At 48.9% G+C, this 57,671-nt stretch carries 51 protein-coding genes, 2 tRNA genes, 1 other RNA gene and 1 pseudogene (1 of these 55 running past the window's edge); 18 read left to right on the forward strand and 37 right to left on the reverse strand.

Going from position 1 to position 57,671, the window contains the following annotated elements:
* Positions 1-450: pseudogene (locus EKM70_RS00685) on the forward strand (IS30-like element ISLsa1 family transposase); the annotation flags it as partial.
* A 17-nt stretch (positions 451-467) separates the two neighbouring features.
* On the opposite strand, the gene EKM70_RS00690 reads toward EKM70_RS00685, so the two are convergent.
* Positions 468-692: a hypothetical protein gene (locus EKM70_RS00690; protein ID WP_225416348.1), complete on the reverse strand. Its 225-nt coding sequence runs from the start codon at positions 690-692 to the stop codon at positions 468-470.
* 75 nt (positions 693-767) lie between these two features.
* Complete coding sequence (locus EKM70_RS00695; RefSeq protein WP_125544320.1) at positions 768-1,892, reverse strand: GGDEF domain-containing protein; 1,125 nt, start codon at positions 1,890-1,892, stop codon at positions 768-770.
* Positions 1,893-2,137: 245 nt separating this feature from the next.
* Here EKM70_RS00695 and EKM70_RS00700 point away from each other — a divergent pair, with 245 nt between their 5' ends.
* Complete coding sequence (locus EKM70_RS00700) at positions 2,138-2,800, forward strand: EAL domain-containing protein (protein WP_125544322.1); 663 nt, start codon at positions 2,138-2,140, stop codon at positions 2,798-2,800.
* A gap of 734 nt (positions 2,801-3,534) precedes the next feature.
* Here EKM70_RS00700 and EKM70_RS00705 read toward each other — a convergent pair.
* Positions 3,535-3,607 (reverse strand) — tRNA-Gln (locus tag EKM70_RS00705).
* 184 nt (positions 3,608-3,791) lie between these two features.
* On the opposite strand from EKM70_RS00705, the gene EKM70_RS00710 reads away from it, so the two are divergent.
* Positions 3,792-3,865, forward strand: a tRNA-Glu gene (locus tag EKM70_RS00710).
* 212 nt (positions 3,866-4,077) lie between these two features.
* Here the strand turns inward: EKM70_RS00710 and EKM70_RS00715 are convergent.
* The 6 genes from EKM70_RS00715 to EKM70_RS00740 all read right to left on the reverse strand — a co-directional run bounded on the left by EKM70_RS00715 (position 4,078) and on the right by EKM70_RS00740 (position 13,276).
* Positions 4,078-7,110, reverse strand: coding sequence for a YfhO family protein (locus EKM70_RS00715; RefSeq protein ID WP_125544324.1), 3,033 nt, complete (start codon positions 7,108-7,110; stop codon positions 4,078-4,080).
* Positions 7,111-7,334: 224 nt separating this feature from the next.
* Positions 7,335-8,681 carry a glucose-6-phosphate isomerase gene (locus tag EKM70_RS00720; RefSeq protein WP_125544326.1) on the reverse strand — a complete coding sequence of 449 codons (1,347 nt, stop codon included), beginning with the start codon at positions 8,679-8,681 and terminating at the stop codon, positions 7,335-7,337.
* 129 nt (positions 8,682-8,810) lie between these two features.
* Positions 8,811-9,677: a GRP family sugar transporter gene (locus EKM70_RS00725; RefSeq protein ID WP_125544535.1), complete on the reverse strand. Its 867-nt coding sequence runs from the start codon at positions 9,675-9,677 to the stop codon at positions 8,811-8,813.
* Between the two features lie 188 nt (positions 9,678-9,865).
* Positions 9,866-11,014 carry a class I SAM-dependent methyltransferase gene (locus tag EKM70_RS00730; RefSeq protein ID WP_125544328.1) on the reverse strand — a complete coding sequence of 383 codons (1,149 nt, stop codon included), beginning with the start codon at positions 11,012-11,014 and terminating at the stop codon, positions 9,866-9,868.
* A 61-nt stretch (positions 11,015-11,075) separates the two neighbouring features.
* A complete protein-coding gene (locus EKM70_RS00735) occupies positions 11,076-12,545 on the reverse strand; it encodes a sensor histidine kinase (protein WP_125544330.1) in 1,470 nt (489 codons plus the stop codon).
* On the reverse strand, positions 12,542-13,276 hold the full coding sequence (locus tag EKM70_RS00740; RefSeq protein WP_125544332.1) for a response regulator transcription factor: 735 nt from the start codon (positions 13,274-13,276) through the stop codon (positions 12,542-12,544). The genes EKM70_RS00735 and EKM70_RS00740 overlap by 4 nt, the downstream gene beginning before the upstream one ends.
* Before the next feature lie 267 nt (positions 13,277-13,543).
* On the opposite strand from EKM70_RS00740, the gene ssrA reads away from it, so the two are divergent.
* The 4 genes from ssrA (at position 13,544) to EKM70_RS00760 (ending at position 16,471) form a co-directional block, all read left to right on the forward strand.
* Positions 13,544-13,914, forward strand: a transfer-messenger RNA (tmRNA) gene (gene ssrA, locus EKM70_RS00745).
* A gap of 718 nt (positions 13,915-14,632) precedes the next feature.
* A complete protein-coding gene (locus EKM70_RS00750) occupies positions 14,633-15,112 on the forward strand; it encodes a pyridoxamine 5'-phosphate oxidase family protein (RefSeq protein ID WP_164506285.1) in 480 nt (159 codons plus the stop codon).
* Between the two features lie 230 nt (positions 15,113-15,342).
* Complete coding sequence (locus EKM70_RS11605; RefSeq protein ID WP_318531959.1) at positions 15,343-15,912, forward strand: C40 family peptidase; 570 nt, start codon at positions 15,343-15,345, stop codon at positions 15,910-15,912.
* 175 nt (positions 15,913-16,087) lie between these two features.
* Positions 16,088-16,471: a hypothetical protein gene (locus EKM70_RS00760; RefSeq protein WP_125544335.1), complete on the forward strand. Its 384-nt coding sequence runs from the start codon at positions 16,088-16,090 to the stop codon at positions 16,469-16,471.
* A gap of 65 nt (positions 16,472-16,536) precedes the next feature.
* On the opposite strand, the gene EKM70_RS00765 is transcribed toward EKM70_RS00760, so the two are convergent.
* From EKM70_RS00765 to EKM70_RS00780, 4 genes are all read right to left on the reverse strand, one after another.
* Positions 16,537-17,493, reverse strand: a complete 957-nt coding sequence (locus EKM70_RS00765; protein WP_125544336.1) for a sigma factor regulator N-terminal domain-containing protein — start codon at positions 17,491-17,493, stop codon at positions 16,537-16,539.
* A complete protein-coding gene (locus EKM70_RS00770; protein ID WP_125544338.1) occupies positions 17,486-17,986 on the reverse strand; it encodes an RNA polymerase sigma factor in 501 nt (166 codons plus the stop codon). Before EKM70_RS00770 ends, EKM70_RS00765 begins: the two co-directional genes overlap by 8 nt.
* A 128-nt stretch (positions 17,987-18,114) precedes the next feature.
* On the reverse strand, positions 18,115-19,500 hold the full coding sequence (locus EKM70_RS00775) for a class II fumarate hydratase (protein ID WP_125544340.1): 1,386 nt from the start codon (positions 19,498-19,500) through the stop codon (positions 18,115-18,117).
* Between the two features lie 135 nt (positions 19,501-19,635).
* Positions 19,636-20,130, reverse strand: a complete 495-nt coding sequence (locus tag EKM70_RS00780) for an alcohol dehydrogenase (RefSeq protein WP_125544342.1) — start codon at positions 20,128-20,130, stop codon at positions 19,636-19,638.
* 214 nt (positions 20,131-20,344) lie between these two features.
* Here EKM70_RS00780 and EKM70_RS00785 point away from each other — a divergent pair, with 214 nt between their 5' ends.
* Positions 20,345-20,716 (forward strand): DUF1304 domain-containing protein, encoded by a 372-nt coding sequence (locus EKM70_RS00785; protein ID WP_125544344.1) that lies wholly within the window; start codon positions 20,345-20,347, stop codon positions 20,714-20,716.
* A 458-nt stretch (positions 20,717-21,174) separates the two neighbouring features.
* Here EKM70_RS00785 and EKM70_RS00790 read toward each other — a convergent pair whose 3' ends face one another.
* Positions 21,175-21,354 (reverse strand): hypothetical protein, encoded by a 180-nt coding sequence (locus EKM70_RS00790; protein ID WP_125544346.1) that lies wholly within the window; start codon positions 21,352-21,354, stop codon positions 21,175-21,177.
* 540 nt (positions 21,355-21,894) lie between these two features.
* Between EKM70_RS00790 and EKM70_RS00795 the strand changes: the two genes are divergently transcribed.
* Complete coding sequence (locus EKM70_RS00795; protein WP_263853577.1) at positions 21,895-22,176, forward strand: OsmC family protein; 282 nt, start codon at positions 21,895-21,897, stop codon at positions 22,174-22,176.
* Between the two features lie 76 nt (positions 22,177-22,252).
* Here EKM70_RS00795 and EKM70_RS11320 read toward each other — a convergent pair whose 3' ends face one another.
* Positions 22,253-22,429, reverse strand: a complete 177-nt coding sequence (locus EKM70_RS11320) for a hypothetical protein (RefSeq protein ID WP_164506287.1) — start codon at positions 22,427-22,429, stop codon at positions 22,253-22,255.
* Between the two features lie 60 nt (positions 22,430-22,489).
* On the reverse strand, positions 22,490-22,933 hold the full coding sequence (locus EKM70_RS00800; protein ID WP_125544348.1) for a MarR family winged helix-turn-helix transcriptional regulator: 444 nt from the start codon (positions 22,931-22,933) through the stop codon (positions 22,490-22,492).
* Between the two features lie 142 nt (positions 22,934-23,075).
* Here EKM70_RS00800 and EKM70_RS00805 point away from each other — a divergent pair, with 142 nt between their 5' ends.
* Genes EKM70_RS00805 through ppx form a run of 5 tightly spaced genes read left to right on the forward strand, consistent with a single transcriptional unit; the run spans position 23,076 to position 29,140 of the window.
* Positions 23,076-23,639, forward strand: a complete 564-nt coding sequence (locus EKM70_RS00805; protein ID WP_225416349.1) for a DUF5067 domain-containing protein — start codon at positions 23,076-23,078, stop codon at positions 23,637-23,639.
* Positions 23,640-23,663: 24 nt separating this feature from the next.
* Positions 23,664-24,485, forward strand: a complete 822-nt coding sequence (locus EKM70_RS00810; RefSeq protein WP_125544350.1) for a LicD family protein — start codon at positions 23,664-23,666, stop codon at positions 24,483-24,485.
* 22 nt (positions 24,486-24,507) lie between these two features.
* Positions 24,508-26,040: a Ppx/GppA phosphatase family protein gene (locus EKM70_RS00815; protein WP_125544352.1), complete on the forward strand. Its 1,533-nt coding sequence runs from the start codon at positions 24,508-24,510 to the stop codon at positions 26,038-26,040.
* Positions 26,037-28,202 (forward strand): RNA degradosome polyphosphate kinase, encoded by a 2,166-nt coding sequence (locus tag EKM70_RS00820; protein ID WP_125544354.1) that lies wholly within the window; start codon positions 26,037-26,039, stop codon positions 28,200-28,202. Before EKM70_RS00815 ends, EKM70_RS00820 begins: the two co-directional genes overlap by 4 nt.
* Positions 28,202-29,140 carry an exopolyphosphatase gene (gene ppx / locus EKM70_RS00825; RefSeq protein ID WP_125544356.1) on the forward strand — a complete coding sequence of 313 codons (939 nt, stop codon included), beginning with the start codon at positions 28,202-28,204 and terminating at the stop codon, positions 29,138-29,140. The genes EKM70_RS00820 and ppx overlap by 1 nt, the downstream gene beginning before the upstream one ends.
* Positions 29,141-29,188: 48 nt before the next feature.
* Here the strand turns inward: ppx and EKM70_RS00830 are convergent, their stop codons facing one another.
* The 12 genes from EKM70_RS00830 to cdaA all read right to left on the reverse strand — a co-directional run bounded on the left by EKM70_RS00830 (position 29,189) and on the right by cdaA (position 42,064).
* Entirely contained in the window at positions 29,189-29,941 is a 753-nt protein-coding gene (locus EKM70_RS00830) for an NEAT domain-containing protein (RefSeq protein WP_125544358.1), read from the reverse strand.
* Positions 29,928-31,088 carry an NEAT domain-containing protein gene (locus tag EKM70_RS00835; RefSeq protein WP_125544359.1) on the reverse strand — a complete coding sequence of 387 codons (1,161 nt, stop codon included), beginning with the start codon at positions 31,086-31,088 and terminating at the stop codon, positions 29,928-29,930. The genes EKM70_RS00830 and EKM70_RS00835 overlap by 14 nt, the downstream gene beginning before the upstream one ends.
* A 74-nt stretch (positions 31,089-31,162) precedes the next feature.
* Complete coding sequence (locus tag EKM70_RS00840) at positions 31,163-31,882, reverse strand: NEAT domain-containing protein (RefSeq protein ID WP_125544361.1); 720 nt, start codon at positions 31,880-31,882, stop codon at positions 31,163-31,165.
* A 197-nt stretch (positions 31,883-32,079) separates the two neighbouring features.
* Positions 32,080-32,388 carry a hypothetical protein gene (locus EKM70_RS00845; protein ID WP_125544363.1) on the reverse strand — a complete coding sequence of 103 codons (309 nt, stop codon included), beginning with the start codon at positions 32,386-32,388 and terminating at the stop codon, positions 32,080-32,082.
* A gap of 457 nt (positions 32,389-32,845) precedes the next feature.
* Positions 32,846-33,931, reverse strand: a complete 1,086-nt coding sequence (locus EKM70_RS00850; protein ID WP_125544365.1) for an ABC transporter ATP-binding protein — start codon at positions 33,929-33,931, stop codon at positions 32,846-32,848.
* A gap of 147 nt (positions 33,932-34,078) precedes the next feature.
* Positions 34,079-35,476, reverse strand: coding sequence for a glycoside hydrolase family 73 protein (locus EKM70_RS00855; protein WP_225416350.1), 1,398 nt, complete (start codon positions 35,474-35,476; stop codon positions 34,079-34,081).
* A gap of 104 nt (positions 35,477-35,580) precedes the next feature.
* The gene (locus tag EKM70_RS00860) at positions 35,581-36,285 is read right to left on the reverse strand and encodes a glucosamine-6-phosphate deaminase (RefSeq protein WP_164506288.1); all 705 of its coding nucleotides are present in this window, start codon (positions 36,283-36,285) and stop codon (positions 35,581-35,583) included.
* A 156-nt stretch (positions 36,286-36,441) separates the two neighbouring features.
* Positions 36,442-36,564: a hypothetical protein gene (locus tag EKM70_RS11560; RefSeq protein ID WP_125544371.1), complete on the reverse strand. Its 123-nt coding sequence runs from the start codon at positions 36,562-36,564 to the stop codon at positions 36,442-36,444.
* Positions 36,565-36,715: 151 nt separating this feature from the next.
* Positions 36,716-38,533, reverse strand: coding sequence for a glutamine--fructose-6-phosphate transaminase (isomerizing) (glmS, locus tag EKM70_RS00870; RefSeq protein WP_125544373.1), 1,818 nt, complete (start codon positions 38,531-38,533; stop codon positions 36,716-36,718).
* Between the two features lie 326 nt (positions 38,534-38,859).
* Complete coding sequence (glmM, locus tag EKM70_RS00875; RefSeq protein WP_125544375.1) at positions 38,860-40,215, reverse strand: phosphoglucosamine mutase; 1,356 nt, start codon at positions 40,213-40,215, stop codon at positions 38,860-38,862.
* Between the two features lie 32 nt (positions 40,216-40,247).
* Positions 40,248-41,216 carry a CdaR family protein gene (locus EKM70_RS00880; RefSeq protein ID WP_125544377.1) on the reverse strand — a complete coding sequence of 323 codons (969 nt, stop codon included), beginning with the start codon at positions 41,214-41,216 and terminating at the stop codon, positions 40,248-40,250.
* Positions 41,213-42,064 (reverse strand): diadenylate cyclase CdaA, encoded by an 852-nt coding sequence (gene cdaA / locus EKM70_RS00885; protein WP_125544379.1) that lies wholly within the window; start codon positions 42,062-42,064, stop codon positions 41,213-41,215. The genes EKM70_RS00880 and cdaA overlap by 4 nt, the downstream gene beginning before the upstream one ends.
* Before the next feature lie 289 nt (positions 42,065-42,353).
* Here cdaA and EKM70_RS00890 point away from each other — a divergent pair, with 289 nt between their 5' ends.
* Positions 42,354-43,019, forward strand: coding sequence for a DUF1361 domain-containing protein (locus tag EKM70_RS00890; protein ID WP_125544381.1), 666 nt, complete (start codon positions 42,354-42,356; stop codon positions 43,017-43,019).
* A 633-nt stretch (positions 43,020-43,652) separates the two neighbouring features.
* Here the strand turns inward: EKM70_RS00890 and EKM70_RS00895 are convergent.
* Positions 43,653-45,791, reverse strand: a complete 2,139-nt coding sequence (locus tag EKM70_RS00895) for a cation:proton antiporter (RefSeq protein WP_125544383.1) — start codon at positions 45,789-45,791, stop codon at positions 43,653-43,655.
* A 17-nt stretch (positions 45,792-45,808) separates the two neighbouring features.
* Positions 45,809-46,720, reverse strand: a complete 912-nt coding sequence (gene murB / locus EKM70_RS00900; protein WP_404819834.1) for a UDP-N-acetylmuramate dehydrogenase — start codon at positions 46,718-46,720, stop codon at positions 45,809-45,811.
* 169 nt (positions 46,721-46,889) lie between these two features.
* On the opposite strand from murB, the gene EKM70_RS00905 reads away from it, so the two are divergent.
* A complete protein-coding gene (locus tag EKM70_RS00905; protein ID WP_125544387.1) occupies positions 46,890-47,654 on the forward strand; it encodes an exodeoxyribonuclease III in 765 nt (254 codons plus the stop codon).
* A gap of 17 nt (positions 47,655-47,671) precedes the next feature.
* Positions 47,672-48,208 carry a 3'-5' exonuclease gene (locus tag EKM70_RS00910; protein ID WP_125544389.1) on the forward strand — a complete coding sequence of 179 codons (537 nt, stop codon included), beginning with the start codon at positions 47,672-47,674 and terminating at the stop codon, positions 48,206-48,208.
* Between the two features lie 144 nt (positions 48,209-48,352).
* Here EKM70_RS00910 and EKM70_RS00915 read toward each other — a convergent pair whose 3' ends face one another.
* From EKM70_RS00915 to EKM70_RS00930, 4 genes are all read right to left on the reverse strand, one after another.
* On the reverse strand, positions 48,353-48,886 hold the full coding sequence (locus EKM70_RS00915; RefSeq protein WP_125544391.1) for a GNAT family N-acetyltransferase: 534 nt from the start codon (positions 48,884-48,886) through the stop codon (positions 48,353-48,355).
* Positions 48,879-49,355 carry a tRNA (adenosine(37)-N6)-threonylcarbamoyltransferase complex ATPase subunit type 1 TsaE gene (tsaE, locus tag EKM70_RS00920; protein WP_125544393.1) on the reverse strand — a complete coding sequence of 159 codons (477 nt, stop codon included), beginning with the start codon at positions 49,353-49,355 and terminating at the stop codon, positions 48,879-48,881. Before tsaE ends, EKM70_RS00915 begins: the two co-directional genes overlap by 8 nt.
* 104 nt (positions 49,356-49,459) lie before the next feature.
* Complete coding sequence (gene pta / locus EKM70_RS00925) at positions 49,460-50,437, reverse strand: phosphate acetyltransferase (RefSeq protein ID WP_125544395.1); 978 nt, start codon at positions 50,435-50,437, stop codon at positions 49,460-49,462.
* Positions 50,438-50,469: 32 nt separating this feature from the next.
* Positions 50,470-51,198, reverse strand: a complete 729-nt coding sequence (locus tag EKM70_RS00930; RefSeq protein WP_125544397.1) for a uracil-DNA glycosylase — start codon at positions 51,196-51,198, stop codon at positions 50,470-50,472.
* 115 nt (positions 51,199-51,313) lie between these two features.
* Here EKM70_RS00930 and EKM70_RS00935 point away from each other — a divergent pair, with 115 nt between their 5' ends.
* Positions 51,314-51,865 (forward strand): LURP-one-related/scramblase family protein, encoded by a 552-nt coding sequence (locus EKM70_RS00935; RefSeq protein WP_125544399.1) that lies wholly within the window; start codon positions 51,314-51,316, stop codon positions 51,863-51,865.
* 244 nt (positions 51,866-52,109) lie between these two features.
* Here EKM70_RS00935 and EKM70_RS00940 read toward each other — a convergent pair whose 3' ends face one another.
* From EKM70_RS00940 to EKM70_RS00950, 3 genes are all read right to left on the reverse strand, one after another.
* Complete coding sequence (locus tag EKM70_RS00940) at positions 52,110-53,924, reverse strand: MucBP domain-containing protein (RefSeq protein ID WP_125544401.1); 1,815 nt, start codon at positions 53,922-53,924, stop codon at positions 52,110-52,112.
* A gap of 397 nt (positions 53,925-54,321) precedes the next feature.
* Positions 54,322-56,142, reverse strand: a complete 1,821-nt coding sequence (locus tag EKM70_RS00945; protein ID WP_125544403.1) for a DUF5776 domain-containing protein — start codon at positions 56,140-56,142, stop codon at positions 54,322-54,324.
* Positions 56,143-56,513: 371 nt separating this feature from the next.
* On the reverse strand, positions 56,514-57,671 hold the 3' portion of the coding sequence (locus EKM70_RS00950) for a DUF5776 domain-containing protein (RefSeq protein WP_125544405.1). Its footprint extends 678 nt past the window's final position; only the last 1,158 of its 1,836 coding nucleotides appear in the window; the start codon falls outside the window, past its right edge; its stop codon occupies positions 56,514-56,516.

Below are 57,671 nucleotides of genomic sequence, written 5' to 3' on the forward strand. Positions count from 1 at the left end.
TGGGAAGTAGATACGGTGCTTTCTAGTCGAAGTGAGTCACGATCATGTCTGGTTACATTCGTAGAACGTAAGACCCGACTTCTATGGGCCATCAAAGCCCCTAATAGAACGGCTAAGGCTCTAAACACCGCCTTTGGCAAGTTTATGGGGGCCTTCGGTCCCCAAGTAAAATCCATTACTGTTGATCATGGTAAAGAGTTTGCCAATTATCAGGCCTTAGAACAGGATTATCAGATCAAAGTTTATTTTTGCCATCCATATTCACCATGGGAGCGAGGTTCCAATGAATATTTTAATAGGCGGTTACGCTGGTTCTTCCCGAAAAAGACCAATTTTAGCCAAGTAACGACTGATGAGATCCTAGCAGCACTTGAACTAATTAATCAACGACCATTAAAAATACATCATCAACAGACTGCCATTGAAAGATTCCGGGCTTGTTCGGATTAAACTTGTAATTTGCCATCTCAATTAAATAAGGCTCGTCCGGCCCAAACGCCACCACCAACGACCAGTACCGCCACTAAGAAAAACCGAAACAAGGCGGCAAAGGCCACGAGAATGACGAGTCCAATCACCAGGGTGCCAACCAATCCTAAGACCCACCCCGCCAGGCCAAAAACCAGACGCAGGATTGGGAACAATAGAAGAAGTCCTAATAATAAAAGAATCACCGTCATCGCTCCATTCATTATAACTAGGAGCCAGTTTACACTATTCTTCGCCAACTTTCACGGCAAAGCCTTCACGTTTGATAAAAATTTTAATTACTCGACCGTAATCTGTTTTCGGCCATTTTTCTTAGATCGATACAAGTTAGCATCGACTCGTTTGTAGAAGTCCAAAGGGTTGTGATCCGCCTCCTGGAGCTCGGAGACGCCGACGGAGACCGTGACTTGAATATCGACGTCGTTGTAGGCAATATGTAAGTTCTTAACGCCATCGAACACCCGTTGAGCCACGGCCCTGCTCATTGCCAGATCATAGTCTGGGATAAGAATGTTGAATTCCTCCCCACCAGTCCGGTAGAGCACCGCCTTCGGATCGTCCTTCTTTAACACCGTCGTGACTTGCATGGCGACCTGTTTCAGAACTTCGTCACCCGCCAAATGGCCGTGAGTATCATTAACTTGTTTGAAGTGGTCAATATCAAACATGATCATCGCCAGACTGGTCTGATGCTTGGCACTATGCCGGAAGTGATGGCCAACCGCCCGATCATAGGCGGCAAAGTTCTGCACGTGGGTCAACGCATCCCAGTTAGCCGATTGGAAGAGCCGTTCCTTAATACGCCGATCGCGGTCCTGAATCTGAAAGTAGCCATACATCAAGACGACTAGGATCGTGTAGTTTCCCAGCTCCTCGGCATACGTGCGCCAGTCCAAGTGGAACCGTAAGCAGACAATTCCCCAAAGGGCCGCGGCAAAGATTAGAGCAATACCCAGGTAGCGTAAGAAGGGCCGTCGCCACAGATGAACGCTCTGCTGATACGAGACCACGTAAAAAAGCACAAAGAGAAGCGTGTAGGCCCATGAGAGCGGCTGGTTCACGTTACCATTTAGAAACATGAACCCGACCGCTGCAATGAAGATCAGCCAATACGGGATCCGTAGCTGCAGAAAGTACGCCACAAAAATTAAGAGTAAGAGTTGAAAAGTGGTAAAAGTCCACGACAGATGACTGTCCCGAACCAGGAGTTGTAAGGCAAAGACTGACCCGACCGCACAGAGCGTCCCCACGGCAATCTGAACTTTTTTGACATCGATCGGTTTATTCGATGCCTTCACGTGCGCCGTTGCCCAGTTGAAAATAGCCCAGTAAAGGGTAATGACGCCCAAAACGAAGAAGATACTGGTAATGATTGGCGGAACTAGCCAAAGTGACCAAGCCATACTCAACGCGCTCCTTAATTAGTGATAGCCACAACCATCACTGGATTTCGGCTGAAAGATTCCAGCACTCCTCTATCATAAATCAGGATGATTGATAAATCCATAAATCTTTACATAAGATAAACGACCCACCCGGTAACTAGTTAACTACTATCCCCCGGAAAGTTTTACCGCTTTACCCTACTTAAACCGCTCAAAATAAAGTATGATAGTCATAGAGCGTCTGTAAGGAGGATTGTAAAAACATGTATCGTTATTTTCTGCAGCCACAATTAGATGTTTCCAATAACTCATTGATTGGCTATGAATTACTGATCCGCCAACAGGTTGATGGTAAATGGGTCCTCCCTCACGACTTCGCCTCAATTCCAATCGATGTCCAGGCCGATTTGATCCAACGGACAGCTAAGAAACTCATGCTAAAGATTGGTTCAGTATCATTTAACGTCAATCAAAGCCAGTTCGTTGATCCAACCATTGCCAAGGCAATTATCAATGCCCAACATCAGATTTATCCCATCAATCTGGTCCTTGAGGTCACGGAAGAAGTCACCGATGAACAGGTATCCCACCAACAAATCATCGATCAAGTTCACTACTTCGATGAGCATGGTATCCAGCTGAGTCTGGATGACATTGGCACGGGACTGAATACCTATGATCATCTCGAACCAATCCTGTCCTATGCCAGCGAGATCAAGTTTGCCATGCAAAACTTTCGTCAAGAAAAGCGCGAAGATGAAATTCCGGAAGCCCTCGCCTTCTGGCAAAAGATCGCCACTCAGTATAAGTTGCGTCTGATCTTAGAAGGCGTCGAGAACCAGGCCGAACACGATATGGCCAACCGCATTGGAGTTGACCTCCGTCAAGGTTGGTTCTACGGCAAACCACATCTCTTTAAACTTTAACGAAACCATCTCTTGCGGGTGGTTTTTTGTTTGCCAAATTTTAATAGCCCCTATGTTGGACAAGACGGATGATCAGGCAAGGTAACCTATTACTTATTTGAAACCATGTCTTTTCAGAAAGCTTAGCCATTGTGTGAATCACCGCTGCCACCAACTCAATCGGTTGGTATTAAAAAAGCTACTATTCCTAGTAGCTTTATTTAAGATAAGCTGTAATCACAAGGTATAAGTAAGTCAGAGAATTAACTGTCAGTAACACCTGTACCAGAAAAAAGGCTATTTTCACCTCGTTACTAGTCGGACTTCCCTCACCATATCTCGCATCGATGAATTCTGGACTCAATAAAAAGCTAACAAACAGGCATGCTAGCGGTACTAGCAAAACAACGTACTTAGCGGTGGTCAAAGTAGCCACACCACTCATATTTAGTTGCAAGGGGACTCTACTCTTCAATCGTGGGTATGAAGCTAGTGAGAGCCCAAATTCAAGCAAGTAAACGACCATAAACACGTGGCACAATTCCCTATATAAGGAACTAATCCTGTAACTCAAGGTTGTCATCATCCTTTATGATTTTTATCAAGACCCTTGCGTCTGCACTTAAATCATTTTGGCCGAATAGTAGCAGAATAGCCAATAGATATCAAAACAAAAAATCCGTTAGTTAAAAATACAAAAAAGCCGCCAGCGCAACGTTTTCACGTCACACTAACGGCTACCGAGTTGTTAATGATTGGGTATACTGGACTCGAACCAGTAAATTACGGATTCAGAGTCCGCCGCCTTACCAATTTGGCTAATACCCAATAAGCCTGTTTCTATTGTCGAAACAACTATTTAATAGTAACTTGTTTGGCTATTAGTGTCAACAAATTTCCACGAAAAAGTTCGCTAAACTGTATGAATTCCCAGCACAATGTAATTTTATGCAGAGAAGGATTGACATTTTTTGGCGAATAGCGTAAATTAGATATTGCTAGTAAATGACATTGCCCGCTGGTCAAACTGGTTTAAGACGTCGCCCTCTCAAGGCGGAGTTACGGGTTCGAGCCCCGTGCGGGTGATACTATAGCCCACAAGCGTTGATACATCAGCGTTTGTGGGCTTTTTGTTTGTCCCAAAATTGTCGCTAAAATTAGTGTGCATTTTGCACTATATTCATTGATTTAGCACCCCTTAACAACCTAAAAAGCGCTGCAAAACCGACTGGGTTTTGTAGCGCTTTTTGATTGAATATCTCACAAATCCAAACCATTTTTCAGAAGATTATGCTCAATTAGTGTCGCCAGCGCCACAACCGATAGACGCCAGTGACTAGCAAGACCAGCAGGCCAACTAGTGTGGCCAAAAATCCCACCTTTAACCCAGGCGTCTGGTAAGTCAGCGTCACCCGATGCTGACCAGCTGGTAGCTTAGCACCGACAAAGCCAACGTTCACGCGCGTCGTCGGTTGGGTCTTCCCATCCACGGTCAAGTGCCATCCCTTGGTGTAAGGAATCGAGGTGGTTAAGACACTAGCCGTTGTGGCTCGCGTGGTTCCTGTTACCCGATTATTCGCGACCTTCAAGCCCTGAAGGCCCTGCTGCTGTAATCGGTGCATCCGTTGGTCATAGGACTTGCCGAATGGCACGGCAACAACCTTCGCCGACTTGAACGACAGACTCTTAACCCCACTAAAGGTCAACAGAACATGCTGTCGTTTCGTGGCAGAATAACCCAGGTTCAGCAACACGTGATCCTTCTTCTGATAGTTCGACAGGTTCGACTGACCAAACTGACTAAAGCTATTCATATTCCTAAACGTATTGGCCGTCACAACATACGCCCCATCACTCATATTCCAGAGCGATTGCCGTAAATTATTCAGCCGTTGAATCCCCGTGAACATCTGGTTCTTATAAATGTTGTCGTTACGAGCATTCTGATACTTGTCCTTAACCGTGAACCGCTGGGCTTGTAACCCATCGAGTTCGAGGTAAAGTTCCGTTCCCCGCGTCTGTTCGGGATGGTCGAACTTCAAATCATAGCTAACCGGATTGCCTTGATTGTCACTGACCATCTTGGTTAACTGATGCCGGTTTTTCTGGGCATTGCGTTGAATCGTCGCATGGTTCTGTTTAGTCAGGGTCGTCAAGCGTTTCTTATCCGTAGTAATGCTGACGGAACGGTCCAAGTTTCCCTGGTTGAGGGTTGCCTGCATGGCTGCAATTGCCGCCGGGTCGGTTTGGTTGCCGGCTTGCCGGAAACTAGCCACCTTGGCTAAACTATCCAAGGCATTTGTGGTGTCCGGTACCGTCTGGTAGCTGAGCGTACGCTGATTACTCCGGTAAATCGTGGTTGGCACCCCAGTCACAGTAGATCCGTTAACCAGTGTCCCGTAGGTTAAGGCTTGCTCACGGTTGCTTCCATCCAAGTGTTTAAATTGTTTAGCCGATAACTGCTGCGTTTGCAAATAAGCCAGGGGCAAGGCGTTCTTAGACTTCAGGAGAATCGTGTCGTAATTATTCCCGAAGTGGTGGACCGGTTTGTCTTTGAATTTCAACGACTTGCCAGCCGCCGTCTCAATCGTTTGATAGTGATACGGAAAGACCTGCTGACCACGCTGATTACTGCGGGCAAAGATGTAGCGCACCCCTAATAGATTGTTCATCGTGGTCCGACTATCTGCCTGATTGATGGGTTTGTTCATCTTGAACTGGGTATTACTCAGCTCCTGACTGAAGTCCCCCACCGCTTTGTTCTGAATAGAGAAATACGACATGATGTCGCGGGTTCCCAGATTCATCCCCAAGTTAGTCTGCGCCTCATTACTAAAGTAGTAAAAGTTGCTGGTGGCCGTGCGTCCAAAACCTGGACGCGCCTTCACGTATGACTCGGCGCCGTCATAGAAGTTTTTCTGATATTTGGTGGCCACGCCCCGCGGTGTTAAACCAGCGCTGGCCCCACCGGAATTAGGACTGAAGTAGCCGTACCCGTTATTAATAATATTTAGACTGAGAATCCCCAAAAGCACCGTCAATTGGCGACGAGTCGACCACTGATAGAAATGGCCGACTAAAAGGGCGCCCAGCGTGACCAAGAGCCAGCCATAGGTAACAAAGTCATGGCGACTATTGCTGAAGATGAAACCATTAGCTGCCCAGATCACAACCAGCCAGCCCACGGCACCTACCATTAATGTCGTCAGATCACCCTGTGTTAACTCACCCAGCCGATCGGTAAAGTTCATGAGTGCCAGACTAAAGACCAGACAGCCTAATAAAAGCCAGCGTTCAGATGGCGTAGTCAGTCCATTCATCACCCCAGAAATTTCTGGCAAGAGTGACCCCACAGCCAACAGCAGAATACCAATATTCAACCACAGATAGCGGCGGAAATGGCGGAGCACGTAAATCAGTCCGAGAAAGGTCAGCCCAGCCATTCCCACATTGACCCAGAAGGCCATTGGGTTCCCCGTAGTCAAAATGGCATTGGGTAATTTCAAGTAGTAACTAAACGGATAGACAAAGTAACCATTCGCAAATTGAGCCGTGGCCCGCGTCGAGTTCAGTACCCCGATCAATGACGGTACCAGGAGCACTCCGGCCAATAGGAAGCCGACAATCCCGGCTCCTACTAGCTTGCCTAACGTCCGCCAGCCATTCAACTGACAGTCATTTCTCACCGACAGGTAGCGCAGGATCGCATAGGCGAGACTACCGATCGCTAAAATGTAAGCAAAGTAGAAGTTACTGATCAACGCCAAACCAGTGAAAACAGCCAGCGGCACCCAGGACTTTTCCCGATAAATCCTGTCAATTCCGTAGGCTAATAACGGAAAGAGAATCATCGGCAACAAGAAGAACGGATGACGAATGCTGACATACAGCGAATAACCCGTGAACGTATAAGCCAGTGTCCCGAGTAGCTGACTCCCCGGTTTGAACGACCGGTGTTGTGCGAACAGCATGAACGCCAAGCCACTCACATAGAGTCGGAGAAGAATTAACAGGTTGTAGCCCATCTCCAGATGACCCTTCGGACAAAGGGCAATTAGGTAGCTAAACGGGTCTCCCAGGACGTAATACGAGAAGGTTGTGAGTTTATCGGCTCCTAGCCCCAAATCCCATGACCAGCCCGTGAGACTCCTCTGATGGAGCCACGTGTAGAACTTCTCTAGAACCGGAAAATGTTGTGCCAGACCGTCGCCTTGCCAAATAAAGGACTTTCCCGTCAGGATAAAGATCCCATACAGGCAAATCGTGAGGACAATAAAGATAGCCGTATAGACTAAATAATTCTTTCGTGCCGCTTGTTTGTTCTCTCCCATGGAAATGATGACTAACTCCTCCGCCTCATAAATATATTAATCGTTAAATTATTTTTCAGATAATGGCCAGGTTTGCTTAGTTGACCGCCACTTTTCCAATAACCATCATGGTCTAGAGTGGTTCTAACGTCGCCAAGCCCGCGTTTAATTTTACCATAGCTTTTCCCGACAAAAAACTCCCAACCCGTCATTAGCGGATTGGGAGTTCTCGATCGACCTTATTTTTAGAGACGGTCGTTTAATTCTTTACTGAGTTTTTCGAAGCCAGGCTTACCTAACAAGGCAAACATGTTCGTCTTGTAAGCTTCAACCCCTGGTTGGTTGAATGGGTTAATTCCGTTCAGGTACCCAGAAATAGCAATCGCAACTTCGAAGAAGTAGATCAGGTAACCTAAGGTAAATGGCGTCTGATCTGGAATGTGAACGCTCATGTTAGGCACGCCACCATCGGTGTGGGCTAACACAACCCCTTCGTAGGCCTTTTGGTTGACGAAGCTCATTTGCTTGCCCTCCAAATACTTTAAGCCATCGAGGTCATCGTCAGCTGTTGGTACCGCCACGTCATGTTGTGGCTTGTCGACCGTAATCACGGTCTCCATCAGCTTCCGTTGTCCTTCTTGGATGTATTGACCCAAGGAGTGCAAGTCGGTACTGAAGTTAGCTGAAGATGGGTAAATCCCCTTCTGGTCCTTCCCTTCGGATTCACCAGTTAATTGCTTCCACCATTCTGCAAAGTATTGCAGGCGTGGTTCATAGTTTTCTAGCAATTCAGTGGTGTAACCCTTCCGGTAAAGGATATTCCGCAGGGCGGCATATTGGTAGGCTTCGTTTTCGTTCAGATCTGGGTTGGTGTAATCCTTCTGAGCGGCAGCGGCCCCCTTCATCAATTGGTCAATGTCAGCGCCAGAAGCGGCGATTGGCAATAACCCAACGGCAGTCAAGACGGAGTAACGACCACCGACGCCATCAGGAATGACGAAGGTTTCGTAACCAGCAGCATCTGCTTCGGTCTTAAGGGCCCCACGGGCTTTATCAGTCGTGGCGTAAATCCGGCTCTTGGCACCGTCTTCACCGTACTTCTTCACTAACATGTCCTTGAAGAGGCGGAAGGCGATAGAAGGTTCCGTCGTGGTCCCAGACTTCGAAATGACGTTAACGGAGAAGTCACGGTCGCCGATCAAGTTGATCAGGTCATGCACATAGTCGGGGCTAATAGAATTCCCGGCAAAGAACACTTGGGGTGCCTGACGTTTGTCGGCTGGCAAGTAGTTGAAGAAGGTGTCGTTTAAGAAATCAACGGCCATCTTCGCACCGAGGTAAGATCCCCCGATACCGATAACAACTAAGACTTCAGAGTCCGACTGAATCTTCTTAGCAGCGGCTTGAATCCGAGCAAATTCATCCCGGTCAAAGTCCGTAGGTAACGTTAACCAGTCGCGGAAGTCGCTACCAGCACCGGTACCCTGACGTAATTCGGAATCCGCAGCCGTCACAAGCGCTTGCATTTCTCCGAGTTCATTGTCGTGAACAAATGGTTCAAGTTTGGAACGATCAAAGGCGATATGTGCCATATTTAGATAACCTCACTTTTATTGTTATTGACGAGTTAATTATAACGCATCCTGTTAAAATGTAAATGGCCTAGTCCAATTTAAAATTTAAAACGGGACTGGCCGTTCCCGGTCAATCCCGCTAAATAGCTATTTCATAATTCCCAAGGTGACCCCACCTGCAACAACGAGTAGAGAGCCGATCGTGATGTAAACCATTTCGCGACCCGTCTTCTTTTCACCTAATAACCAGATACTCCCGAACGTGGAAATCACAATTCCACATTGGGCCAGAGAATAACTGATAGCCAGGCCGACCCGTGGAATTGCCATGAACATGAAGAAGTTCCCGATTCCCCAGACAACCCCGGTCAAGATATTCTTAGCCGTGGCCTTGTGCCACACTTGTTGCCGAGAAAAGATCACGAAGATCAAGGCGCCCAAGACCATCCCGAGTGATTGTGGGAAGAGAATCGTTTCCGACTTGAGGCCGGAGAACTTCACGATGACCGTGTAGAGAATGTAACCCACCGTGGAAATCACGAGGGCGACGGTCCCCTTACCTGCCTGAATCTGCTTGTCACCAACCGCCACCTTGGCGTTTGGATCCCGCAAGGAAGTCAAGACAGCGCCAGCAATCAGAATAATTACGGCAATGGTCCCAAGGGTAATCATCCGGGTCGTGTTCCATTCACCGAACAGAACGACCCCCGCCAACGCCGTCCCAGCCAGTTGTAACCCGGTCGAGATGGGCACCGTCCGTGAAATCCCGATGAACTTCATGGATTGGAATTGTTCAAATTGACCAACAGCCCAGCAGAGACCTGAGATGATCCCAACTAGCAAGGACATACCAGTTAAGTGACTGTGGAAGTAGAACAGGGCAAATAGACTAAAGATTACCGCCCCGACCGTCATCCCTAATGTTTGTTGGTAAGACGTTCCGCCTAGGCGACCACTGATTAATCCAATGCTTCCCCAGCAGATCGCGGGGATTAAAGCCATTAAAATATAGATATTCATTTTGTAAACCTCAACTCTCGTTTCAACTTAGTCCTGTATAATTGTAAGCCTTCTCAATTAGCATTAGTAAGTTTAATAGTTTCGATTCGAATTGTAAACTCAAACTCCTTAAAAAGATCCCGAATGGTAAGTGGTCTATCTTACCAATCGGGATCTTTTACATTGTTTTCATTGAGCTTTCATTAGTTAACGGTCAACAGTAAGCCCTTTAAAGCTTCACTGTGACGGTCAGCCTGATTCGTTTGGAAATCTACTGGTGAGAGGTAATTATTGGAAACACTTACATGACCGGTATAATTTTGCAAAGCATCCCCTACCGTCTCCTTGAGACGCTTCATACCATACATTGGCGTCGTCGTGGTCAACACGATCTGCGTCCCCGTGTGTGCAACCTTGAGCGCCTGTTCGAGTAAGTCTTGCAGGTCTTGTTCTAAGGTAAAGGTGTGCTTCTTACCCCGAATGAATGCTGGTGGGTTGATGAAAATGGTGTCAAAGCTTAGATCATGCTTAATCGCATAGTCCAAGTAGTTGGCAACGTCCATCGTCCGCATCTCAACGGCGGCTTGATCCAGGTTGTTGTCAGCCAGTTGGGCCTGTAAAGCCGTTGTGGCCCGATTCGTTGGGTCAACCGTTACGGCTTCGATTGCCCCACCAAGCATTGTTGCGGTCACAATCCCGGTCTCGGCACTAAACAGGTTCAAGATCCGGTGTTGTTCGCCATTTTCCTTGGCCCAGGTCCGAATGTCTCGGAATTCCAAGGCGAGTTGTTGGCGTCCTGCTAACAGGTCAACGGGATACGCAACACCATTTTCCATTACTGTCAGCGGTTGCTTGCCTAAGTCGCCTTGGATGAGCTGACCACGTTCTTGGTCGGGAGTCGTCGCCACAATCGTTTGGTTCTTCCCGATGGCACGGGCAAAGCCAGCGTAAATCAACTTGGCCTGTTGCTTCAAGGCCGTGTTCTGCCAACGGAAGACGTACGTGCTGTCGTAAACGTCGACCACTAAGCCACCCAGACCGTCACCGGTACCGTTAAACAAACGGTAAGCCGAGCTGCCCACGATAGCTGAACGCCGAGCCGCAGCGGCTCTAAACTTAGTTGCGAAAAAGCGATCATCGATACTTTCATTTTCCCGTAGGCTCAGGACATACCCAATTCCTCGGGGTTGTTTAGCAAAATAAGCGGTCGCAACGAAGTGGCCGTGGTTTTCTAATTGCACCCAGGCGCCGTTTTCAAAATCGTTTTTATTTTCTAAATCGGTCGTAGACAAGATTGGATAGCCGTCCTCAAACTTACGGACAGACTTCCCTGTAATTTGTATTTGCTTCAAAAGTTTCCTCCTTAATGATTCTTCTCATTGTATCACGGGAACACCTTGATTACCGGGCAATTTACGAATTTGTCTTAGCTCTTTGCGAGTTTGTCTGGTGTTGGTCCGGGAAGATCACAGTAAATGTGGTCCCTTGATGTTCCTTACTCGTCACACTAATCTTACCATGATGAAGTTGAACCAGCTGATGAACGATAGACAGTCCCAGCCCCGATTCACCATACTTGGTATTCTTCCGGGAAGGATCGGCCTTGTAGTACCGTTCCCAGATGTTCTGGAGCTGTTCGTCGGACATCCCCATCCCAGTATCTGCCACCTTCACAATGGTTTCCTCGTACCCCCGCTGAGCAGAAATCGTGATAGTTCCTTGTTGCGTAAACTGGATGGCATTCTGCGTGATGTTAAACATGATCTGCACGAACCGGTCGTAGTCAGCGTAAACCGGAATATCCTGAGGCGCCTGTAACTCCAACTGGTCGCCACTGTCATCGGCCTTCTGCTTCAACTGTTCAACAATGTTATGCAGGGCATCAACCGCGTTGAACTCATGGAGATTGAGCGAGATTTGATTGGACCGAATCTTCTCATAATCCAAGTTTTCGTTAACCAGCCGAATTAGCCGGCTAGTTTCACTCCGCATCAGGTCAATACTCTCTTCCTTACTCTCCTCGGGAATGGCATTGTAAGCCAGACCTTCGAGTAGTCCATTGATGGTGGTCAATGGCGTCCGCATTTCGTGAGAGGCATTGGCCATGAATTCTCGCCGTCGCTGTTCCTGGCGTTGAATCTCTTCTTGTGAGTCTTTTAGCGATTGTGTCATCCCATTGAAATCATTAATCAAGTCATCAATTTCATCACGATTACGGCTAGCCATTTCGACATCATAGTTTCCTTTGGCAACTTGATTGGTCGCCTTTCGCAGCTGATTAATCCGCGACGTGTAGTAACGTGCCAACAGATAACTCGCCACGATCGCCACAACAATCGACACCAGCAAGGCCCGGATTAGGTTACGATTAATCTGATTAACACTAGTGTTAATGTCCGACACGAAGGCCCCCATCACCACGACCGCCACTAATCGGTGGTTGTAGAAGTAAGGCTTCATGACCTCGGTCATCGCGGGACTAATTCGGCCATTCTTGGTACGAACCCGTTTGTCGACAACTTTGTGAATAATTTTATTTTGTTTGAGCTTCTTCCAATCTGAGGAATTGATCGCTTGCTGATAGACGTTGGCGGGAAAAACCACCCGGTTATTTGCACTATAAATGGTTGTGCTCACCGCTTGATTTTGGAGTAACTGCTCGCTACTCTCCAAGGAATCCGTATCGAATTCCACGTCATGGCTATCCTCGGAATTAATCCGCAGCGACTGCTCGATCAGACTGTTGGAATATTTCTCGAGAGAATTCCAGGTGTTGCTGTAAACCATGTGCCGGGTCATCTGCGAATACGAGACTCCCATGATAATTAAAATAATCATGATGGCCGCAAAGAACCCGAGCATTTGTTGATACATTAACTTCATCGCTGATCGGCTCCACTATCATCAAATTTATAACCCACCCCCCAAACAGTTTGGATAATCTGAGGGCCAACCTTTTCTATCTTCTGCCGGAGTTTCTTAATGTGGGCGTCCACGGTGCGTTCATCCCCGTAGTACTCATAATCCCAAACCAACTGCAGGAGTTGTTCACGGGAGAAGACTTGCCGTGGCTTCTGCGCCAAAGTCTTCAACAAGTCAAACTCCTTGGGTGTCAGATCGTGAATTTGCTTGCCATTGAGGTAGGCTTCTCGGGTCTTGGTGTTCAACTTGAAGTTCTCCGTCACCACATCAAAAGATTCCGTATCGTCCAAAGACTCAGTTGGCGTGGCCTTCGCCGTGGCGCCCAGCTCTGCACGACGATGCAAGGCTTTGATCCGGGCAATTAGGGTAATCGGACTGAACGGTTTCGTCACGTAGTCATCCGCCCCCATCTCAAGACCTAAGACCTGGTCACTCTCTGAATCACGAGCCGTCAGCATGATAATCGGCACAGTTGGCGACAATTTCCGAATCTCCGCACTAACCTGCATTCCATCTAGTCCGGGAAGGTTCAAGTCCAACGTGACCATGTCCCAGTCATTGGGCGAAGCGGCAAAGAGCTTCACGGCTTCATTACCATCATAGGCAAACTCCGCATCCCATTGTTCCTTTTTAAAAAACATCGACATCATCTGTGATACCGAATGGTTATCTTCAATCATTAATAACTTCATTGTGACCTCCAAAGTTAGGGCTACTAAATTCGGGGCCAGTAAAAGGTTGGTGCGTCATAGTGTCCTGAAATTACCAGGAGAATCAGAAGGCGTCATGACAGAACAATGAAGATTCTGTAACTTTTACCGGCAGTCCCTTAGCCATGTGGTTCCTTAACTACCTATTATACTATACCGGGAGATGGAAATTTTCCTTAAATTTGCCCCCGCCAAGTTAAATTGTTTGCAGCGAACCGACATTATGGTAGACTAGAACAGTATTGTCATGGGGCCGTTCTGGATTCGACTGGTATAGGTTGAACCTGAGCTGCGCGCCGTAGCGGCATCTACGTTAAAAGGTCCAGTTTATTATAACTGCAAAAAATAATAACAATTCTTACGCTTTAGCTGCTTAATAGGCGCTTAACGTAGATCCTCCTAGGCTTGCCCGCGGTCTAGATCTGGGTCCTAAATTTAACGGGCTTACGCTAACGACTCCCACCTGAAGCACGTTAGAAGAGATGAATCAGGTTAGCTGAGCATGAGGGCCCTGACAGGCGGCAAGTTGTTCAGCGAAACTTTAAATAGTCTGCCTATGCGTGTAGACGTTGAGGTGGCAATATGCTAGGACGCGGGTTCGATCCCCGCCGGCTCCATAAAGCAACAAAGAAGGATTGTTATAACCGCTTGAAATGCCGGTAATACGGCATTTTTATTTTTCTTGAATTTTACTAATTATCAAGAAATGGTAACCTTTGGTAACCTTTTTGGTAACCGGCATACAAAAATTTTATGCACGGGCGGTGGAAACTGTTAGTCAATTGGCTAGCAGTTTTTATTTACTTACATCTCTAATTACGAAAAACTATCTAGTTTGCTATATAACAATTGTGATACATTGAAGATATAAAAATGGGTTTGGAACATTGAGTTCACCAAAAGCCCTGACTATGAAGTGAACCCCAAAAATTGGAGTGAATTTCTAGGCCGCTAACTGGGTGGTATGTTTCCGGTATTTTACCAGGAACATACCAGCCATTTTTGATACGTTTGCGTTCCTAAACGGGGGCTAACAGTCGCTTAAAGCTACCTGCGATGCTTGCGGTCTAATCAATCCGTAAACCAGGCGATGCGGAGGCCAACAACCAGTATTTTGAAACATGCGCACTCACCTCCCCACCGTTGCTAGTGTGGGTTAGGCAACCTCCTCATTTTCCTTAAATAAAACTACAATGGCTACCGAACAGGTGCTTGCCTAGATGCCTAAATTGGCCAAGACCTATGTTGCAATTACAACAAAAGTGTTATACTGATCATTGTCAACGACCACTCAGTACGACCGTTTGCTGACAATTAATGATCTTGGAGGAATCGCCTATGTTTCGTGACATGCGTTTAGCTAAACAACAACTTTCAGCTGCCGATACGGCCCAGATTTTAAAGGATGCCGACTATGGAACCCTGGCTCTATGGGGTGAGGAGTATCCCTACTCCGTCCCAATTAGCTACGTCTATGACGGCAAGAAAATCTACTTTCATGGCGCTACCACGGGCCTCAAGAACGATCTGTTGACTCACCACCAGAAGGTCTCTTTATCTGTTGTCGGGAGCCACTCTGTTCAGCCCACCTCCTACACCATGTACTACACCAGTGTGATCGCCTTCGGAACGGCAACCTTGGTAACCGATCCCAAGACTATGCAACACGCGATGGAAATGACTTCAGAAAAATACGCGCCTGGTTTATTAAAAGGCGGCCGCGAATACATTACCTCTGAAAAGGGAAACTTCGCCGTTTACGAGATGTCATTGGACCACGTCACGGGTAAGCGTTCTAGTCACCTATCCACCGACTAGTTCACTTATTTCAGGATTAATCCGAAAACAACCTAAAGCATGAGTGCCTTTTGGCGACTCATGCTTTTTTCGATCTAATGACTGAGTCCGTTACTAGTTTGTCACTACCGTCATACTTGGTAATCGAATTGTCTTCATTTGTCATCTCACCGCAACCCCCTCGCAAAATTCACGGGGTATACTGACTTTATCGTTAGTTAATCGCGATAACAAATTCTAAAAAAAGCGGAGTGAATATTATCAACACCACAACTGTAAAAGTCTTAATCGGCACCTTAGGAGCAGCGGCTATGTTACTTGCCGGCACGCAGACGGCTTCGGCCCACATGACGGCCACAACGCCACAAGCTCAAGCAACACAAACGACTCAAACGGCGGCAAACACGACCACAACGGCCACGAACACGAGCTACAACCACACGAATAGTCAAGCCACTACGGCAACGACCAGCAACGCCTCTGGCGCTGTAGCCAAAGCCTTATCGGTTGCCAACAGCGGCGTGCCTTACGTCTACGGTGGAAGCAGCTTATCTGGCTTCGACTGTTCTGGCCTGGTTCAATATGCCTTTGGTCTGAATGCTCGGACGACTTACCAACAAACGAATCTGGGTACCCACCACTACGATGTGGCTAACGCACCAGCTGGTGCCATCCTATTCTGGGGTTCCGAAAGCGCCCCTTACCATGATGGGATTTCATTAGGAAATGGCCAGTACGTGGCTGCCCAAAACGAAAATGACGGGATTGGCGTCTTCAGCCAAACCTACTGGGCTCCTAGCTACTACATTACCTTAAACTAACCCTTAACTTAGGAGACGACTGACAGGTTCAGTTGTCTCTTTTTGATCTCCAATCTAGTCTGGCTACCCACCTAACTAATAAGGAACTGGATCGATCCCCTCCCCGCTAAAGGTGGTAAGTTATGGTCGTTGCCAGTAAAGAAGGGTTCCCAGATTTGACTGGAGGGTGAATATTATGAAAAAATTCTGGCGCACTGGTATCGTTGCTGTAATTGGCTGCTTGGGGTTACTCATTCTGGCTTCGCCGGTGATAGGTCATGCCGACCGACTGCCAGTCAATGATAATCTCCCAATCGAGCGGCCCAAGTTAGTGGCCTCTGGATCAACGATTGCCACTGACTCCTACCGTTTAGCTCCGGTTTCTCACGGCGTGATCACACGGGCAGCGACGATTCCACTCCGTTGGTCCGCGATTAAACAAGCCACTGGAGCCACCACAACCAGCTGGTCTCGCGTTTTGAATCGCCTTGGCATTGTTTTATTAGCTGCATTGGTTGCGACCACTGCCACCTATGCCCTCACCGACTGGCGGCGTTGGACACCTCGTGTGGGTCGTTAGCTCTTTATAAATAGACTATTAAACGGCGCGAAGTTTTCTGACTTCACGCCGTTTTTGTATGGCTTTTATCGATCAAGCTGAACCGGATCACGTGGGGCACTGTAGCCGAGCGAACTCGCCGCAATCCAGGTCGCCTGGTTGAGGGCCTTGAAGTCCTCCGTTCGGCCAGTCACAATAATTCCACTGAACTTGGCCGTACTCAGTTGTGGATTCTGCCGAATGAACGTCTGACTCCCCTTAGTCACACTCACGCCGTTGTAACGCCAATCAAGTCCCAGTTGGCCGATCTTCTTCACCGCCGACTTAAACTCGCGATAGTCATCAGCCGTCAACTTAGGTGTGGCTGTCCCTGGCACTGTTTCGGCATTCAGACCCACGAGATGATTTTGAAAGCTAGTCGGATCCATCTTGCCGGTGACCCCAGCCCAATACCAGGTCGCATGAAGCTTGGTTGGCAACCTGGACAAGATCTGTTGAGACGTTATTGATCGTTTGAAGGTAATGGCGACTTCGACCACGGCTCCCTTGGCCTGTGACACTTGTTTCAGTTCCTGTGTCGGCTTGAGATTGGGTTTTCTCACCGCCAGATTGAAGAATTCTGGAATGCGCCGTTGTGTTTCTCGGTCAAAACTAACCATCCCCTGTTTTGTCTCCGTCTCATCAACAGTGCCATCGCTCAGCTCACTGGCTCCTGGAAGCCAAGAATAATCACCCTGGCTGGTTGACCAAGGGACTCGCTGGCCCTCAATCGACTTGAATCGGTGACTCATCACCGTTCCTCCAAAGATCGTTGTGTTCGACAAGACACGATCGCTGACGTGGATATTCGGCGACATCATGGTATTCGTGGCCTCAAGAATCGCTGATATCTGGTTTGATTCTTTAGCCGCCTTCGACTGTGTCAGCTTGTAGGCAAGCGGCGTCACCACCATTAAGACCCCCACGGCAATCACAATCATCAAGCCAATTCGCTTCACCCGACGCCATTTTGCTAAACGCTGAAACTTCTGTGCATCATTCATGCCACTCACTCCCCATTAATCTTTTTAATTTCTGATGAACCCGCCGCAATCGCATCTTCACTGCTCCCGGACGGCGACCTAGTCGCATCGCAATCTCCTTGATTGATAATCCCTGATCGTAACGGAGAATCAAGAGGTCGCGTTCCTTTGGTCGTAGCTTCTGAAAGGGAAATGCTAATTGCCCCGTCGTCTGTTGGTTAACCTGTTCCCGCTGATTCGGTACGAGGTACTGCGCCACTAATTCGCGATATCGCCGCTCACGACGATAGTGATCCAGATAGGTCGACCAGGCGACACGATAGAGATAACCGCGTGGCTTGTCTGGCGGCAACGCCAGGTCCATTTCAAGCGCCTTCACGAACACATCCTGGCAAATATCCGCCGCCGTTTCTGGTCGCGCTCCCCGACTCACCAGGTATCGTTGGAGTTCCGTGGACAGTTCCACCAGAAACGCTTCATATTGGTCCAACCGCATGTCTCCCCCAAAGGTCACGTTTTAATTTAAAATTTTCTCGGTTTCCTAAATTATACGCAACGCAAACGTAGTAATTGCCTGACCCGCGACACACCTAAAAGGCCCCAAGTGACAAGTGCCATCACTCAAGGCCTCAATTCATTTTATTAATTTTGCCGATCCACATTAGTCATTTTCAATGGATCAACCCAAGCCGCAAACTGATCGGCCGTCACTTGCCCCGATTGCAAGGCAACCTCCCGCAAGGTTTTCCCGGAGCGTTCAGCCTCCTGGGCAATGGCAGCGCTGGCGTGATAACCGATGTGCGGCGACAATGCCGTAACCAACATCAGTGACTGGTCCACTAACTCTGCCATCCGATCGGCATTAACGGTCAGTCCCTGAACGAGTTTCATGGTAAACCCTGCTATTGTTCCCGCCAGAATGTCGGTCGACTCTAAGAAAGTGGCAATCAAGACGGGTTTGTACACGTTCATCTCAAAATTTCCTTGAGATGCCGCCACGGTCATGGTGACGTCGTTTCCCATCACCCGTGTCGCCGCCATCGTCAGGGCTTCTGCCTGTGTCGGGTTTACCTTTCCTGGCATGATTGAAGAACCGGGTTCATTTGCTGGAATGTTCAACTCGCCATAGCCGGCCCGCGGGCCACTCGCCAGAAAACGAATGTCATTGGCAATCTTCATGAGATCACTGGCCAGCGTTGTCAGCGCACCATGCACGACCGTCAAACCGGAGTGGGCGGCCAACCCAAAGAACTTATTGGTTTTGGCGGTAAAGGTCAGATCGTAATCAGAAGCCAGTTGGGTCGCCACGGCGGTTGCAAATCCCGGTGCGGTGTTCAGTCCGGTTCCGACGGCGGTGCCACCAATCGGTAGCTCCAACAACGTTGGCGACAAGGACTTCAGATAATCCCGGTCGTGAGTTAGCATGCTTACCCACCCACTTACCTCCTGACCAAAAGTCAGTGGGGTAGCATCCTGGAGATGTGTTCGTCCCACCTTAACCACCTGTTGATACGCTACTTCTTTCTTTTGAAAAGCCGCAATCAAGTGATCAACCACAGCTAGCAAATCGCGTACAGCCACCGCCGCCGTGATCGTCATCGCTGTAGGAAACGTGTCATTAGAGCTCTGACTATGATTGACATCATCATTCGCCTGAACCCCACTGGTTACATCAAGCCGCTGGGTTTGGTGTGCAATAACTTCGTTGACGTTCATATTAGTCTGCGTGCCCGACCCCGTTTGGTAGACGTGAAGCGGAAAGTCCTGTTGCAGTTTGCCGTCATCTAAGGCCGATAAAGTGTCGACCGCCTGAATAATCAACTGGGCTTTCGGTTCCTGAATCTCCCCCAGATCGCGATTGGCCACCGCTGCCGCCCGTTTAATCCGCAAGAGGGCCCGAATGACTGGCAGGGGCATCAAGGGCCCCGTCGTAAAGTTATGGCGACTGCGCTCTGTTTGAGGCCCCCACAATGCCGTCGCAGGAACCTTCACCGTTCCAATGGTATCTGCTTCTTCTCGATATTCCATCTCATCATGCCTCTCTTCTAATCTCTTGATTCAGCATATCGACCCCAGCCGTCGGCGTCAAGCACCCCTAGCCGAATGCACAAAAAAAGCCACCTAGTTGAAGATGACTTGGTTTCGTTTCAACTCAGAACTGCCTTAACCCTCGACAGTTTCTTCCAGTTGAACCTGATTATTTTTCGCTAATTGTTGTTCAGCCCGCCGACGTGCGGCCACTGCATCATCAAAATCACTAAAAGTTTGATTCAACACATAGCGACCGTGGTAAAATAAGCGTGCAGCCCATTTACCTGAGCGTTTATCGAAGCTAACCCCGATAACCCCCGAAATGTTACGGGAACTAATCTTCGTTAAAGCCGCAACGTTAGAGCCATTAACTAATGGCAGGTTGGTGGCATTTCCAATCTGCTTACGCGTCCGGGGATCCTGTGTCAACCGTGCCTTACTGATGTCGCGGCGGTAGCAACCACAACTGACAGTGATGCCGTGTCGCAGGCGGTAACTATCAACCGTCACCAACCGGCCACAGCTACACTTACACAGCCAGGTGGCGTTTCCATTCTTTGCGGTTCCGTCACGACGAATAACCGTCAGTCTGCCGAATTGTTGTCCGCTTAAATCTAGGAGTCTCATAAATAATTCCTCCATTCAATTAGTCATCAAGCCTGATATGCCGCAGATTAATCTGATCTCTTTCCGCTTTCCCCCGTTAACTTAACGCTTACAATACTATTCTACACATCAAACTAAAAACTAGCTTAAAGTCCCAACCTTTTTTGGTTTTATTGGTGACCCCTAACAACTTGTTATTCTAACATGAACTTACTCTGGAAAGAAGGAATCACTTATGGATATCATACTCACTTTTCTAATTTACTTTGTCGCCCTCGAACACCTGGCTATTATGGGTCTGGAGATGTGGGGGCACCCAGAAACTCAAGCTAAAGCCTTTGGCATGCCACTCGAGTTCGTCCGCCAAGTTCCAGCCCAAAAAGCCTTGGCCAACCAAGGCATCTATAATGGAATGGTCGGGGTCAGCTTACTCATTAGCCAATGGGTCCTCAGTGGTCGTTCACAACTCATCACCACTGCAATTTTTCTGATCTTCATCGTGGTCGTTGCCCTCTTCGGTAGCCTGACCGTAAAAAAAGAAATTTTTTGGCTTCAAGGAATGCCGTCCCTCGTCACGTTACTCGTTTTACTAACCCTGTTAATCTAACCAAACGTTTATGGGAAAGGTTTACAGTCGCGAGAACATAGGTTATAATGACAGTACATATTCAGGTTAAGACCTGCCACGGCATTTCAATCGTTGGAGGAGTTAATTGACATTTAGCCATTATTAACACCGTTGAGGCCGTACACATACTTCTATTCTGCTGGTTGCGTTCATACGTAACTAGCTTTTTTTATGCCCAATTTAAAAAGCGGTCAGGACCAGGTCCTAACCGCTATATCTCGTCAACTTACATGCGACTCGCTGCAATCCACAATCTCAGCATATGATAAATGACAACACCCATTGCCCCCACAAAAAGTGTGCCACTTGCGTAATAAAGATAATACACCACTGGATGTTTCATGATTTTGCCCCCTTACTAGTTAAGCACAGCCTAACACGCCGTACAAAACTCGTCCGTGAGTTTCATCCAAAATCCAATGACTAATCTAATTGGCCTAACCAACTGGTGAGGCTTCCCGTCGACGTGCGGCTGCCACAATTGCCTCTTGTTGTGCAATTGTTGCCGTAAACTGGCGCATCAGATCACGCTCGATGACCTGGGCACCATGCGCTTGAGCCCGGCGCGACACCATTTGAAACTTCTTACGTTCACTCAATAAGTCTTCCGTTAACATATGGCTCCCCCCAAAAGAATTCGCCAGTGTTCTGTTACCGTTAAGTACATTATATACATTTGTTTCAAAGCGGTCTAGTCTTATTTTGAATTTGATACAAAAATTTTACAATCGTCAATCCAGACGAATTACGTTGATACCTAGACGTTTCAGGGGCGTGACAAATTTTAATTTTGCTCGTCATTAATCAGATTTTTCATAATTGGTCTAGTTGCCGTGTGCAACCGGTTGACAGCTAGCCAAGTCTTGGATCTCCGCAATGATTTAATCTATCAACGGTCAGTGGTTTGGGTCGGCCAGTGGCTCTGCATATTGATTGTCTTTCCCGGCTAAACAGGGTAACCTTAGGGTAAATTCAAAGGAGTGTTCGCCTATGCCAATTGATCGTGAAAAGTTCCCACCCCTCTACCAAACTGTCGCGGCAAATGACGCGGGCCTGGCAGGTCAGCCTACATCACCAATGGCGGCCTCGATGTTTTAACCAGCGATCCCCTGAACGACCAGCCGGGAACCAACCCCGAACAACTACTGGGTCTCGCATTGAGCACCTGTCTCAATGCCACCCTCGAAGCAATTGCGAAACGTGATCACCTTCCGCACACCTCTCGCGTTCACACTCGCGTCGAGTTTGCCCGTGATTATCGCGGATTTCAATTTTATCTGACGGCCCAAGTCGCTATCCCCGGTGTTGACACCCCCACTGCACAGCGCATGGTGGATCTCGCAGAACATCGGTGCCCTGTCGCCAAGCTACTGGCGGGAAACGCCAATGTTCAGATTAGTCTGGTCGACCAAATTGACTTCACGACCTCCCCGACTTAATGTCATCACGCCTCCCAACAAAAATGGACCACACGCCCTGACAATTGTCAGGGCGTGTGGTCCATTTATCATTGACTTAGTGCCGTGAAAAGCGTTGCTTGACGCGATCCCACCACGACTGATGGGTCCCCGGTTCGCTGTAAACAAACGACCGATTTTGCCGTGTCGACCGCTTGTCATCGTGGCCGTCTTCCATGAAGACAATCTTGCGCCAGCGCTTTGCCTCTTCATCACTCATGCGCTTTTTGCTCATTGACTTCAATCTCCTTCTTACCCAGTGCTAGTCCACTGGTTCTCCGTAGCCGTCTGGAAGCTACTTTTTCATGCGGGTAACCTGACTGAATTCACGAATGAAATCCAGCACTTCGTGAACCCGATCATCCCCGTACAGATCAACCCAGCCTTGAAAACGGCTATTGATCCGTTGGCGGATCACTCGTTCAGCACGGGTGCCAGCCGGGGTTGCTAACAAGTACAAGCGCCGCCGATCATTCTCGTCGGGCCGCTGTTGCAGGTAACCCTGCTTCAACAAAACTTTAATCTGCCGAGAGATCGCGCTACGCGTCACCTGCCGTTTACTGGCAATATCCATCAACGTGACGTTGGTATTCTGTGTGATATCACGCAGAATGAGATACTGCTCAAAAGACAGGTGAAATTCCTTCGCGGGTTCAGATACGAACTCACCTAAGTACTTGATTGAATTCATGTAAACATCAATGAAGGCGTCCAACAGGGACTCTTCCTGTTCAGCCATGATTATCCCACCTACAATTCTCAAAATACGTTTTTTATATTAGCATTTACGCCTGACAAATACCAGCTTTTTCCGCCCGTTACGGCCTTGGCTAGGCCCAACCTATGCTAAACTAGAGTTGAACACAAAGGGGGAGTTATATATGAAACATTTTATGACATGTGTTCTTGCTCTAGGGACCTTAACGCTCCTAGTTGGCTGTGGTCAAACAACGACTGCAACCCACCAAAAATCCAGTTCCACGCAGTCTAGTCAAAAGATAGTCAGCCATGCCAAGCAGCCTGCAAGTTCATCGAGTCAACCGGTAACCGCAACCTTCAAGAATCAGGTGTTTACCAGTCAGCACGTGACTTTCAAACTCACCGGACAACAGGTTACAGCCAGTTCGACGGCTAACCGCCAGTTATTCGTTCTCTATTATACCGTAACCAACGAACAAGGTAAGTCGATTGTGCCTAGTGATCTTTGGGAAGCGGCCGTCAGTGCCACCCAAGATGGCCACACGCTCACCACGGGAAATCTGGCCTTCACCACTGATCAGACTCAGGATAACAATCGCCTAAACCGAACCGTGATGCCACTAGACCCCGGGAAGTCTGTGACCGGCTTGGCCACCTTTGAACCTAAAAATCAGGATCCAATCACCGTGACCTTCAAGGATAGCAACGGCCACACCGTCCATCAGAGTCGCTATCCCATGTCCTAAATTTGACGTCGAAAGGATCCCATTATGACTGAACTTATTAAACGCATCCATCAGATTGAACTGGGCAACTTGGCCCAATTCATTGACCTGTGTGACCACCTCGACCTGCCCTACTTTTTGATGGGTGGATCGTTGCTGGGCGCAGTTCGCCACCAGGGCTTCATCCCCTGGGACGACGATGTTGACGTCGGCATGCTAAGAACCGACTACGACCGCCTCTTAGCCGCCGCACCGGCGCTCCTAGCTGACACCCACTATTTCCTGCAAACGCCCGCTAGCGACGAAAATTACGGTCTCAGCTATGCCAAGTTGCTAGACCGCAACACTTACATTGAAGAAAAAAACAACGTGAACAGTGCGCGCAAGGGAATCTTCATTGATATCTTTCCCTTGGACCGTATTCCTGATGATCCCAACCAGCAGCGAGAGCAAATGGCTAAATTTCAATTATTAAATACCCGGTTGCTCTTCCAGCTCCGTTACCACCTGGTAGATACGCCGTTACGCAAGTTCCAGTCGGGACTTAATCCCGACCAGTTAGCCGACGCGCGTTCCTTGAAGGCTGAACGACAGGCCGTCATGACGCAATATGAACCCAACACGGCACTGCGACACGTTAAGAATCTGGCCTCCCAGTACGCCTATGCTAAAGAAACCTTTACCGTTGCGGAGCTAACCAACTTAACCCCCCTGCCCTTTGAGCATTTGACTGTCCAGGTCCCGGCTAATTATGCTAACATTTTGACACGTATGTATGGGGATTACATGACCTTACCGCCGGCTAATCAGCGGACGGAGAAACATCTGGAAAAAGTAATCATGGATAACCAAGTCTTTACCGACTAAATTAGAAAAGGGTGATGGGTTTATGGCTGATAACTATTTTGGCGCCATGCTGGTAAACGTCTCCAGTATCGAGCTATCGATTGTTAACTTAAAAACGGGGACGCAGACGGAGCGAGTCCGCTCCACCGTCGCCATTGGGGAAAATATTTACAACCATGAGGCAATAAATTTTGAGAATGTCGCCGAAGCCGCTGAAGCTCTCCGGGGATTTCTACAGATTATCAAGGACTACGGGATCACCAATTACCAACTCTGGGGGTCACAGGCCCTCTCAGCCGCACCAAATGCCGAGTTCATTCGTGACCAAATACTGAGTCGAACTGGCCTCAGTATCAAGTGGTTGTCGCTGGCTCAGGAGTCCTTCGTTCGTAACGAGGCGATCGCCCTGAAGTTCAAGCCTTATCCACAATTGGTGGCCAAGAACGCCGCCATCATCGGTCTTAATTCCGGGAGTACCACCTTTTCATTCTTCGCGAATAGCCAGCTAATTGCTTCGCACAATATGAAGTTAGGCCCCATCCGAATTAAAGAAGTCCTACAAAACCTTCGGGCCACGGCACCTAATCCCGTCGACGTCCTCGATGATTACATCAATAGTAAAGTCGACGACTTCTACCGTTTCTTGCCAAAGACCCTGCGCACCACGACTAATCAGGTCATCTTAGTGGGGGCGGCACCGCTCAACAACTACTTCATCGCAACGGGAGAGAACAGCCGAACCTTGACGCGCAAACAATTTGCTGCCTTCACGCATCAGGTCATGGACGCCTCCAATCAATTTTTGATGGAAGAGCTTCATTTGACCGAAGAAAATGTTGAGCTCGTCTTGCCAGAAGTTCTTTTGATTCAAAAGCTTCTGACAGTGGTTCATGCGGACACCCTCCACCTGGTCAACCTGAACGTTTTGGATGGTCTCACGACCAACCAGCAGATCGCAGCAGGTTACCACCCTAATGAGCACTTCGAAGAACAAATCATCGCGGCGGCCAGTGACCTGGCTCACCGCTACCGAGTCGAGCCTCATCACATGGCGTTGGTCACCCATTTTTCCCTACACCTCTTTGACCAACTGAAGTCTCTCCACCATCTGACCAATCGCGACCGGCTGCTCTTACAAGTTGCCGCCATCGTCCACGATATCGGCGGCTTCATCGACACTCATGAACACTACCTACACTCCGACTATGTCCTCAAGCAATCCGAAATCTTGGGACTATCTGCGGAGGAAACCCAGATCATTGCAGCTGTATCGCGCTATCACAGCACGCGGACCCCAGCCGAGGATCTGGCGCACTTCCAGCAACTCACACCCGATAAGCGGTTGATTGTGGCTAAGTTAGCCGCCATCTTACGTCTGGCCGATGCCTTAGATGACGCTCATCAGCAGACCATCAGCCGCATCTCCGTTTCCGTTCGGCCCAGCAAAGTGATCATCACCGCCTTTAGTGACGATGAGCTGTCGTTAATTCACTGGGCATTCAACTACAAAGCCCAATTCTTTACGGACGTTTTCGGATTAAAGCCCGTACTTAAGCAGAGGAGGTCTCACAAATGACGGTTAATTTTGATAAACCAAAGTATTACACTAACCGGGAACTGAGCTGGTTAGACTTCAATGACCGAGTATTGGAAGAAGCACGAGACAAGGCGAACCCGCTCTTGGCGCGTGTCCGGTTCCTCGGCATCACTCAAAGTAACGTCGATGAATTCTTCATGGTTCGCGTGGCCTCCCTCTCCAAACTGGCAGCGGTTAACTATGCCAAACCCGATGCCTCTGGTTTAACGGTCAAAGACCAACTGATTGCGGTTAACCAAAAAGCCCACGACCAAGTGGTCAAGCAATATTCCACACTCAATCGGATGCTACTACCCTTGCTAGCAAACCTCGATATCCATTTGAAGGAACCTGCCGATCTCACCATGCAGCAGACCCGCTTCATTGAAAAGTATTTCAATGATGAAATCTCTCCGGCCCTAACGCCCATGGCCGTTGACAGTTCGCGGCCCTTCCCCTTCATTGGAAATAACACCTTGAACCTGGCACTCCGGCTCTACAAGAATGGCAACAAGAAGGACAAGCGCTTTGCCACCGTCCAAGTTCCCGGAATCTTTCCACGAACCGTGCGGCTACCAGGCGCCGAGAACGATTTCATTCTACTTGAAGACATCATTAAAACCTACATTGGTAACCTCTTCGTAGGGTACGAAGTCAAAGAATCTGCGACCTATCGTGTCATCCGGGATATGGACTTGGACGTGGCCGAAGAAGATACCTCCGACCTCTTAAAGGAAGTTAAGCAACAACTGAAACGCCGGGAACACGGGAGTGCTGTGCGGCTGGAGGTTGAAGCGGGTATCACCAACGCTCTGCAACAGCGGCTGGCGAGTCTCATTAAGATCGACAACTATGCGGTATATAACATCAGTGGTCCGATCGACCTCACCTTCCTAAGCAAGTGGACCAAGCAGATCAAAGGAACGGCCGATCTCAGCTATCCAGCTTTCAGCTCCGCCAAAATGGCCGGCGTCACCGCCGACGATGATATCTTCAAGACTATTCGGCAACATGACGTTCTGGTACACCACCCTTACGACAGTTTCTCTGCCGTTACCGAGTTCATCCGGCAAGCCGCTTACGACGACGAGGTCCTGGCCATTAAGATGACCCTCTATCGGGTGTCGGCTAACTCACCAATCGTGAAATATCTGGGCTCCGCTGCTCAAAACGGCAAACAGGTGACCGTACTGGTGGAAGTTAAGGCCCGTTTCGACGAAGAAAATAACGTCCACTGGGCGCAGCAACTCGAAAAGATGGGGTGTCACGTCATCTACGGTCTCATTGGTCTCAAGACGCACTGTAAACTCACGTTAATTGTCCGCCGTGAACCCGATGGTATCCGGCGCTACATGCATATGGGAACTGGGAACTACAACGATGTCACCGCCCACTTCTATACCGACCTCGGGTTAATGACGACCAATACAGATATGGGGATCGACGCTTCCAACATTTTCAATATGCTGTCGGGGTACTCTGAACCCCCTTATTTCCACCAGTTGCACATGTCGCCCGACGGTATCCGCGAATTTATTGCCACGAAGATTGACCAAGAGATCGCGAATGCCAAGGCGGGACAACCTGCCTGGATCGAAATGAAGATGAACTCACTGTCCGACTCCGATATGGTGGCCAAGCTCTACGAGGCTTCCCATGCTGGTGTTCACGTCAAGCTCATCGTACGTGGGATCTGTTGTCTAAACGTTGGCATTCCAAACATCAGCGACAACATCGAGGTTCACTCGATCGTTGGCCGCTACCTGGAACACAGCCGAATCTACGGTTTTGCCAACGCCGGTGACCCCCAAGTCTACCTGTCCAGTGCCGACCTCATGACACGGAACCTCAATCGCCGGGTCGAGTTACTCTTCCCCATCTTGCAAGAAAATCTGAAGCAACGGGTCTTTGACATTTTCGCAACGCTCTGGCATGATAACGTCAAGACTAGAGTGTTGTTGCCGGACCGGACGTATGCCCGGGTTGACCGGCGCGGCTTAGACCCGCTCAACGCTCAGGCGGACTTCATGGACCAGGCAACCGTGCGGAATCAGGCAGCAACGGCGCGACCCGCTCAGGCGAAGAACGCCCCGCGGCAGTTCAAACCGATGCTCAGCCCGAAGAATCAACCAAAATCCCCCATTGATCGGAGTCCTCAGTAATGGAAAACTTAGTCGTCATTGACTTGGGTTCGAATTCGGTTCGTATGACTATCAGCGAAATCGATGGTGATGGCAACCATAAAACCATCGAACAAGTCAAACGTTACGTGCGTTTATCAGAAAATATGGGTGAAGAGCGTCTGCTCCAACCCGCTGCCATCGAACGAACCCTCGCCGCCCTGGGTGAATTTAAGGCGATCTACAGTAAACTCAAGAGTCCCGACATCCAAGCGGTCGCCACGGCCGCTGTTCGGCAGGCTAGCAATCAGAAACAATTTCTCAAATTGGTTAAGGATCAGTTTGACCTGTCGTTTACGGTCATTTCTGGGGCCCAAGAGGCTCGTTACGACTACCTAGGGGTCGTTAATACCCTCCCGGTTGTCAATGGCTTACTGGTCGATACAGGCGGTGGGTCGTCCGAACTGATTTTAGTTCAGAACCGGCAAATGAAACACGTCGTCTCCATCCCCTTGGGATCGGTAACCCTGTCACAGGCCTACCTCGAGAGTGACGTGGTCAAGGCCGATTCACTCTTCGCCGCCATGACCTTCGTTAACAACGTCTTCAACGATGTCTGGTGGTTACGAGAAGCTACAAATCTCCCCGTCATTGGCCTGGGTGGCGCTAACCGAACGTTGGCCAAGATTAACCGCCGGCGTAAGAACTTCCTTAATTTCGAGGATGTTCACGGCTACAAGCTCACCGCCGATGACGTCTACGCCACCTTGACTCAGCTACTCGGCTTGGATCTCGCAGGCCGCAAGAAAGTCCCTGGGTTGTCCAAGGATCGGGCCGACATCATCGTGGGGGGCCTCATCCCCGTGACTCTGCTGATGCGGTTGCTTGACTCGCGGCAGATTACCTTCTCCAATGCCGGATTGCGTGATGGCATTCTCTTTAACCGAATCAACGAAATCAAGAATGACGCTAAAAATTAACGTAAAAAATGTCCGAGACTTTTGTCTCGGACATTTTTTACATTCGCGTTAATGGCGTCCAAAATACCACCAGGAACCGCCGAGAACCCCGATAACAATGGCTAGGCTACCGCCGATCAGGCTCATCCAGTGCGTCTTTTGCTTGGGAACTTGGTCAGCCGTATCGGCCTCCTGAGAGGCTGTCGCCGAGGAAGCCTTGGCCTGTGAACGACTAGATGACGCCGGAACGGTGGCAGTCGATGTTGCCTTTTTCTTGGTCGTCGGCTTCTGCGACGATTCACTGGCTGTCGCCGCCTGTGTTCGCTTAGTCGTCGTGGCCTTAGTTACTGGCTTTTGTTGTGTTGCTGGTGATTTAGGCTGTGACAACGCCGGCACGCCAGCCGTCTTGAAAGCAAAGGTCAGTTTATGTGTGGCCTTGTAAACCCCGAGAACATTTATCGCCAGCTTGGCTGTGATATCGCGATCCAGATGCGTCGTGGTAAACGTATAGAATAATAGATAGTTTCCCGCACTGTCTCGTGATTCTTGGACGTTCTGCGGCGTCTGGCCGGCCACCTTGAGGACCCGGACCGGCCATTTATTCAGATGCTTGGCTGTCTTAATCTCCATCGTAACCTGATAGGCATTCTGAGCGACCCGAACCTTGGCCGGATGGACGAAGTATTTACCTGCCATTGAGGTCTGTGTCGTCCCGTATTTCAGCGCCGTATAATTCAGGGACTGGGCGTGACCAATCACAGGCCACCCCAAACTAATCAGGAGCAGGAGCCCAATCAAAATCCAATGTTTAACGCCGTTCACGAGCCCAGCCTCCCCTCCAGATAAGACTCAAACTGAGTAAGCCTAATCCAACCAGTAGTCCCATTGGAGACGACTGGTCACCGGTAGCGGGCAATTTAGGTGACGATTGGTCAGGTGTGGCGGATGCCGTTGCGCTCGGTGTAGACCGCGTAGTCTTATTCGGTAAGGCCGCTACCTGAGCAGCCTGTGCCTGATCCGCGGCACCACTGGCCGCAAACTGGAATCGAACCGGAAAAACCTGGCTCATGTTCAAGCTAGGTACCGTCACGTGAATCTGACCCGGAATTAATTTAGCTGTCAGTTGACTCAACTTTGAAATCTCGAACCAGTAGGTCATCGTTTCATTCTGTCCGGATTCGCCATACGTCACGTGACTTGCCGGAACCGATTGACCATCAATACTTTCTGGTACCACCGCACGGGCCCCTAATTTCAGGGACTTGGCGTATTGCACCTTCAACGTGACCCGATAACCGGTTCCACTGGGCGTCACCGTGGCAACGTTCGTGTAATACCGGTTGGCCTGCGACGGACTCATCCTATCTCCCTGTAAGACCCGATAGCGCCAGTACTGTCTCGTGGCGGGCGCCGAGGTTGTCGTCTTGGGCTCAGCAGTCACCGGAATCGCCGGACTAGCCGGGGCCGACTTAGCCGGTTGTTGGGCCAATGTCGTTCCCGCCGCTAATAGATCCGTCGTGGCGACACTGTCACTGAGTTGCTTGGCCTTGCTCCAATCTAACGCAACTCGAGCCGCCTCGGTCATCTTGCCCACCGGGGTCGTTAACTTAAAGCTCGCCGCGAGCGGACTCTTCTGGCCGTCGACGGTGACCTGGTAGAGGGCCTGCTTACCAACTGTCTTCACCACTGCGGCCGATTGGTCAGCCACCGTCATCGACGAGATAAACTGAGCGCCGCTACTGGTCAGAATCAATGTCGTCTGCGCCCCAGTAACTTGGGCTACAGCTTGGGACCCGAAAAATTGATCCGCCGTCGAGGTTGTGTTCTCCTTTTCTTTTAAAATCTTGACTGGAACTTGATACAGGCCGTCCTTAACCGTGGCTGCTTTAGCCACGATGCTGGTCCCCAATAGCCAGGCACAACTCACTGTCAGCAGACCTAGGAGCAGCGTTCGCCAACTTTTTTTCATGTCGACTCACTCCATTCTTTGTTAGTTAGCTCTTGATAGCCAAACGGCCACCGTATCGCGGTAGCCGTTACTGCTTATTTCACTTTGATCGTCTTGGTAACGGTCTTGTACCCGGCCTTGGATGCCGTAACTTTCAGCTTCCAGTTCTTCTTAACGGCGCGCTTCAACTTCACCTTGTAACTGGTCTTCTTGCTAGTCACCTTGCCTAAGGTTGTCTTGCCATGCTTGACGGTCACCTTGGCTCCCTTGGTCGTCTTACCCGTAACCTTCTTGGCTTTGGCCTTAATCTTCGACGTCTTAAGCGTAACCTTTGTCGTCGCCTTAAGCGCACTGGTCTTAAACGCCAGCTTGGCCGACTGGGTCATGGCCATCTCTTGACCATTCATGGGCACCACCAGGGTAAAGCCTAGGGTATGATTCGTTTTCAAGTTCACTTTACTAAACGTATAGGTATTCCCGGTACTGTGCGCGGTAACTTTGGCCGCATGACCATCCAACGTCATTGCCTTGATAAACTGGTTCCCAGCTTTGGTCGTTGTCAAAGAAACCGTGGCCCGCTTACTCTTGACCGAGACTTTAGCGGTTAAATTAAAGTACTGTGCCGCTTCGGACGCTGTTGTCGTGCCCGTCTTGTAGATATGTACGGGAACACTGTACTTCCCATTAGGTAACTTAGCAGCGTTCAACACTGCCGCCTGAGCAACCGTTGGTGTCGTGACCGCAGCTAATGGCACGCCACCACCAACACCGGCTAACATGAGGGCCGCACCCAACACTGTCATTGTTTTCTTCATCATTAATTCCTCCCAAAATTTTTAAAAACTCAAACACTGAACACGCTTTCATCGTAGCACTGTTTTAAACCCTATTCCACGATTAGTACTTAACCTCTAAAATAGATTAACTATCCATTCATTTATCAGGTGAACGGTGAGCGTAAAAAAAGACGCCTAGTCGATGTCTTCCCATCTACCAGGCGTTTAAAATGACCTTAACCAATATGATTTTCACGCAGAATTGCATTAACTTCCTGTTGCACCTCTTCTGGTTTCTTCCACTCGTCAAAGGTGGTAAAGTCCTCCTCCGGCATTACATAGTGCTCATTGACGTAGTCCTCGTAGGCCTGAACGTGTGGCGTATGCGCGATGTTTAATTGGAGAATCCGCACCTGTTTGATAAGCCCACGCTCGACAGCTAGCTCGGCTCGCCCATTCTGGACCATGTTACTAATCTCCATGTACTTGCTACCGTCCAGCCGAGTGATTTCTTCAATCAAGGTAAATGTTTCGTGACTCTTCATCCCAAATGCCTCCTCAGTCAACGTTAGGTTCTCATCCCCTAGCGCTATCTTCTCCAATTATACTAGGTCTGAGGGCAAAACAAAACCACTACCAGGGAATGGTAGTGGTCGGCATAAGAGAGAAAGAGAATTGATTAGAAGGTAATTATTAAATACCTTACGACTAATAATATACCGGTATTTGTAAGCGCTGTCAATGCTTTCAAGGAAATAATTATGACTTTTGACCATTATTCTTCTAAATGAGGCTGGCCGGTAACTAATCACGGTTAAAATCGTAAAAAAAAGAGACCGGGAAGCATGCCTTCCCGGCCCCGCCATTTAGTCTTCACCAAATGAGAGATAGATCCTTTATTCGATTCATTGGGAAATCAGATAAAGGGGTAAATAAATGGTAACTTAAAGATACCACGCTAAATGATAAAAATCTATCCCTTTTATCATTGATTTCTAATTTTTATTTAATGCTACTGGTGGCGTTCGGATCATTTAACACCGTTTCGGGGTGCACAATGTGCCCTGGATGCGAGATGACATCGGATACCGAATGGCCAGAGATGTTGACAACACAGGCAAAGAGCAGGGCAACGATAGCGACACCCGTCACAATTCGGTTCGACCAGCTCATCTTTTCACTGATAACGGACCCATAGAAGTCCTTCTTCACCTGGTCGGCCACGTGCGGATCATCCGGTGCTTCTGCCTGACGTTCCTTAGTCACCTGAGCCTGATAAGCCTCAATGTCAAAGGACTTTTGGCCTTCCTTCATTTGACGTTGGAAGTGCTTCTTTTCCTTCTTGGTCTGCTTCTTGAACCACTTAGTAAAGTTACGGTAGTCCTGAACGATTTCATCGGTAGGTCCAATGGCCTTTAATGCCCCATAGTGAATCCAGGCAACCCGGTCACACAGAATCTCAACTTGTTTCAGGGAGTGACTGACGAAGACAATGGTCTTGCCCAGATCCTTGAATTCAGCAATCTTGTCCACACACTTTTGATAGAACGTATCGTCACCGACGGACAACGCTTCATCAATGATCAGAATGTCTGGATTGACGTGCACGGCAATCGCAAAGCCCAGTCGTGACTTCATCCCTGACGAGTAACTCTTGACGGGTTGGTATAAGAAATCGCCAATATCCGCAAAGGCCACAATGTCATCCATCAATGAATCAATCTGCGGATTGGTCAGTCCCTGCATCAATGCCTTAAGCCGAATATTTTCAACCCCCGTCAAGTTGCCTCGCAACCCGGCACCAATGGCGATGATCGAGGTGTCCCCCTTCACATCCACCGTCCCCGTCGTTTGAGGGATAATCCCAGAAATGATATTGGATAGTGTCGACTTACCCGAACCGTTGACCCCGATCAAGCCCAGGGTTTCACCCGACTTGACCTCAAGTGAGATCCCCATCAAGGACCAGAAATGAGGCACCTTGTTATTGCTCAGCGAAAAGAACGACCGCAACTTTTCGGATTGGGTCTTGTACAGGTCATACTCTTTTGTAACGTTTTGCACCTTAATTTTATATGAATTATCCATGAATTAAACTTCCTAACTCAAATATTAACGCTATCTAACGCACCGAGGTTCCCCGGCCTAATCTGTTGTATTATACCAAAAAAAGCTACCGAATTGGTGAAAATTCCGGTAGCTTTACCATTTTCTTATAACCAGGCAGCCAAACGCTTAGGATAAGGCGCGTGCGTCTACCCAGTAATTGGTCTTACTGCCACTAAACCGAATTCGATACCAGGTTGACTTGTTGGAAGCCTTGAAGCCGCAAAGGTTCACGGTCACCTTGGTTCCCTTCTTGCTTCCCTTTGGCCACTTCAATGTCTGTTGATTGAAGTGCGTTGTGGTGACATGATTATAGACCTTATACTTATTGAACTTACTACTCAAAGTCTTTTTGCCACTCGCGGCGGTATAGAAAACTTGCGCATATTGCAGTTGGGCCGCAGTTCCAGCGATCCAAGTTTTCTTCTTACCTACCTTAATCCGATACCAAGTGCTCTTGACGCCGTCTTGGGTCTTCACGGCCTCACTATCTGCCGTGTAAGCTTTCGCCGTCAACTTCTTAATTGGTTCTTGTTCTTCCGCCAGATAAGGCGAGTTATACACGTGGTTGTAAGTACTTCCACCCGCCTTAGTAATCACCTTCAAAGTCGCCTTCCCATCGGTATACGTCACCTTGGGAAACGCAATGGCACTGGTGTAAACCCAATAACGTTGCGACGACTTGCTCTTGGCAAATCGGATTCGATACCAGGTGGTCTTGTTCCCAGACTTGGTTGCCGTTCTCACGGCCCGCATGTCCAGATAAACCTTTTTCCCCTTGGCGGCCTTAACTTTGCTCCAAGCCGTCTTGGTAATGTTCGCACGCGTATCCTTCACGTGATTATACAGCCGCACAGAAGCATATGCTTTACTGAGCGTAGCCGTTTGATTACCCGAAGTCCCATAATACTTGGCTTTGGAATAAACCTTTGGCTTAGGCTTAGGGGCCGGTGTCGCCACATCGGGCGCGGACCCATCGAGTAAACTATCTAATTTATAGGTTTTAATAATACTGATCAGTGTGCTGCCATAAGTCGGTGCCGTCGCATAAACACCTGTCAGCGCATTGGCGGCACTGACGTAGGTCTTGGCATTTTCCCGCCAGGTGCCACTATAGATCTTAGGATTATAACTGGTGCCTCCGCGAAGCAGCGTCGCATTATCCGTCATCGACGCCTTGGCATTAGGATATTTTCTAAAGTTAGCGTTCGTGTGATAGAGCTGACCGTTAGCATCGTACTCCGTCGTCGCCATTGAGACCGATTGACCCTTATAACTGCCCTTAACGCCAAAGTAATTGTTGGCCTGGGTCGTCAGGAGACTCGTTCCCCAAGCACTCTCTAACGCTGCCTGAGACATCATCACGGATGGATACAGTTTATACTGATTTGCAACCGACGTAACAGGACTCTTCAAATCACTGATAAATCCCTGGGGATTCGTCGTTGCCGCATGGGCAGTCCCACTGACGCTACCCAACGCACTCCCCAATAGGAGCGCGGCTAGTAGCCATCGTTTACTTCGCATCATTCTCGGTTTCCCCCTTAAAATCGCTTTCACGTCAAGAATAACATAACTTGACTCTTTACTGGAAGTAAAAATGGGGATAACTCGCTCTAATTCAAGGTTCGTTAGGCTAGTTGACTAGCAGCAGCCTCATCGAGAATGACTTGCACATTTTGGTGGGTCTGGAGGTAACTGGCCGGAACATCGGGGGTCACGGGACCTTGAATCATCGCCGCAACGGCACCCGCCTTAGCTACTCCGTAAGCCACAATCAGGATCTCCTTGGCCTGCAGAATCGACCCAATTCCCATGGAGTAAGCGTAGCGTGGGACGTCGTTAACGTTGTCAAAAAATCGTGCATTAGCTTCGATAGTTGACGCTGTCAAGGCAACCTTGTGGGTAGTGGAGGCTGGATCGGTTCCCGGTTCGTTAAAGCCGATGTGTCCATTTTGTCCCAGACCTAATAATTGTAAGTCCACAGGATGTTGTGCAATCACGGCATCATAACGCCTAGTCTCAGCCGCGGCATCCGTATTCGTGCCATCTGGAACAAATGATTGTGCAAATGGCTTGTGACTGAATAAATGTTGTTGCATAAAGTAGTGGTAACTCTCTGGATGGTCGGCCCCTAAACCCACGTATTCGTCCAAATTCACCGACGTCAGGTGGCTAAAGTCTAAGTCACTGGCCACCAATTCATCATAAATCGTGACTGGGGTGCTCCCGGTCGCCAATCCCAGAACCTTGGCCCCTTGTTGTAAAGCCTGTTGAAAAATCTGGAACCCCGCCCGGCCACCTGCAGCCTGGTCTTTCACGATTTGTACGTTCATGTTTTTAATTGTAAGTTGTGTCATCACCCGAAATCTCCCTCTCTAATGGTATAGTCCAATAATAAAAGATCTAGACCAATCTTGCAAGTCTTTTGCTCAGAAAAAATCCTCGCAGGCCAACAAAAAAGGACGGCCACTGCCCAAGCAGTGATCGCCCTATTTCCGACGAATACCTCGCCGGTTAGCACTTAATTCATTCTGTTGTTTCCGGAATTTTTCGAACGTTGCGTCGCGTTGTTTTTGGTTCTTGTGAGAATCTACCCGTTTCGTATATTTCATCGTTTTCACCTCGCATTTTCATAACTTTTCGTAAGTGTACTATACAACGAAAACCTTCATTTCGCAAGTTAGACGCGCTACGTCACTCCCCGTGAGACACCACAAAAAAAGCGTTCGGAAAATTCCCGAACGCTTTCAAAAGTCATTTCAATTATTCAACCGTGACACTCTTGGCTAAGTTCCGTGGCTTGTCAACATCCAGACCCTTGTTCAGGCTAGTGTAGTAAGCCAACAATTGGGCTGGAACCACGCTCAGCAGTGGCATCAACATCTCGTCAACGTCCGGCAAGATCAGGTTGTCACCTTCGATAGCCAAGCTTTCGCGGACAATCGTTAAGGTCTTGGCTCCTCGCGCCATGGTTTCTTGCAAGTTACTCCGCGTCAATCCGGCGGTCTTAGCCTGCGTAATGAAACCAATCACCGGCGTGCCCTTTTCGATCAAGGCAATTGTCCCGTGCTTGAGTTCTCCGGAAGCAAATCCTTCGGCCTGAACATAGGAGATTTCCTTTAACTTCAACGCAGCTTCCAAAGAAACGGCATGGTCAATCCCGCGGCCAATGTAGAAAGCCTTGTCAGACTTCATCAGGTAGTCGTTGGACAACTGTTCCAACGTGCCCTTTTCGTCGACAATTGCTTGCATCCCCGTGGCAACTAACCCGAGTTGTTGGCGAATGTTGAAGTTCTGCGCCACGATTTGGCCAGTTGCTTCACCCAACGCCTTGGCCAAGATAGCTTCCAGCGCAATCTGGGCAGTGTAAGCCTTGGTCGAAGCCACGGCAATTTCTGGACCGGCATGGAGTAACAACGTGTAGGTTGCCTCACGGGACAACGTTGAGTTCTGCACGTTGGTAATCGTCAAGCTTGGGTAGCCAGCATCGTTAACGTTGACCAACACTTCACGACTGTCGGCCGTTTCACCGGACTGTGTCAAGAAGATGAAGAAAGGCTTCTTCGATAGCATTGGTTGTTCGTAAGCAAATTCAGACGATACGTGAACTTCCGTTGGGATGTGGGCTAGGTTTTCAAATAACCGCTTCCCAACTAACCCCGCATGATAACTAGTTCCGGCACCCACGATGTACAGGCGATCGGCAGCTTCCATGGCTGCAATCAGCTTGTCATCGATCTGAGGTTCGCCGTGTTCTGACAAGTAAGTTTGGGCCAACTTGCGCATCACATTAGGTTGTTCGTCGACTTCCTTCAACATATAGAATGGGTAGGTTCCCTTGTCCGTTTCGTCGGCATTCATGTCAACGTGGAATGGCTGACGTTCAACGGCATTGCCGTCAGCGTCTTGAATGGCAACCTTGTCAGGCGTGATGGTCACGACTTCACCATCCATCAATTCCAAGAAATCATGGGTTTCCTTGAGCATAGCCAAGGCGTCGGAACAAACGACGTTGAAACCATCACCGACCCCAATCAATAAGGGACTCTTGTTTTTCGCAACAAATAACGTGTCGGGTTGTTCGCGATCCATCATCAAAAAGGCGTATGAAGATCCCTTTAACAAGCTCAAGGTTTTCAAGAAGGCCGCCTTGGCATCCAGATCATCTTCAACGGCAAATTTGTCGATCAATTGAACCACAACTTCGGTATCGGTCTGGCTTCTGAACGGCACGTCACTCAAATACTTTGCCTTCAATTCTTGGAAGTTGTCGATAACGCCGTTGTGAACCAGGTAGAACCGGTCATCATTGGAGAAATGTGGGTGCGCATTAGCCACACTGACCACCCCATGGGTTGCCCAGCGCGTATGGCCGATCCCAGTTGACCCGTGAACGTCAGGTGTCACCTTAGACCGTAATTCTGAGATTCGGCCCTTGGTCTTGACTAAGTAATCCTGACCCTTTTGGTCGTTGACATAGATACCAGCTGAATCGTACCCCCGGTATTCCAACTTCTCCAGGCCGTTCAACAGAATCTTAACGGCATTGTCATTTCCAGTAACCCCAACAATTCCACACATAACTAGTCTTCCTTTTCTCGACGCCGCCCCCGTTAGTCGGGAGGGTCGGTTGATTTTTTAGAAATGTATCAGCTTTCTTATAAATTGGTATAGACTGAAACGCCTTTCATAACGTTTCCGGATGACTATACTTTACAGCCTTCCTTAGGGGTTGTCAACTATAAAAACCGTAACTGGTCTATCGTCTTCTGGCGACCCCGTTTTCATGAAAATAATCATTTCTCACGAGCAACTGTGGGCATTTCCATGGGAACCCCAATTGGTCGGCAATCCCAGCAAAAAAGCGCTCCGAGTCAACCTCGAGCGCCTACTAGTTCTCACTTAAATTACTTAATGCCCACTTCGGCACGAACCACATCCGCAATCCGATCGACATAGCCGGCAACAATTTCTTCCGTTGGAGCTTCTGCCATAACCCGAAGTAAGGGTTCGGTCCCGGAAGGCCGCACGAGTACCCGACCGTCACCGTTCATTTCCTTTTCAACGGTGGCAATCATCGCCTGTACTTGGGGATTGTTCAGGGCAGCTTGCTTGTCAGCAACCTTCACGTTAACCAACTTTTGTGGATAGGTTTGCACGTCGGCTGCTAATTCAGAAAGCTTCTTCCCTGTGACCTTCAAGATGTGAAGCAGTTGAAGGCTCGTCAAGAGACCATCACCAGTCGTGTTAAAGTCCAAGAAGACAATGTGTCCAGACTGTTCGCCACCCAAGTTGTAGCCGGACTTTCGCATTTCTTCAACGACGTAACGGTCCCCAACCTTGGTCTTGACCGATTTCAAATCATGGGCTTCCATGGCCTTGTACATCCCCAGGTTACTCATAACCGTTGTCACGATCGTATCCTTTTTCAGGCGACCATGTTCGGCCAGGTACTTCCCACAAATGTACATGATCTTGTCACCGTCGACCAACTTACCAGTCTCATCGACCGCGATACACCGGTCACCGTCACCATCGAAAGCCAACCCAATCTCGGCACCTTGGTCAACCACGAACTTTTGTAATTGTTCGGGATGCGTTGACCCAACGTGGTCGTTGATGTTCAGCCCATTAGGCGTCGTCGCAATCGTATCAAAGTCAACGTTCAGATCTGCATAGAGCCGTGAAACTAGGCCACTCGTGGACCCGTTCGCGGAATCGACCGCAATATGTAAGCCATCGAGATCGTCTGCAATCGTCTGTTCGAGGAATTGAATGTACTTTTGACTACCTTCAGAATAGTCCTCAACGGTCCCTAACCCATCAGTCGTTGGCCGTGGCAAGTGGTCATCAGGCGCATCTAACAGGGCTTCAATCTCTTCTTCCATTTCATCGGAAAGCTTGTAACCGTCGTTACCAAAGTACTTGATCCCGTTGTATTCAGCGGGATTGTGGGAGGCCGTAATCATGACCCCGGCGGCAGCTCCCTGAGTCCGTACCAAGTAAGCAACGGCTGGGGTCGTAATCACACCCAACCGAAGAACTTCAATGCCGACCGACAGAAGCCCAGCAACCAAGGCATTTTCCAACAATTGACCGGAGATCCGCGTGTCACGCGCCACTAAGACCTGGGGATGTGCATTTTCACTATCAGCGTGTTGCGTTAAAACATAGCCGCCAAATCGGCCAACTTTAAAAGCTAATTCGGGCGTTAATTCTTGATTAGCAACGCCCCGAACACCATCAGTACCAAAATACTTCATCGTCAAACTCCTCATTTCTAAAACAATTTTCGTTAACTTGCGCTGGCCTTAACCGTCACTTTAATTGTGGTGGGGTCAAAGGCCTCGACATCATTATCATTGGTATCCAGGGTCACCGTTTTGGTGGCCTGGTTCTTCACATCGCTAACATCAACATCCACGGCGACACTGGAAAGAGCCTTCAACTGTGCGGCACTCCCATAGGCAGTCACCTTGGAAACGTTGCTGCTTAGTTTATACGTCGTTCCGGACGAGCCATTCTTGGCATTCAGGTCAACACTGACCTGCTTACTTTCCCCATCGGACGTGATTGGGAGGTTAACCGTGGTCGTCGACGGTGTCAGGATGACGTTCACTGTCTTCCCATTCTTATCCAGGGCTTCGATGACCGCCTGACTGTTGACCGTCTTCTTCACGTTCTGAGCCAAGGTTAACTGTGCGACCATCTTGGTAATCCGCGAGATCTCATTGGCAGCACCGGTAGCCTTGACACTCGTAACATCGGATGTTGCCTTACCCGCAGAGTATCCGGGAGCAATGTTTTGATTGTTGTATTGGACCTTCACTGGGAAGGATACGGTCCGCCGTGGCTCAATATCCACCGTAATCTTAGCGGGAGAGATTGTAGACGAGATCTCGTGGTTAAGTCCTTCTTGATGGAGGGTCACCTTGTGTTTTCCCACACCTAGATCACTCAGCGCGGCGTAGACTTTAAAATTTTGCGTATTTGCCGTGGTTGTGACTAGGGCTAACGGCCCCTGCAGTTTGACCTTAACCTTCTGCGGATAACCGGTCACAAAGTATTTATTACTATTCACATTGAGTTGTAATGGAACGGACACGGTCACCGTCTTGGTCGCCGTGAGTGATGTCGCGCCTGTTGAGCTACTTGACTGTGAACTCGTCGCTGACTTCGTGCTATTCACATAGAAGAACAGGAGGATTGCCAAGATAAGCGCCAGAATACGGTAAAGCCAGGTCGTATAACGTTGATTTTTCATTTACGGCGGCCTCCTCTAAAGCGTTGGTCAAACCAATCAAGAATCTTGACCAGCACGTTGTTCGTATCCGGCGTTTCTTCATTCACCAGTTCGTTACGGAGAAACTTCAGGTAATCGGCCTGCGTCAATCCCCGAATCAGTTCATTGTTCTTGGTGATTGAGACATCCCCAGTTTCTTCGGAAATGACGATTGTTAGGGCATCAGTCACTTCGGAGATGCCGACGGCTGCCCGGTGTCGTGTCCCCAGTTCTTTGGGAATCAGATTACTTTCTGACAGTGGGAGGTACGCCGCCGCCACGGCAATCCGATTATTCCGAATAATGACCGCGCCATCATGCAGCGGTGTATTGGGAATAAAGATGTTGATGAGGAGTTCACCAGTTAGTTCGGCATCCAGGTCAATTCCCGTTTCAATGTAATCTTCCAGACCAGTGTCGCGCTGAATCGTCATCAAGGCCCCAATTCGCCGTTTGGACATGTATTGAATCGCCTTGTCCAAGCCCTCAATCATGTGGTTGGCCGCCTCATTCTCATGGCGAATCCGCACGAAGAGTGACCCCCGACCCAGGTGCTCGAGTCCCCGCCGAATTTCCGGCTGGAAGATAATGATGATCGCGATAACCCCCCAGTTGATGACTTGATCCACCAACCAGGACACCGTGTTCAATCCAATATAGGCACTCACGAACTTCACCAGTAGGATCAAAATAACTCCCCGGAAAAGCTGGATAGCCTTCGTTCCCCGGAGCATCACGATTAATTCATAAATGACAAACCAGACCACTAAGATGTCTAGTAAATTGACTAAATTCCCCAACGTAAGGAGATTGCCCCAATCCAGGTTCATGACTTTCCCTCCAAATCGAATTCAGATTTTATTATAGCACGGCCCCGCCAACATTGCGCCCCGATTACCGATATCCGGCCAATTCCAGTTTGTCATGTCACAAAACTTACAGAATTATTAAAGTCCCCGCTAGCGGCTACCTTCATGCGTTCATTCTGGTAAACTAGAAGTCATATTCTGTCCGTTTTGGATAAATGGGCGGTAAAATAAAGGTGAGTTCTGTCCTTCACTTTTTAATAAGATAAAGACAAATGGACCACATCATTTTAACTTGAAAGGAGGGCTTGCGATGAATCGGCGAGCACGTTGGGAAATCCGAATATTCTTTGCCGCTTGGTTGGTCTTTCTCTACTTCCGGGCCAAGGATCCCTTCTCGTTTCTGGTGCTCAACACCTTCCTGGGCTATCTCCCCATCGAGATCAGTTTTCATCTGGGAAAGGTAACGCCTCGTAGCGGTTGGCTCTTCTGGCCGATTGTGGTGTTGTGGCTACTCTTCTATCCCAATGCCCCCTACCTACTGACCGACCTCTTCCATTTATCACTCCTCCAGCCATATGCACTGAGCGGGCTTCTAAGGGCCACACCGCATCTCTGGATCTACTTTACCTATATGATGGTCAGCGCCGTTAGCTGTTCATTTCTGGGCTTCTGGAGCCTTAATTACGTTAGTCAGACGATCAGCACCCGAGTTGCTAAGGGAAATCGTTGGATTCGGCTCACCATTGTGGTGCTACTGACCTTCCTATCTTCGGTTGGGCTGTACATTGGCCGCTTTCTTCGGATTCACACCGTCTACCTCTTCATCAATCCGGAACAGTTCATCAATCCGATTCTCTCGATGTGGACGCCAAACATGTGGATCTTTGTGATTCTGATGACCTTCCTGCAGTTATTCAGCTACTGGATTCTCTACCTCATCATGAGTAACTCGGCCATGCCTTCTAGTTCTAATTAAAGCTTGTGTTGAAGGGCCCTAACGGCTTTGTCGTTGGGACCCTTTTAAAATCTCATAATGTGATAGTTTGGCCGCCTGCGGCTGCCAGGGATTACGCCTGCTGTGGGGGCGCTTCAGCCTGAGAATCGGGCTTCTCGCTCGATTTGAAGCCGCGAAGAACGCGCGTCTTTAAAGTCGCCCGTGATGTAAGGCCGAGAAAGCCACTCGGTCTAACATCACCACCACGGCCGGCTCCATCCCTGGCCCCCTCCGGCTAGGATCAATGGACTCTGCGACAATGATTAATTATTTCTGCTCTGATCCTATCATCACTTCAGTCCCACCACTTAAGATTGGCCAAATTATCTGAATACTAAAACAGTAGATACCGTATAGCTTATGCTAAACGATACCTACTGTTTTTCACTATCTCTTAATTTTTAGTTTGTTGCCATTCATGCAACCATAACAGGAAGCCTTTCGCATTAGCCGTGAGGTCGATTGAGCTGGGATCAGGTGAAAACCAAGCTTGTAGACTCGTGACTTTCGAGGCTTCAAGTTACGTTCGTTCCGTTCCAGCTCACCTCGACCGACCAGTAAGGCGAAAACCGCCATACTGTCAGCAACACTTACGCAAGTTTCAATTAGCGTTGGCTACTCGCCTTCCTCGTTACTGAGCGACATCACCAACACATTTTCAGCGTAGTTGACGTACTGACGGAGGTGGGTGGCCTTGGTCCAGCTGATGTTACCAGCTTCCAACAGCGTTTGAATTCCATTTCTCTCGGCCCCTAAGGCTCGCACCCTGAGCTTGTTGAGTTGATGTTGATAATCATCCTCATGGCTCGGCCCTGTGGCGGCCTTGGCACGTTCAATTCGGTTACGGTAGTGGACAATCAGGTGATAAACCGCCTGGTTGTCGAACTGAGTCTCATCAACGTCAGTCCGCGCCAGATACTGTGACAGGGCCTTAATGGCATTCTTCGCCGTCTCACGTTCAATAAGGTTGTTCTCAGCATGCAAGCGGTCGGTATCTTCCGAATGCAACCAGTAACGCGTATTCCGCCACATGTGCCGGAAGAAGAGTACCCAGTAATGCATGACTCCCGGCATGGTGTGCCCAGAGACCTGCGTCAGCCGTGATTCTAACTTTTCAATTCGCCGCAAAGCCCCAACGTAACTGGTCTGGGTGATCTTCTCACCCTCCAGTAGCGATTCCAAAGACTCACGTTCACCGGAAATCGCGACCTCACGCAATTTAATTTCATCGTCTAAGACTTTCTGCATTGCCGTATCGGCACGATAACTCATTTCTAAACGTCGAATGATGAACTGGTAGTCTAAGATTAAATCGTAGGCTGCCCGTTGGTTGTTGGGCCGTCTGAGTTCTTCAATCTTCGAGATCGCCAGTCGCATGATATAGGCTCGCGCTTCCTCTTCACTGACTTGTCGGACGGGTTCCTCGGGAAACTCTTCCTCCACTTCGTCGTCTAAATCAATCTCATTGGCAATCTCATCACTGACACTCGCCCGGGTCTGTAAGGGTTGTTTATCAGTTGAGATTAGCGGCAACATGATCGTTGCGGCAACCAAGCTAATGATAATTACGCCGGAAGCTACGAAGAGCATCAGCGCCCGGGTGGGAAAACTCGCCCCACTCGCAATCGTTGCGGGTACCGACAAGACCCCGGCCATCGTTACAGCCCCCCGGACACCAGACAAACCGGATAGAACAGCCATCCGAAAGCTGGGTTTTTCTTGCGAACGACTCTTCGTCAGTCGTTGGAAGAGAATGTAGCCGTATGTCCAGAACGTCCGGATGGCCACCAGGATGACCCAAGCCATGAAGGCAAAGAAGATGGCCTGACCCGTGTTAAATTGACCACCCTTGATCACTTGCGACGTCGCGACTGGTAACTCAATTCCTAAGATCACAAACACAATCCCGTTTAAGGAGTAGATGATGATGTCCCACACCTTTTCCGTCACAAGCTTGAGCTCCGGCGTGTCCTCCACGATCCGGTTCTCTCTGGCGTGATACAGAACCCCGGCCGTCACGACCGCGATAACGCCAGAAGCATGGGTAATCTCTTCGGTGACCAGATAAATCACGAACGGTGTGGCAATCTGAAGCACAGTGTTAAAGATGACGTCGTCAATCCCCTGGCGGCGAAGAATATCCATCAGGAGTTGAATTGCCGTCATAAAAATCAATCCGGAAATGAACCCGACAATACTGATATAGATAAAGTCACCAGTTGCCGTTCCCATTGAAAAGGCACCGGTAACCGTGGCCGCTACCGCGTACTTAAACGCAATCAGCCCACTGGCATCATTGATCAGGCTTTCGCCACTGACCAGATGCATCAGACTGGCTGGGAGTTTAACCTGCTTGGCAATCGACTGAACCGCCACCGGATCGGTAGGCGAAAGGATTGCAGCCAGGGCAAACGCCACGGTCAGCGGCATTTTAGGAATCAGCGCGTAGATCAAGTAACCACCCAGTAAGGTGGTCAAGAAGACCAGCCAGATGGCATTGGCAAAGATCGGCCCCCGAAGTCGCCAGAGTTCTCGGCGAGGAAAACGCCGCCCATCGTTATACAGCAACGGCGCGATAAACAGGAGTAAGAACCAATCGGTCTCCAATGGCACTTCAAATTTCCACACTAGGGCCACGACTAGCCCCAGGACAATTTGAATCAGACTGACTGGAATAAACGTGAGGTAGTGACTGATAATATTGGACAAAAGAACCAAAACGATTAACAGAATCACTGCTTCAATTATAGGCACATAGGGTTCCCCCTTCTTTATTTGGCGGTAGGTTTTTCTCCAATAATGCGAACTTCGGTTTCGAGTTGAACATTATCTTCCTTCAAAATAACTTCCTGAATATGATGAATCAATTCCAGGTAATCCGTGGCTGTGGCGTGGTCGATGTTCACAATGAACCCCGCGTGCTTCGTTGAAACCTGTGCGCCACCCCACTTCAAGCCTTGTAGCCCGGCTTCTTGAATCAATTGCCCGGTGTAGTGCCCCTTGGGCCGCTTAAAGACACTCCCACAGGATGGCAGATCCAGCGGTTGCTTGGCCGCTCGTCTGGCATTCAGGTCATCCATTTTAGCTTGAATGGCCTCGCCATCCCCCGGGGTCAACGCAAAGGTCGCCGTTAACACGATATCATGGTAGTCCTGAACCGAACTGTGGCGATAACCAAAGTCGAGCTCTTGCTGATTCAGCGTCCGGATTTCACCTTCGGGGCTGAGCACCTCGGCGGAAACCGCGACTTCGCTGATTTCACCGCCATAGGCGCCGGCGTTCATGAAAATTGCCCCACCGACACTCCCGGGAATTCCCGCAGCAAATTCAAAACCAGTCAGGCTATGGGCCCGCGCTACCTTCGTTGCCTCAATCAAGGCCGCGCCAGATTCCGCGGTCACGGTCTGACCATCCGTGGTAATGTGATTCATTTTCGTTAAGATCATCACGAGGCCGCGAATACCGCCATCACGGACGATGAGATTGCTGGCATTACCGACAACCGTTACCGGTAATTTCTCCTGATTGGCGTAGGCTAATAAGGACTTCGTTTCCTGAATATTGGTCGGGAAAGCCAAGTAGTCTGCTGGCCCGCCCGTCTTAGTGTGGGTATAGTGAGCCAAGGGCTCGTTCCGCAGAATGGTAACTGCTGGAAATACCGTTACGATGTCTTCCATCATGATTATTCCCTTCGTTTCACAAAATTTATGTGCTCTCACGACATTAGTCATGAAAACAACAGTCATAAGATTATTTTAGCATGAAATGGACGTAAACGACACGGGGACGCGCCATTCACAGTCAAAACTTATTTTTCTGGTATACTAGAATTAGTCTTTTGGAGGTGCCGTCATGAAATTTATTTCTTGGAACGTCAATGGTCTCCGGGCCATCGTCAAAAAAGGATTTGTTGAGACATTTAACGAACTAGATGCCGATTTCTTTGGTATCCAGGAAACCAAGCTTCAAGCCGGTCAGATCGACCTTGACCTTCCCGGCTATTACCAATATTGGAGCTACGCCGAACGGAAGGGTTACTCCGGAACCGCGCTCTTTACCAAACACAAGCCTCTCAACGTGATCTATGGGATCAACGCCCCCGACTTCGATCACGAGGGTCGAACCATCACACTGGAATACCCAGACTTCTACGTTCTGACCTGTTACACACCGAATTCTGGAAGTGGCCTCAAGCGCCTTGACTTCCGCATGGGTTGGGAACAGGCTTTCCTGGCCTTTATTCAGAGTCTGGATGCCAAGAAGCCGATTATCTTCTGTGGTGACCTGAACGTCGCCCACACTGAAATTGACCTCAAAAATCCTAAGTCAAATCATCATAATGCCGGCTTTACCGACGACGAACGGGAAAAGATGACAGCCCTCCTCGGGGCGGGCTACACCGATACTTTCCGCTACTTCAATCCGGAAGCTACCGGCCGTTACTCTTGGTGGAGTTACCGTTTCCACGCTCGCGACAACAACGCTGGCTGGCGGATCGACTACTTTATTACCAGCGATCGCTTGCAGAATCAGCTGAAAGACGCTAAAATACTAGACCAAGTCATGGGTTCCGACCATTGTCCGGTGGAACTCAATGTGGCCGATCTAACCGTCTAGGAAAGGAAGATGTCCTCTTGAACTTTGTCGCAATGGATTTCGAAACCGCCAGTGGTAAACGCTACAGTGCCTGTTCACTAGCCCTAACCATCGTCCGTGATAGCCAGGTTGTCGATGAATTTTATACCCTGATTAAGCCCGACACGGATTTCTTCTGGCGCAACGTCCAAATTCATGGGATTCATGAACGCGACGTGGCGAATGCGCCGGCATTTCCAGAAGTTTGGGAACACATCTCGCCGCTGTTTCAGCGCGATCGTTTAGTCATCGCGCACAACGCGCCGTTCGACAACGGAGTGTTGCGGAGCACGTTGGAACATTACAATTTGCCCACGGCACGGTATCTGACACTCGACACGGTGAAGACAAGTCGTAAATTCTTCCCCGAGTTTCCTAATCATAAATTAAACACGGTTTGTGACGAACTGGATATCGACCTGCATCACCATCACAACGCCCTCGACGACAGTCTAGCCTGTGCAAACATCCTGTTGTATGAAGCCAACCACTTCGGCACACAACCTTTGAAGAAATTTGTGACTGTGAATGCTTAGTTGGCCGCCTGCGGCTCTAACTTAATCATCGCTAACAACGAAATCGGTAAGTCTTACTCAGCATATGCTAAGTAGGACTTACCGATTTTTTATTTTCTAAGTTCTAAAGATGTTGCCAACCGTGATTGACAACATGTCCTTCCGTTATTCAGCTTTATTCTTCGAAGTCATTCCTAAGCGATACACCATCTCAATGGCTTCAACACATTCGCCATCATCATCGGTGACCGTCGTGGGCGGTGTCGCCGTCTTAGCAAAGCCCATTTTTTCGTAGAGCTTCATCGCGGGTACGTTGCGGGTCTGGACAATGAGACCAATGGCTTGTAAGGCACTGGCGGTTTCTGCCCAATACAGGGCCTCGTCAACCAGGGCCGTCCCGATCCCCAGATGCCAATAGGCTTTCTCAACGGCAATCCCTAGTTCGCCAACATTCCCCTGTGGCGTGGGTGAAACAGACAGCACACCCAAGAGCTGGTCACCCAGACTGGCCACTAACAACAGGTGCCGTGGGCTGTCCTTGATCTGTTCCAGCTGGTCTGCTTCCTGCGCGGCACTGATGGGATCGTCAGCATCGGCCAGGCTAAACGTGTCGCTTTCCTGTTGTAGCCGGCCCAATAGTCCTAACAGGTTGGGGGCATCCGCGGCATTGGGCATGCGAATCAAAACATCCTCACTCATGGTTAGCACCTGCCAACTGTTCGACCAGCTGGGTAAAGTGTTCTCCCCGTGGATCGAAACGCAGCGTCCGTTGATTTTCACCAGCGTCATCGTCGCGCTTGAAGATAATCCGCAGATAGTTTTCTGGCAATTCATCAGCGATGAATTTGGACCATTCCACCACGTTGACCCCATCACCATTGAAGTATTCGTCAAGGCCCAATTCATCCCCACTGCCATCTTCCAGACGATAAACATCCATATGGTAGAGTGGAATTCGACCCCCTTGGTACTCGCGAATAATGGTAAATGTGGGGCTCTTCACGTTACGCGTAATGCCCAGACCAGCAGCTAATCCTTTGGTAAATGTCGTTTTACCAGCACCGAGATCGCCATCCAATAAAATCACGTCCCGCGGCCGAAGTTCTGGTGCTAGCTGTTTCCCCAGCGCCATCGTGGCTTCGGGACTCTTGACCGTGACAGTAAACATTGTTCGTTCCCCTTTATCTAAAAAATCTCGTCGCTATAAATAATACCCGGACTGCTAATAAATAGCAATCCGGGCACTCTTAGTTTGATTTAAGTTTTAAATTTTTATGCCAAAGACTGAGCAGCGGTGATAATGGCCACCTTGTAGACATCTTCTTCGTTACACCCGCGTGAAAGGTCGGAGACTGGCTTGTTCAAACCTTGCAGGATTGGTCCAATGGCTTCGAAGCCCCCGAAACGCTGGGCAATCTTGTAACCAATGTTCCCAGATTGTAATTCAGGAAAGACAAAGACGTTCGCATGACCGGCTACCTTGGAGTCTGGTGCTTTCTGCGCGGCCACACTGGCAACAAAGGCAGCGTCAAACTGCAACTCACCGTCAACGGCTAAGTCGGGAGCGGCTTCATGTGCCAACTGGGTAGCTTCCTGAACTTTGGTAACCATGTCTCCCTTAGCGGAACCTTTAGTTGAGAAGCTCAGCAAAGCAACCTTAGGGTCAATATCGAAGACCTTGGCAGTGTGGGCACTTTCGACAGCCACCTCAGCCATCCCGGCAGCATCTAATTCGATGTTAATGGCACAGTCGGCAAAGACGTAACGCGCGTCACCCTTCTGCATGATGAAGGCCCCACTGATACGACGAACACCGGGCTTGGTTTTAATGATCTGTAAGGCTGGCCGAACGGTATCCCCGGTTGGATGAACCGCACCAGAAACCATCCCATCAGCTTGGCCCATGTAAACCATCATGGTCCCAATGTAATTGGGATCAGTCAGCATCTTTTCCGCTTGTTCCACGGTGTTCTTGCCCTTACGGCGTTCGACTAAGGCATCCAGCATGGCCTCGTGATCAGCTGTCGACATGTCGGCGGGATCAAGAATCGTCAGCGGCGTCAAATCAATCGCGTGATTCGTAGCCGTCGCCTGAATATCAAGCTTGTCTCCAAGTACAACCGCCGTAATTAAACCATCCGCTGCGAGGCGGCTAGCGGCTCCGAGAACTCGGACATCGGCACCCTCAGGAAAAACAATCGTTTTATTTTGACCATTGATCTTTTGCTTAAGACTATCAAAAATTTCCATAGTTGAAGACCTCCATAAAATAATCCCACAATTCAGTTCTGTTGCGACGTCTGGTTGGTTGTCCCTTTCGGGTCCTCAACCGTTACCTCTGCGGGTAATTGCCAATCGATGGGTGCCTCCCCCAAGGACTGTAAAGCGATGTTGGTTTTTGAAAACGGTTTGGACCCAAAGAACCCCCGATTAGCCGACAGCGGACTCGGATGCGGCGATTGCAAGACGATGTTGGTCTTGGTATCAATCAACTTAATCTTGGATCGCGCCGCATTGCCCCATAAGATAAAGACTACGGGTTCCTTACGCGCTGACAACTTGGCAATCGCCACATCCGTCAGACGCTCCCAACCATGGCCCTTATGCGAAAAGGCTTGCCCATAGCGGACAGTTAGGACGGAATTCAACAAGAGAACCCCTTGCTTCGCCCATTTCTCCAGATAGCCGTGGTTAACCGGAGCAATTCCCAGATCGCTCTGAAGTTCTTTATAAATATTCTTAAGCGACGGTGGAATCGGCGTTCCAGGTAAAACCGAGAAGCTACAGCCATGAGCCTGGCCAGGATTATGATAGGGATCTTGTCCTAGGATAACAACCTTGACCTGACTAAATGGCGTCCACTCAAACGCTGTGAAGATATGATACATGTCTGGATAAATCTCATGGTGTTGGTATTCCTCGACTAAAAACTGGCGTAATTGTTGATAATACGCCTGCTCAAACTCGGGTTCCAACACCGGCCACCAATCATTGTGAATAAACGGTTTCATTCCCAACACCTCAAGGTTTATTTTAGCATAAGACCCTCACAAATGATATTGTCCAACCAGAACCACAAAACATGGTAGAATAGGTCTAGGAAATCTGGAGAAAGGAGGGGTCTCTTTGCGAACGCTCTATTTAAATGAGGCCGCACTGTCGGCTAAGGCTACGTCTGTCATTCGCGACGACCGGAATCAGTCCTGTTACCTGTTAGTCGGCAAGTGGGGACTACGCGCCGACGTCCTCTCCGTTTATACCATCGCGGGGGCCCTCGAGGCCGAAGTTAAACAAGAATCACTTGGCCTACTACCCAAGTTTCGCTTGATCTACCATCGCCAAACCGTGGGCCGGGTCAGCAAAACCTTCGGCGTCATCCGCGAAGTTCTCTTCGTTCGCGGCCTCAACTGGGTCATCATGGGGAATCTCAATAGCGGCCATTTCCGCATCTTTCACGGCCGGGACCGCATCGCGACCATTACCACCGTATCCGGTTCCGGTGGGGAAACTGTCGAACTGGTCGTGGATCAAGCGGATAACGAACCGCTCATCATCTGCCTGGCAGCTATTCTCGATCGCTGGGCCAAGCATCAGCAGGGAGCCCTCCTCCCTAAGAAGGCTTGGGGACCCAAGCGCCTGCAGTCAGGCATTGTCCCCTTCACGTTGCGTAAAAAATAACCTACCCCGAAAGTACGACAAAAGACGGTCAGTCAATGAGCATTAACGTCGATAGACGGCTAATCCTGGTCTTGGATTGTTTGTCTATCGGGGTTAAGCGAAGTTGACTGCCCTTTGTCACACGTTTCGACTATTGATATTCGGAACGCAAACCGGACCTGAGACCTTTGTCCCAGGTCCTTTTTGTTTACCCAAATTTTGGCAAATAAAAAGGTCAACACGCTGAACGCATTGACCTCAGAGTTTATTTCGCTATAACTAATTTCTTGTTAGCCGTGACGTACTTGCCATTCGTTAATTGGTAACGCGTCGTCAAGTGGTAAGACACAATCTTCTTCACGTTCAAGGTTTGGCCCTTCTTGTAGTGCTTTACCTTGTGGGTCTTCAAAGCCTTGTTCTTGTAACTGTTGACCCCTTTAGGATTGATCACTTGAATCTTCTTGTGCTTAACAGCGTAGTAAACCGGTGCCACGTAAGCGTGCTTCGTGGTGATGTAACCCGTCTTACCATCCGTCTTGGATTCATGGTTAACGTCTTTGACCTTGTAACGCTTGTAACCCTGCTTGGACTTAGCGTAGCCGGTAACTACAAACATTGGCCGGTTCGTCCGCTTCTGCTTGCTGTAAGTTACCTTGCGGGCCTTCTTGGAGAAGTTCTTGCTACTGTAAAGACTAATCTTCTTGGTCGCATAAACCACACTGGTCAACGGTGCAATCGTGTCGGCGTCCCCACCCGAAACTAAGTCTGGTGCATAGTGGAATGTCACGGATTGCTGGTTAGTCGTAAAAGTTCCCTTAGCTTGTCCATCGGTTGAAGCCAACTTATAACCAGAGAAGCCTAATTCTTCAGCTTGGTAACTTGCGCCTAACTTACCAGTTAAGGTCACATCGTCTGCAAGTTTCTTCCCGTCGTTATCAACATAGTGGACCGTGACTGGCTGGGCACTTTCGGTTGGTACCACTGGTGTTGCGGGATCAACATCCGGCGTCGTGGGTTCGATAACCGGTGTTACGGGTTCCCAAACGTAAGTTTCCATGCCAGTAATCTGGTTGATTCGGTCACTAAAGACATCAGCCCCACTATCAAAGGTTTGCCCTAAAGGATTACCAACAGTCCCCTTGCCTACAGCCCGCCACTTACCGGTATACTCATCAGTTGCTTTAACATTTGGGAGATTTCCAGTGGTTTGTGTGCTAGCACTAAAATCCATTGAAAATTGCTTGAGAGCACTCGCCTGGTTAAAAATACCTGACGTATTTCCGGCAAAATCCTTCAGACCGATCTTTTCAACACCCGTGTGGGCAATCAGTGAATTCAACACAACTGACTTAGAAAAAGTCGCCTTCGCAAAGTTGACTTCTTTGAGCGCGGCATCTCGATTAAACATATACCCTGCATTGATCAAATTAGGCGTTTCAAAGTTGCTGACATCCACAGAACTCAGTATTTTATCACCAGAAAACATACTGGCAAGCGTTGTAACACGTGAGGTGTCAAATTTTGAAACATCAAGTGAGGTAACCTTTGGCAAACCGGCAAGCATATGATCCATACTAGTCACTTGAGTTGTATTCAACAGATTTAAATTATCAATCCCCGTTAAATTCGGTAAATTGTCGAATAAATTATTTGAATTGACCGGTGCTGTTACCGGACCATCAAGCACAATTCGCGTAATTTTTTTTGCAGCGATTAAAGCGGCTTCATGGGTATTAGCACCCTTACCAATAGCAACCCCATAATCATTGAGGTTCACACCATCATCAGTAACTAATACCCGTCCCATCTGAGATTCGTCCCCATAATTAGCGAAAAATCTGAGATCATCAAAAGTCCCAGCACCGAAGTGCAAGACCCCATCAGACTTCATGTAGAAGTGTGATGTTCCAAAACTCCCCTGAACTTCGTCGGCATCATCGGTATCCGTTGATGTCGTATCTGCATCCGCCGCAGCCTTCGCCGTAACTACCGGTGCAAAATTAGGTAAAACAACCGCACTAATCGGTTGTGCAACCCCCAGAGTTAATCCAAATAATAGTGCCGTTGCTTGCCATTTCATGAATACTTCCTCCTCCATAATAATTCCCTAGTAAGAATTACTTCAAATAAGTATTTCGCTAATACGTTTCGATATGTATATAATAACACCTACAATCATAAAAGGGAAGGAATTTTTTCCACACTTATTCAAAAACGGCAGTTTGTTCATGCCGGTTAGCCTGCTTATTAGTTATATAATCATCAAAATCCACTGTTTATGGCGTTTTCAAAGACGACAAAGCTTGTAATACACAGCCATTCATTCGTTTATATCATACACCAATTTTCGGTGCTATATGTCATCCTTTTTTAGGATGTCCAGCTTTTTAGATAACCTGTAACATCAAAAAATGCGTCCTCCAAATTGGTAATTAATCATTGGGAGGACGCATTTTGACGTTATTTAGTTAACACAACTACTTCTGAGCAATCACTAATTTCTTATTGGCTGTGACATACTTGCCGTTAGTCAATTGGAATCGCGTCGTTTTCTTATAGCCGACAATCTTCTTAACTCTTAGTGTCTGGCCCTTCTTATAATGACGGACCTTACCCTTTAAGGACTTTTGCTTATAAGCATTAACCCCTTTGGCATTCAGGACCTTTACTTTACTCTGCTTCTTAGCGTAATAGACCGAAGAAACATAAGCACTCTTGGCCGTGATATAGCCTGTCTTGCCAGCCGTCTTGGAGTGATGGTTGACGTCACGAACCTTGTAACGACGGTAACCCTGCTTAGACTTGGCATTTCCGGTCACCACAAACATGGGCCGGTTAGTCCGTTTCTGCTTACGGTAAGTAACCTTCTTGGTCTTCTTCGAGAAATTCTTGCTGCTATAGAGGTTGATGGTCTTCTTGGCGTAAAGCACACCCGTGATTGGGACGACCGTTGCCCCAGAACCACCAGTTGAGAGATCAGTGGCGTAGTGGAAGGTCACCGTTGTCGGCGTGCTTCCGAAAGTCCCACGCTCATCCCCTGTCACTTTGTCCAACTTATAGCCGGTAATTGCCAGCCGTTCAGCGGTATAGGTGGCCCCAAACGTTCCCGTTAAGATTTGATCGTTGGCGAGTTTCTTGCCTTGGGCGTCCACGTATTTCACAGTAACGGGTTGCCCCAGCGTGACTGGTGGATTCACCGGTGGCGTCACCGGTTCAATGACTCGCTCCGTTGGCTCCCAGACGTAAGTCTCTACGGCTGCTGGATTGTGGTCACCCTTATAGAGCGCCGCAACTTCAGCTCCCTTGGCATAACGCTCACCCAATGGATTCTGAACCGTCCCTTCACCGACAGCTTCCCAACTGTGAAGAAATTCATCGTCGTCCATGGTGTTGGGATCGTTAAGATAAGTGTTATCCTTCGTAAAAATTGTCTTGGGTCCCAGAGTCAGTTGCCAAATAGTCGATTTCCCATTAAACATCGAGCTTCCACCAAAGTCAGCTGGTGGCGCAAACGAGTCAAGCCGCAGGATTTGAATATTACTGCCACTAAACATGTAGGCCGCATTCTTAAGACTGGCGAAAGTGAGTTTGGACATATCCAATTCCTGCAAAGCAGCATCATTTAAAAACATTGACGTGGTATTGGTGACATTATCCGTATTAAAGTGCGAAAAGTCCAAATTGGCAACTTTTCTGAGTTGATAGAACATAAACGACATGTCGGTCACGTGACTCGTATCAAAATGAGAGATGTCCAGTGACTGTAAGACGTTGTTTCCAGTCCGACCACCGGTTGCACCGACATAAGATTGCCCCGAAAGAAACATCCCTTTCATGGTCGTTGCTGCGGACGTATCCAACTTATCAAGATTGACATATTCGCTGACAAAGCCAAATTGGGCAAAGAGGTTGGTGGCATTCGACGAAGTGGCTACCGGTCCATCCAGGACAACTTTGGTCACTTGCTCCCCAACCTCGTTCAGGTCTGCTTCGGTCGGCGCCGAGTTTCCTTCTTTAAGCGCAATCTGCGAGACCAATTGTCCCCTATTCCCAGCAATTTCAGAACTTGTCGGCTCGGCCAATGTCCCGGCTTCCAAATGAAGTTCGCCAGAGGTCGTCAAATACCAATGAACCCCATAGTCCCCTTCGACGGCAATGTCTGACTTAGTCGGGTCAGATGTCGTGGCTGCCTTTGCTGTCACCGCTGTCCGCACACTTGGGCCAACCAATGTGGCCAATGGCTGCGTCACCCCTAAGGTAAGACTCGCGAGTAAAATTGTTGCTTGCCATTTTTTCATGGTAGTCTCCTCAACTTTCAAAAAATGATATTGTGAAATCGCTTACTTTTCCCCTAAACATAGTAACACCGTTAATTTATTTTTGCCAGCATTTTATTGCACACATTTCAAAAAAGTTCCCATTCTTTTCCTTTCATTATCTCATACATTTTAATATTCATTGATTTATATCACCTGTTATCGCCTTGGTTGCGGGGCTTCTGGTGATAAGGCGTCCTGATTTGAATTTTCTAGGATGGCCTCTGGCCTTATGCAACAGAGTAAACGAAATCAGCAATTGTCAAAGGCTGAACTCTCTTATTGACGGGACCGACCTCACTTTTATATGTAAAAAGCATCGTGAGCTATAACACTCACGATGCTAAATGTTACTATTCGGCAATAACTAACTTCTTGTTACCAGTGACGTATTGGCCATTGGTCAATTGGAAGCGGGTAATCTTGTTGTTACTGATGATTCGTTTAACTTTGAGCGTTTGGCCCTTCTGGTAGTGACGGACCTTATCCTTCAAGTTCTTTTGCTTGTAGCCGTTGATACCTTTAGCTCCTAGCACTTTCACTCTCTTCTGGTTTAACACGTAGTACGCCGAGGAAACATAGTCGTATTTTGCCGTGATGTAACCCGTCTTACCAGCTGTCTTGGAGTTCTGGTTCACGTCACGAACCTTGTAACGCTTGTAGCCTTGTTTACTCGTTGCGTATCCGGTCACCACAAATACTGGTCGGTTGGCCCGTTTCTGCTTGTGGTAAGTGACCTTAGGTGTCTTATCCGTAAAGTTCTTGTTACTGTGCAAGTTGATGGTCTTCTTGGCGTAAACAATCCCGTTCACTGGCACGGACCCATCGGATTCTCCGCCGGTCGTTTGGTGTGGAATGTAATGGAAGGTCACCGTGGTTGGTGTGCTCGTAAAGGTTCCTTTGGTATCACCGGCAACCTTGTGGAGCTTGTGGCCGTTGATGGCGAGACACTCTGCCTTATAAGCTTCTCCGACATTCCCCGTCAACACTTGATCAGCTGCGAGGCGCTTGCCCTTGGTATCTAAATGCTTCACAGTCACCGGTTGTCCTTGCTCTACGGGCGCTGGGGTTGGTTCAACTTCGCGCTCGACTGGCTCCCAGACATACGTTTCAACTGCACTTGGCTTATCTTCACCGGCATACAGTTTGGTCACAGCTCTTCCGGTTTCATACTTATCACCTAACGGGTTCTTAACCTTCCCGCTACCCACGGCCTGCCAGTTGTCAAGAAAGGCCTCATCTTCGATAGTATTGGCATCATTCAGGTAGGTGTCCCCAGTTAGGGTCGTCTTCGGTCCCAAGGTTAACTGTTGGAGCGTTGATTTACCACCAAACATTGCCCAGCCAGTAAAGTTAGCCGGTGGTGCGAATGAGTCGAGTCGTAGCACTTCTAGGTCACTCCCACTAAACATGAAGGCCGCAACCTTCAAATTGGCGAAAGTCAGGTGTGACATATCGAGTGATTTCAATGATGAGTTTCCAAAGAACATCGACCCAGCACTCGTCACCTG

Source organism: Levilactobacillus lindianensis, from assembly GCF_003946095.1.
In the GTDB taxonomy this organism is placed as follows: Bacteria; Bacillota; Bacilli; order Lactobacillales; family Lactobacillaceae; genus Levilactobacillus; species Levilactobacillus lindianensis.

Coding starts and splice junctions, on each gene's coding strand:
- EKM70_RS00690 (WP_225416348.1), bottom strand. CDS start 692: ATGAATGGAGCGATGACGGTGATTCTTTTATTATTAGGACTTCTTCTA.
- EKM70_RS00695 (WP_125544320.1), bottom strand. CDS start 1,892: ATGGCTTGGTCACTTTGGCTAGTTCCGCCAATCATTACCAGTATCTTC.
- EKM70_RS00700 (WP_125544322.1), top strand. CDS start 2,138: ATGTATCGTTATTTTCTGCAGCCACAATTAGATGTTTCCAATAACTCA.
- EKM70_RS00715 (WP_125544324.1), bottom strand. CDS start 7,110: ATGGGAGAGAACAAACAAGCGGCACGAAAGAATTATTTAGTCTATACG.
- EKM70_RS00720 (WP_125544326.1), bottom strand. CDS start 8,681: ATGGCACATATCGCCTTTGATCGTTCCAAACTTGAACCATTTGTTCAC.
- EKM70_RS00735 (WP_125544330.1), bottom strand. CDS start 12,545: ATGAAGTTAATGTATCAACAAATGCTCGGGTTCTTTGCGGCCATCATG.
- EKM70_RS00740 (WP_125544332.1), bottom strand. CDS start 13,276: ATGAAGTTATTAATGATTGAAGATAACCATTCGGTATCACAGATGATG.
- EKM70_RS00750 (WP_164506285.1), top strand. CDS start 14,633: ATGTTTCGTGACATGCGTTTAGCTAAACAACAACTTTCAGCTGCCGAT.
- EKM70_RS00760 (WP_125544335.1), top strand. CDS start 16,088: ATGAAAAAATTCTGGCGCACTGGTATCGTTGCTGTAATTGGCTGCTTG.
- EKM70_RS00765 (WP_125544336.1), bottom strand. CDS start 17,493: ATGAATGATGCACAGAAGTTTCAGCGTTTAGCAAAATGGCGTCGGGTG.
- EKM70_RS00775 (WP_125544340.1), bottom strand. CDS start 19,500: ATGGAATATCGAGAAGAAGCAGATACCATTGGAACGGTGAAGGTTCCT.
- EKM70_RS00780 (WP_125544342.1), bottom strand. CDS start 20,130: ATGAGACTCCTAGATTTAAGCGGACAACAATTCGGCAGACTGACGGTT.
- EKM70_RS00785 (WP_125544344.1), top strand. CDS start 20,345: ATGGATATCATACTCACTTTTCTAATTTACTTTGTCGCCCTCGAACAC.
- EKM70_RS00790 (WP_125544346.1), bottom strand. CDS start 21,354: ATGTTAACGGAAGACTTATTGAGTGAACGTAAGAAGTTTCAAATGGTG.
- EKM70_RS11320 (WP_164506287.1), bottom strand. CDS start 22,429: ATGAGCAAAAAGCGCATGAGTGATGAAGAGGCAAAGCGCTGGCGCAAG.
- EKM70_RS00800 (WP_125544348.1), bottom strand. CDS start 22,933: ATGGCTGAACAGGAAGAGTCCCTGTTGGACGCCTTCATTGATGTTTAC.
- EKM70_RS00805 (WP_225416349.1), top strand. CDS start 23,076: ATGAAACATTTTATGACATGTGTTCTTGCTCTAGGGACCTTAACGCTC.
- EKM70_RS00810 (WP_125544350.1), top strand. CDS start 23,664: ATGACTGAACTTATTAAACGCATCCATCAGATTGAACTGGGCAACTTG.
- EKM70_RS00815 (WP_125544352.1), top strand. CDS start 24,508: ATGGCTGATAACTATTTTGGCGCCATGCTGGTAAACGTCTCCAGTATC.
- EKM70_RS00820 (WP_125544354.1), top strand. CDS start 26,037: ATGACGGTTAATTTTGATAAACCAAAGTATTACACTAACCGGGAACTG.
- ppx (WP_125544356.1), top strand. CDS start 28,202: ATGGAAAACTTAGTCGTCATTGACTTGGGTTCGAATTCGGTTCGTATG.
- EKM70_RS00835 (WP_125544359.1), bottom strand. CDS start 31,088: ATGAAAAAAAGTTGGCGAACGCTGCTCCTAGGTCTGCTGACAGTGAGT.
- EKM70_RS00840 (WP_125544361.1), bottom strand. CDS start 31,882: ATGAAGAAAACAATGACAGTGTTGGGTGCGGCCCTCATGTTAGCCGGT.
- EKM70_RS00845 (WP_125544363.1), bottom strand. CDS start 32,388: ATGAAGAGTCACGAAACATTTACCTTGATTGAAGAAATCACTCGGCTG.
- EKM70_RS00850 (WP_125544365.1), bottom strand. CDS start 33,931: ATGGATAATTCATATAAAATTAAGGTGCAAAACGTTACAAAAGAGTAT.
- EKM70_RS00855 (WP_225416350.1), bottom strand. CDS start 35,476: ATGCGAAGTAAACGATGGCTACTAGCCGCGCTCCTATTGGGGAGTGCG.
- EKM70_RS00860 (WP_164506288.1), bottom strand. CDS start 36,285: ATGAACGTACAAATCGTGAAAGACCAGGCTGCAGGTGGCCGGGCGGGG.
- EKM70_RS11560 (WP_125544371.1), bottom strand. CDS start 36,564: ATGAAATATACGAAACGGGTAGATTCTCACAAGAACCAAAAACAACGC.
- glmS (WP_125544373.1), bottom strand. CDS start 38,533: ATGTGTGGAATTGTTGGGGTTACTGGAAATGACAATGCCGTTAAGATT.
- glmM (WP_125544375.1), bottom strand. CDS start 40,215: ATGAAGTATTTTGGTACTGATGGTGTTCGGGGCGTTGCTAATCAAGAA.
- EKM70_RS00880 (WP_125544377.1), bottom strand. CDS start 41,216: ATGAAAAATCAACGTTATACGACCTGGCTTTACCGTATTCTGGCGCTT.
- cdaA (WP_125544379.1), bottom strand. CDS start 42,064: ATGAACCTGGATTGGGGCAATCTCCTTACGTTGGGGAATTTAGTCAAT.
- EKM70_RS00890 (WP_125544381.1), top strand. CDS start 42,354: ATGAATCGGCGAGCACGTTGGGAAATCCGAATATTCTTTGCCGCTTGG.
- EKM70_RS00905 (WP_125544387.1), top strand. CDS start 46,890: ATGAAATTTATTTCTTGGAACGTCAATGGTCTCCGGGCCATCGTCAAA.
- EKM70_RS00915 (WP_125544391.1), bottom strand. CDS start 48,886: ATGAGTGAGGATGTTTTGATTCGCATGCCCAATGCCGCGGATGCCCCC.
- tsaE (WP_125544393.1), bottom strand. CDS start 49,355: ATGTTTACTGTCACGGTCAAGAGTCCCGAAGCCACGATGGCGCTGGGG.
- pta (WP_125544395.1), bottom strand. CDS start 50,437: ATGGAAATTTTTGATAGTCTTAAGCAAAAGATCAATGGTCAAAATAAA.
- EKM70_RS00930 (WP_125544397.1), bottom strand. CDS start 51,198: ATGAAACCGTTTATTCACAATGATTGGTGGCCGGTGTTGGAACCCGAG.
- EKM70_RS00940 (WP_125544401.1), bottom strand. CDS start 53,924: ATGAAATGGCAAGCAACGGCACTATTATTTGGATTAACTCTGGGGGTT.
- EKM70_RS00945 (WP_125544403.1), bottom strand. CDS start 56,142: ATGAAAAAATGGCAAGCAACAATTTTACTCGCGAGTCTTACCTTAGGG.